At 63.7% G+C, this 56,395-nt stretch carries 55 protein-coding genes and 1 pseudogene (1 of these 56 cut by a window edge); 30 read left to right on the forward strand and 26 right to left on the reverse strand.

Annotated features, from left to right (window positions below; genetic code table 11):
- The first annotated feature begins 321 nt into the window (after window positions 1–321).
- Window positions 322–957, forward strand: a complete 636-nt coding sequence (locus tag R2N11_RS02850) for a LuxR C-terminal-related transcriptional regulator (protein WP_199030799.1) — start codon at window positions 322–324, stop codon at window positions 955–957.
- A gap of 40 nt (window positions 958–997) precedes the next feature.
- Here the strand turns inward: R2N11_RS02850 and R2N11_RS02855 are convergent, their stop codons facing one another.
- The gene (locus R2N11_RS02855) at window positions 998–2,737 is read right to left on the reverse strand and encodes a putative bifunctional diguanylate cyclase/phosphodiesterase (protein ID WP_233176957.1); all 1,740 of its coding nucleotides are present in this window, start codon (window positions 2,735–2,737) and stop codon (window positions 998–1,000) included.
- 492 nt (window positions 2,738–3,229) lie between these two features.
- Here R2N11_RS02855 and fliL point away from each other — a divergent pair, with 492 nt between their 5' ends.
- From fliL to R2N11_RS02895, 8 genes and pseudogenes are all read left to right on the forward strand, one after another.
- Window positions 3,230–3,727 (forward strand): flagellar basal body-associated protein FliL, encoded by a 498-nt coding sequence (gene fliL / locus R2N11_RS02860; protein ID WP_048935572.1) that lies wholly within the window; start codon window positions 3,230–3,232, stop codon window positions 3,725–3,727.
- Window position 3,728: 1 nt separating this feature from the next.
- A complete protein-coding gene (fliM, locus tag R2N11_RS02865) occupies window positions 3,729–4,736 on the forward strand; it encodes a flagellar motor switch protein FliM (protein ID WP_199030801.1) in 1,008 nt (335 codons plus the stop codon).
- Window positions 4,726–5,187 (forward strand): flagellar motor switch protein FliN, encoded by a 462-nt coding sequence (fliN, locus tag R2N11_RS02870; RefSeq protein ID WP_199030802.1) that lies wholly within the window; start codon window positions 4,726–4,728, stop codon window positions 5,185–5,187. Before fliM ends, fliN begins: the two co-directional genes overlap by 11 nt.
- Window positions 5,188–5,256: 69 nt before the next feature.
- Window positions 5,257–5,646 (forward strand): flagellar biosynthetic protein FliO, encoded by a 390-nt coding sequence (gene fliO / locus R2N11_RS02875; protein ID WP_199030803.1) that lies wholly within the window; start codon window positions 5,257–5,259, stop codon window positions 5,644–5,646.
- The gene (fliP, locus tag R2N11_RS02880) at window positions 5,643–6,401 is read left to right on the forward strand and encodes a flagellar type III secretion system pore protein FliP (RefSeq protein ID WP_316680079.1); all 759 of its coding nucleotides are present in this window, start codon (window positions 5,643–5,645) and stop codon (window positions 6,399–6,401) included. The genes fliO and fliP overlap by 4 nt, the downstream gene beginning before the upstream one ends.
- A 9-nt stretch (window positions 6,402–6,410) precedes the next feature.
- Window positions 6,411–6,680 carry a flagellar biosynthesis protein FliQ gene (fliQ, locus tag R2N11_RS02885; protein ID WP_021193480.1) on the forward strand — a complete coding sequence of 90 codons (270 nt, stop codon included), beginning with the start codon at window positions 6,411–6,413 and terminating at the stop codon, window positions 6,678–6,680.
- Between the two features lie 43 nt (window positions 6,681–6,723).
- Entirely contained in the window at window positions 6,724–7,518 is a 795-nt protein-coding gene (gene fliR / locus R2N11_RS02890) for a flagellar biosynthetic protein FliR (protein ID WP_199030805.1), read from the forward strand.
- A gap of 77 nt (window positions 7,519–7,595) precedes the next feature.
- Window positions 7,596–8,324 (forward strand): annotated as a pseudogene (locus R2N11_RS02895) (3-ketoacyl-ACP reductase FabG2).
- A 5-nt stretch (window positions 8,325–8,329) separates the two neighbouring features.
- Here R2N11_RS02895 and R2N11_RS02900 read toward each other — a convergent pair.
- From R2N11_RS02900 to flgB, 12 genes are all read right to left on the reverse strand, one after another.
- On the reverse strand, window positions 8,330–9,073 hold the full coding sequence (locus tag R2N11_RS02900) for a YoaK family protein (protein ID WP_199033285.1): 744 nt from the start codon (window positions 9,071–9,073) through the stop codon (window positions 8,330–8,332).
- Between the two features lie 67 nt (window positions 9,074–9,140).
- A complete protein-coding gene (gene flgL, locus R2N11_RS02905) occupies window positions 9,141–10,100 on the reverse strand; it encodes a flagellar hook-associated protein FlgL (protein WP_316680080.1) in 960 nt (319 codons plus the stop codon).
- A 66-nt stretch (window positions 10,101–10,166) separates the two neighbouring features.
- Complete coding sequence (flgK, locus tag R2N11_RS02910) at window positions 10,167–12,104, reverse strand: flagellar hook-associated protein FlgK (RefSeq protein WP_199027359.1); 1,938 nt, start codon at window positions 12,102–12,104, stop codon at window positions 10,167–10,169.
- Between the two features lie 118 nt (window positions 12,105–12,222).
- Window positions 12,223–13,305 (reverse strand): flagellar assembly peptidoglycan hydrolase FlgJ, encoded by a 1,083-nt coding sequence (gene flgJ, locus R2N11_RS02915; RefSeq protein WP_199027352.1) that lies wholly within the window; start codon window positions 13,303–13,305, stop codon window positions 12,223–12,225.
- A gap of 28 nt (window positions 13,306–13,333) precedes the next feature.
- Window positions 13,334–14,452, reverse strand: coding sequence for a flagellar basal body P-ring protein FlgI (locus tag R2N11_RS02920; RefSeq protein ID WP_199027350.1), 1,119 nt, complete (start codon window positions 14,450–14,452; stop codon window positions 13,334–13,336).
- Between the two features lie 10 nt (window positions 14,453–14,462).
- Window positions 14,463–15,206 (reverse strand): flagellar basal body L-ring protein FlgH, encoded by a 744-nt coding sequence (locus tag R2N11_RS02925; protein ID WP_316680081.1) that lies wholly within the window; start codon window positions 15,204–15,206, stop codon window positions 14,463–14,465.
- Window positions 15,207–15,355: 149 nt separating this feature from the next.
- Window positions 15,356–16,138, reverse strand: coding sequence for a flagellar basal-body rod protein FlgG (gene flgG, locus R2N11_RS02930; RefSeq protein WP_316680082.1), 783 nt, complete (start codon window positions 16,136–16,138; stop codon window positions 15,356–15,358).
- Between the two features lie 37 nt (window positions 16,139–16,175).
- Window positions 16,176–16,913, reverse strand: coding sequence for a flagellar basal-body rod protein FlgF (flgF, locus tag R2N11_RS02935; protein WP_316680083.1), 738 nt, complete (start codon window positions 16,911–16,913; stop codon window positions 16,176–16,178).
- A 43-nt stretch (window positions 16,914–16,956) separates the two neighbouring features.
- Window positions 16,957–18,177 (reverse strand): flagellar hook protein FlgE, encoded by a 1,221-nt coding sequence (flgE, locus tag R2N11_RS02940; RefSeq protein WP_316680084.1) that lies wholly within the window; start codon window positions 18,175–18,177, stop codon window positions 16,957–16,959.
- Between the two features lie 47 nt (window positions 18,178–18,224).
- On the reverse strand, window positions 18,225–18,881 hold the full coding sequence (locus R2N11_RS02945; RefSeq protein ID WP_199027340.1) for a flagellar hook assembly protein FlgD: 657 nt from the start codon (window positions 18,879–18,881) through the stop codon (window positions 18,225–18,227).
- Between the two features lie 49 nt (window positions 18,882–18,930).
- Window positions 18,931–19,338 carry a flagellar basal body rod protein FlgC gene (gene flgC, locus R2N11_RS02950; protein ID WP_199027338.1) on the reverse strand — a complete coding sequence of 136 codons (408 nt, stop codon included), beginning with the start codon at window positions 19,336–19,338 and terminating at the stop codon, window positions 18,931–18,933.
- A gap of 191 nt (window positions 19,339–19,529) precedes the next feature.
- Window positions 19,530–19,997 carry a flagellar basal body rod protein FlgB gene (gene flgB, locus R2N11_RS02955; RefSeq protein ID WP_199027374.1) on the reverse strand — a complete coding sequence of 156 codons (468 nt, stop codon included), beginning with the start codon at window positions 19,995–19,997 and terminating at the stop codon, window positions 19,530–19,532.
- 416 nt (window positions 19,998–20,413) lie between these two features.
- Here flgB and flgA point away from each other — a divergent pair, with 416 nt between their 5' ends.
- The 4 genes from flgA to R2N11_RS02975 all read left to right on the forward strand — a co-directional run bounded on the left by flgA (window position 20,414) and on the right by R2N11_RS02975 (window position 23,505).
- Window positions 20,414–21,304, forward strand: coding sequence for a flagellar basal body P-ring formation chaperone FlgA (gene flgA / locus R2N11_RS02960; protein ID WP_316680085.1), 891 nt, complete (start codon window positions 20,414–20,416; stop codon window positions 21,302–21,304).
- 120 nt (window positions 21,305–21,424) lie between these two features.
- A complete protein-coding gene (gene flgM / locus R2N11_RS02965; protein WP_316680086.1) occupies window positions 21,425–21,751 on the forward strand; it encodes a flagellar biosynthesis anti-sigma factor FlgM in 327 nt (108 codons plus the stop codon).
- 124 nt (window positions 21,752–21,875) lie between these two features.
- Complete coding sequence (locus tag R2N11_RS02970) at window positions 21,876–22,337, forward strand: flagella synthesis protein FlgN (protein WP_199027332.1); 462 nt, start codon at window positions 21,876–21,878, stop codon at window positions 22,335–22,337.
- Between the two features lie 451 nt (window positions 22,338–22,788).
- Entirely contained in the window at window positions 22,789–23,505 is a 717-nt protein-coding gene (locus tag R2N11_RS02975; RefSeq protein ID WP_199027330.1) for a LuxR C-terminal-related transcriptional regulator, read from the forward strand.
- A gap of 109 nt (window positions 23,506–23,614) precedes the next feature.
- On the opposite strand, the gene R2N11_RS02980 is transcribed toward R2N11_RS02975, so the two are convergent.
- The 3 genes from R2N11_RS02980 to R2N11_RS02990 all read right to left on the reverse strand — a co-directional run bounded on the left by R2N11_RS02980 (window position 23,615) and on the right by R2N11_RS02990 (window position 26,036).
- Window positions 23,615–24,679 carry a porin gene (locus R2N11_RS02980; protein ID WP_199027328.1) on the reverse strand — a complete coding sequence of 355 codons (1,065 nt, stop codon included), beginning with the start codon at window positions 24,677–24,679 and terminating at the stop codon, window positions 23,615–23,617.
- Between the two features lie 253 nt (window positions 24,680–24,932).
- The gene (locus R2N11_RS02985; RefSeq protein WP_199027372.1) at window positions 24,933–25,661 is read right to left on the reverse strand and encodes a GntR family transcriptional regulator; all 729 of its coding nucleotides are present in this window, start codon (window positions 25,659–25,661) and stop codon (window positions 24,933–24,935) included.
- Between the two features lie 84 nt (window positions 25,662–25,745).
- Window positions 25,746–26,036 (reverse strand): H-NS histone family protein, encoded by a 291-nt coding sequence (locus tag R2N11_RS02990; RefSeq protein WP_021193457.1) that lies wholly within the window; start codon window positions 26,034–26,036, stop codon window positions 25,746–25,748.
- A gap of 937 nt (window positions 26,037–26,973) precedes the next feature.
- Here R2N11_RS02990 and R2N11_RS02995 point away from each other — a divergent pair.
- Entirely contained in the window at window positions 26,974–29,607 is a 2,634-nt protein-coding gene (locus tag R2N11_RS02995; protein ID WP_316680087.1) for a sensor domain-containing protein, read from the forward strand.
- Window positions 29,608–29,671: 64 nt separating this feature from the next.
- On the opposite strand, the gene R2N11_RS03000 is transcribed toward R2N11_RS02995, so the two are convergent.
- The 5 genes from R2N11_RS03000 to R2N11_RS03020 all read right to left on the reverse strand — a co-directional run bounded on the left by R2N11_RS03000 (window position 29,672) and on the right by R2N11_RS03020 (window position 34,236).
- Window positions 29,672–29,875 (reverse strand): YMGG-like glycine zipper-containing protein, encoded by a 204-nt coding sequence (locus R2N11_RS03000; RefSeq protein ID WP_039596769.1) that lies wholly within the window; start codon window positions 29,873–29,875, stop codon window positions 29,672–29,674.
- A 460-nt stretch (window positions 29,876–30,335) separates the two neighbouring features.
- Window positions 30,336–30,959, reverse strand: a complete 624-nt coding sequence (locus R2N11_RS03005) for a nucleotidyltransferase family protein (RefSeq protein ID WP_316680088.1) — start codon at window positions 30,957–30,959, stop codon at window positions 30,336–30,338.
- Window positions 30,959–31,393, reverse strand: coding sequence for an organic hydroperoxide resistance protein (locus tag R2N11_RS03010; RefSeq protein WP_199027322.1), 435 nt, complete (start codon window positions 31,391–31,393; stop codon window positions 30,959–30,961). The genes R2N11_RS03005 and R2N11_RS03010 overlap by 1 nt, the downstream gene beginning before the upstream one ends.
- A 120-nt stretch (window positions 31,394–31,513) precedes the next feature.
- The gene (locus tag R2N11_RS03015; RefSeq protein ID WP_316680089.1) at window positions 31,514–33,757 is read right to left on the reverse strand and encodes a xanthine dehydrogenase family protein molybdopterin-binding subunit; all 2,244 of its coding nucleotides are present in this window, start codon (window positions 33,755–33,757) and stop codon (window positions 31,514–31,516) included.
- 20 nt (window positions 33,758–33,777) lie between these two features.
- Window positions 33,778–34,236, reverse strand: a complete 459-nt coding sequence (locus R2N11_RS03020; RefSeq protein WP_199027318.1) for a (2Fe-2S)-binding protein — start codon at window positions 34,234–34,236, stop codon at window positions 33,778–33,780.
- Between the two features lie 637 nt (window positions 34,237–34,873).
- Here R2N11_RS03020 and leuA point away from each other — a divergent pair.
- From leuA to R2N11_RS03040, 4 genes are all read left to right on the forward strand, one after another.
- A complete protein-coding gene (gene leuA / locus R2N11_RS03025; protein WP_199027316.1) occupies window positions 34,874–36,586 on the forward strand; it encodes a 2-isopropylmalate synthase in 1,713 nt (570 codons plus the stop codon).
- 138 nt (window positions 36,587–36,724) lie between these two features.
- Window positions 36,725–37,111: a four-helix bundle copper-binding protein gene (locus R2N11_RS03030; protein ID WP_199027314.1), complete on the forward strand. Its 387-nt coding sequence runs from the start codon at window positions 36,725–36,727 to the stop codon at window positions 37,109–37,111.
- A 13-nt stretch (window positions 37,112–37,124) separates the two neighbouring features.
- Window positions 37,125–37,601 carry a Cd(II)/Pb(II)-responsive transcriptional regulator gene (cadR, locus tag R2N11_RS03035; protein WP_316680090.1) on the forward strand — a complete coding sequence of 159 codons (477 nt, stop codon included), beginning with the start codon at window positions 37,125–37,127 and terminating at the stop codon, window positions 37,599–37,601.
- 76 nt (window positions 37,602–37,677) lie between these two features.
- Window positions 37,678–39,294, forward strand: a complete 1,617-nt coding sequence (locus tag R2N11_RS03040) for a DUF4139 domain-containing protein (RefSeq protein ID WP_233176745.1) — start codon at window positions 37,678–37,680, stop codon at window positions 39,292–39,294.
- 36 nt (window positions 39,295–39,330) lie between these two features.
- On the opposite strand, the gene R2N11_RS03045 is transcribed toward R2N11_RS03040, so the two are convergent.
- Together R2N11_RS03045 and R2N11_RS03050 are read right to left on the reverse strand one after the other, a co-directional pair.
- Window positions 39,331–41,790 (reverse strand): heavy metal translocating P-type ATPase, encoded by a 2,460-nt coding sequence (locus tag R2N11_RS03045; RefSeq protein ID WP_316680091.1) that lies wholly within the window; start codon window positions 41,788–41,790, stop codon window positions 39,331–39,333.
- A 46-nt stretch (window positions 41,791–41,836) separates the two neighbouring features.
- Window positions 41,837–42,385, reverse strand: a complete 549-nt coding sequence (locus tag R2N11_RS03050; protein WP_316680092.1) for an RBBP9/YdeN family alpha/beta hydrolase — start codon at window positions 42,383–42,385, stop codon at window positions 41,837–41,839.
- A 188-nt stretch (window positions 42,386–42,573) separates the two neighbouring features.
- Between R2N11_RS03050 and R2N11_RS03055 the strand changes: the two genes are divergently transcribed.
- The 8 genes from R2N11_RS03055 (at window position 42,574) to R2N11_RS03090 (ending at window position 49,074) form a co-directional block, all read left to right on the forward strand.
- Window positions 42,574–43,872 (forward strand): CitMHS family transporter, encoded by a 1,299-nt coding sequence (locus R2N11_RS03055; RefSeq protein ID WP_316680093.1) that lies wholly within the window; start codon window positions 42,574–42,576, stop codon window positions 43,870–43,872.
- Window positions 43,873–43,876: 4 nt separating this feature from the next.
- Window positions 43,877–45,232 carry an acyclic terpene utilization AtuA family protein gene (locus tag R2N11_RS03060; RefSeq protein WP_316680094.1) on the forward strand — a complete coding sequence of 452 codons (1,356 nt, stop codon included), beginning with the start codon at window positions 43,877–43,879 and terminating at the stop codon, window positions 45,230–45,232.
- Window position 45,233: 1 nt separating this feature from the next.
- On the forward strand, window positions 45,234–45,545 hold the full coding sequence (locus R2N11_RS03065; RefSeq protein WP_199027302.1) for an AtuA-related protein: 312 nt from the start codon (window positions 45,234–45,236) through the stop codon (window positions 45,543–45,545).
- A gap of 30 nt (window positions 45,546–45,575) precedes the next feature.
- Complete coding sequence (locus tag R2N11_RS03070; protein WP_316680095.1) at window positions 45,576–45,965, forward strand: VOC family protein; 390 nt, start codon at window positions 45,576–45,578, stop codon at window positions 45,963–45,965.
- A 24-nt stretch (window positions 45,966–45,989) separates the two neighbouring features.
- Window positions 45,990–46,892 carry a LysR family transcriptional regulator gene (locus tag R2N11_RS03075; RefSeq protein ID WP_316680096.1) on the forward strand — a complete coding sequence of 301 codons (903 nt, stop codon included), beginning with the start codon at window positions 45,990–45,992 and terminating at the stop codon, window positions 46,890–46,892.
- A 93-nt stretch (window positions 46,893–46,985) separates the two neighbouring features.
- Window positions 46,986–47,453: a universal stress protein gene (locus R2N11_RS03080; protein WP_316680097.1), complete on the forward strand. Its 468-nt coding sequence runs from the start codon at window positions 46,986–46,988 to the stop codon at window positions 47,451–47,453.
- 114 nt (window positions 47,454–47,567) lie between these two features.
- On the forward strand, window positions 47,568–48,011 hold the full coding sequence (locus tag R2N11_RS03085) for a nuclear transport factor 2 family protein (protein WP_199027294.1): 444 nt from the start codon (window positions 47,568–47,570) through the stop codon (window positions 48,009–48,011).
- 58 nt (window positions 48,012–48,069) lie between these two features.
- Window positions 48,070–49,074, forward strand: a complete 1,005-nt coding sequence (locus R2N11_RS03090; protein WP_316680098.1) for an NAD(P)H-dependent flavin oxidoreductase — start codon at window positions 48,070–48,072, stop codon at window positions 49,072–49,074.
- Window positions 49,075–49,098: 24 nt separating this feature from the next.
- Here the strand turns inward: R2N11_RS03090 and R2N11_RS03095 are convergent, their stop codons facing one another.
- Together R2N11_RS03095 and R2N11_RS03100 are read right to left on the reverse strand one after the other, a co-directional pair.
- Window positions 49,099–49,635: a PadR family transcriptional regulator gene (locus R2N11_RS03095; protein WP_199027290.1), complete on the reverse strand. Its 537-nt coding sequence runs from the start codon at window positions 49,633–49,635 to the stop codon at window positions 49,099–49,101.
- 130 nt (window positions 49,636–49,765) lie between these two features.
- The gene (locus R2N11_RS03100; protein WP_199027288.1) at window positions 49,766–50,686 is read right to left on the reverse strand and encodes a LysR substrate-binding domain-containing protein; all 921 of its coding nucleotides are present in this window, start codon (window positions 50,684–50,686) and stop codon (window positions 49,766–49,768) included.
- Between the two features lie 146 nt (window positions 50,687–50,832).
- Here R2N11_RS03100 and hglS point away from each other — a divergent pair, with 146 nt between their 5' ends.
- Genes hglS through R2N11_RS03115 form a run of 3 tightly spaced genes read left to right on the forward strand, consistent with a single transcriptional unit; the run spans window position 50,833 to window position 54,941 of the window.
- Window positions 50,833–52,236, forward strand: coding sequence for a 2-oxoadipate dioxygenase/decarboxylase HglS (hglS, locus tag R2N11_RS03105; protein WP_316680099.1), 1,404 nt, complete (start codon window positions 50,833–50,835; stop codon window positions 52,234–52,236).
- Window positions 52,237–52,241: 5 nt separating this feature from the next.
- Entirely contained in the window at window positions 52,242–53,474 is a 1,233-nt protein-coding gene (locus R2N11_RS03110) for an aminotransferase-like domain-containing protein (RefSeq protein ID WP_316680332.1), read from the forward strand.
- A 36-nt stretch (window positions 53,475–53,510) separates the two neighbouring features.
- A complete protein-coding gene (locus R2N11_RS03115) occupies window positions 53,511–54,941 on the forward strand; it encodes an FAD-binding oxidoreductase (RefSeq protein ID WP_316680100.1) in 1,431 nt (476 codons plus the stop codon).
- 18 nt (window positions 54,942–54,959) lie between these two features.
- On the opposite strand, the gene R2N11_RS03120 is transcribed toward R2N11_RS03115, so the two are convergent.
- A complete protein-coding gene (locus tag R2N11_RS03120; RefSeq protein WP_199027281.1) occupies window positions 54,960–55,802 on the reverse strand; it encodes an IclR family transcriptional regulator in 843 nt (280 codons plus the stop codon).
- Between the two features lie 202 nt (window positions 55,803–56,004).
- Here R2N11_RS03120 and R2N11_RS03125 point away from each other — a divergent pair, with 202 nt between their 5' ends.
- Window positions 56,005–56,395, forward strand: the 5' end (the start) of a protein-coding gene (locus R2N11_RS03125; protein WP_316680101.1) for an ABC transporter ATP-binding protein. Its footprint extends 680 nt past the window's final position; the window shows 391 of its 1,071 coding nt (coding positions 1–391); the start codon lies at window positions 56,005–56,007; the stop codon falls past the right edge of the window.

Below are 56,395 nucleotides of genomic sequence, written 5' to 3' on the forward strand. Positions count from 1 at the left end.
GTCTGCGTTGTACTCAGGTTATCGGTGGCCGCGGCAGAAAGTTTAGGGGCAACTTGACAAATTTGTGCGCGAGCGGCGGTTTGGCTTGGGAGGCACCCCCTACTTCCGCCCCCCACCAAAAGAGGCGCCGGGCCTCCTTCTTGGCCGGCATGTGCTCGGCTATACTCGATCGATCCGTTCAAAAGCGCCCGCCTCTATATAGAGCACAGAGCGCTGCCGCACAGATGGGGAGTTGCACGGCCCGCCAGCATGATCCACAGGTCCAAGACCCGCTGGCGGCTAGAAGAGCTCTGAAGTGAGCCCGTTTGACCCGCAACGCCCATGCTTAACGTTCTGATTGTTGAACCGCACGATATTGCCCGTGCCGGCTTGCGCCAGATCCTCAAGGATTCGCGCCTGGCCCGGCAGATCGAGGCAGTCCCCGACCTGCACAACGCCAACCAAGATCTGCTTGCCGAACGCGAGTGGGACGTCATGCTGTTCTCGGTGGAATCTGCCACCGGTGACGAGTTCCTGACCATCAAGACCGTACGCCAGCAGCACGCACGCCTGGCCATACTGGCGCTGGGCCGTCACCCCGAGGCGTTGCTCGCTGTGCGGGCGCTCAAGGCCGGCGCGTCCGGTTATCTACCGATGGACGCCAGCCAGCCGCAACTGCTGGCGGCCGTCAACGCCATCGCCAAGGGCAAGAAATACCTGCCCTCTGACATGGTGGAGGTGCTGGCCGACAACCTGAACGTCGACTGGGACAAGCCCCGCCACGACATCCTGTCCGACCGGGAATTCCAGACCCTGCGCATGCTCGGCTCCGGCCGCACGCTGAGCGAGATTGCCGAGGCGCTGCAGATCAGCGCCAAGACAGTCAGCGTCTATCGGGGGCGGGTGCTCTCGAAGATGAAGCTGCGCAACAACGCCGAAATGACCATGTACGTGGTCAGCAACGGGCTGCACCTGTAGAACGCCCCGCAAAGCCGCAGCACGGGGGCGTTTTCCAAACTCAAAGAAGTCGCGGAATGCGCTCGCCATATCGGCGTACGTTCTCGCGCACCAACTCCTGTACAGCGGATGGCTCCAGCGGACGCGTGAGCAGGTAGCCCTGATACTCGTCGCAGCCGACTTCGCGCAGAAAATCGAGCTGTCCGGTGGTCTCCACACCCTCCGCCACGGTTTTCATGCCCATCGCCTGCGCCATCATGATGATGGCCCGCGTGATGGCGGCGCGTTCGGCCACGTGCGGCAAATCCTGCACGAACGAGCGGTCGATCTTGAGCGTGTCGATCGGGAAACGGTGCAGATACGACAGCGATGAATATCCGGTGCCGAAATCATCCAGCGCCAGCGACACGCCCATCGCGCGCAGCTCGGTCAGCAGCGCATGCAACGACGGATCATCGCGGATCAAAATGCCCTCGGTCATCTCCAGCTCAACCGCGTCCCCCGGCAAGCCGCTGGTGGAAAGCGCCCCGCGCACCATGGTGCTGAGCTGCCCCGAGCTGAAAGCCTGCCCTGACAAGTTGATCGACATGCGCAATTGCGGCAGCCCGATGCGGCGCCAGCGCGCAAGCTGATCGCAAGCGGCGCGCAGAATCCAGCGGTCGATCTCAACGATCAGGCCGGTCTCTTCCGCGTCCTGGATGAACTGGCCGGGCATCATGCGGCCGAAATCTGCGGAATTCCAACGGATCAGCGCCTCGACGCTGACGATGCGGCCGCTCTTCACGTCCACGCGCGGCTGGTAGTCGGCATAGAACTCGTTGCGATCGCTGGCGCGACGCAGGCCCGATTCAATGCGGAAGCGGCGCGAAACACGGTCGTCCAGATCGCTGGTAAACGTCTGGAAGTTGTTGCGGCCGCGCTCCTTGGCCAAGTACATGGCCGCATCGGCCTTGCGCAGCAGGGTGTTGGAGTCGTCGCCGTCGTGCGGGGCCACGGCAATGCCGATCGACACGCCCAGGAACAACTCCTGCCCCTCGATGTAGAACGGCGCGCTGATGGCCGAGAGAATGCGTTCAGCCACGCGGCGCGTGCCCAGGCCGTCGAGCGATTCGAGCATGACGACAAACTCGTCACCACCCAGGCGCGCCACCGTGTCGGCCTCGCGCGCGCAGGCCTGCAGACGGGCCGCCACTTCGCGCAGCAGCATGTCGCCAAACTGGTGGCCCAGCGTGTCGTTGACGTTCTTGAAGCGATCCAGATCCAGGAACATGACCGAAACGCGCGTGCGATTGCGGCGCGCGATGGCCAGTGCGTGCTCCAAGCGGTCTTCCAGCGCGGAGCGGTTCAGCAGGCCGGTGAGCGTGTCGTGCGTGGCCAGATGCCGGATGCGCTGCTGCGCCTCGCGGATCTGCGTAATGTCGACCAGCGACACCAGCACGGAGTAAGGCGGCATGCCCGCATTGGCCCCGGTCGCCGGCACAGCGGTCATCGAGTGACCTCCCTCCGTGTACAGCGGCGTCCAGTTGCTCGACACCCACACGGTGCGGCCGTCCTGGCAATGCAGCCCGAAAATCTGGCTCAACTGCGGCAGGCCTTCGGCCATCACGTCGCGGTCGGGCCAGTCGGTATCGTGGATGGGCGCCTCGAACTCGTCAACGGCCGACAACACCACCTGCGCCAGCGTGCGCCCCACCAAGTCGGCCACAGGCACGCCCAGCAAGCGCGCGGCGCTGGGGTTGGCGTAGGTCACCCGCCGCTGGCCGTCACACACCAGAATGCCCTCAGTCAGCGCGTTGACCATCGACAGCAGGTCGAGCTTCGGGCAGAAGCCCGGTGGCTCGCCGCGTGCCGGACAGTCAGCTGGCAGTCCGTCGGCATCGACGGCGCCAAGAGCAGCTCGGGTGGGAAAGGGCAAGGAATTCAAGACGGCTTCCGGCTGGACGTTTGTGCGGCGCCGAAAACTTGCCCGGCGCCCTTTGCACAACTACAACGGCACGCGCGGGCAAATCTTTCGGGCCGACATCACTTTTACGCAGCGGCTTGCGCGCCGGGCGGTGAGGAAGGCGCATGGGGGCGAGATGCATCGCCATAAAGTGATTTATAGATTACTTTACAGTCACCAAATCCACCCATCTCTTTGCCGCAAACCCCCGAGATAGACGGGATTGACCGCGTTTCTTGGCGGAATGAGCTGGACAGAGGTGGTGAAGAATGCCATCCGAGAACCCGACTCTGGAATTTCCGAATTTCGAGCCGGGAAGGCCCACCCCCCTATAGCCTCCGAGTGATCCCCATGGCCGAAGCCGCTGCCGCCACTACCGCACCCGCCCCTGCTGCCAAGGGCGGCTCTACCAAGCTGCTGCTGATCATCCTGATCGTGCTCGTGCTCGTCGGCATGGGCGGCGCCGCTGCCTGGTTCTTCCTGGGAGGCGCCAACCACGCTGCGTCCCCCGCCGCACCGGCCAAGCCCAAAGAGCCGGTGTTCGTGCCGATGGACACCCTGACCGTCAACCTCAAGCCCGAGGAAGGCAACGATCGCTATCTGCAGATCGGCATCACCTTCAAGAGCTTTGACAAGCACGCAGAAGAAGGCATCAAGACCTACACGCCCGAACTGCGCAGCCGGATCCTGACGCTGCTGGCCAGCAAGTCGCCCACCGAGCTCTATCCGGCAGAGGGCAAGGCCGCACTCGCCAAGGAAATCGTCGAACAATGCGAGCAGGTGTTCAAGGCTGTCGGCAAGGAATCGCCGGTAGCGGACGTCCTGTTCACCAACTTCGTGATCCAGTGACATGCTCAAGGAAGAGTTTCTTTCCCAGGAGGAGATCGATGCGCTCCTCAAGGGCGTCACCAACGAGGTCGACGAGGAACCTGTCGAGGCCGACCCGTCTGGTATCCGCACCTACAACCTGGGCTCTCAGGAGCGCATCGTCCGTGGGCGCATGCCCACGCTGGAAATCATCAACGAGCGGTTTGCGCGCAACTGGCGCCTGGGGTTGTTCAACTTCATGCGCCGCAATGCGGAGATCTCCGTTGGGCCGGTGAAGGTCCAGAAGTACAGCGAGTTCATCCGCAACCTGGTCGTGCCGGCCGCTATCAACCTGGTGCACGTCAAGCCGCTGCGCGGCACGGCGCTGTTCGTGTTCGACCCCAACCTGATCTTCCTGGTGGTCGACAACCTGTTCGGTGGCGACGGGCGCTTCCACATGCGCGTGGAAGGCCGTGACTTTACGGACGTCGAGCAGCGCATCATCCAGCGCATGCTGCAGTTGATGTTCGACCACTACGGCAAGGCATGGCAGCCGATCTACCCGATCGAGTTCGAACAGCTGCGCATGGAAATGCACACCGAGTTTGCCAACGTGGCCACGCCCAATGAGGTGGTGGTGACGACCAGCTTCAGCGTGGAGCTGGGCAGCAACGGCGGCGACGTGCACATCTGCATGCCCTACACGATGATCGAGCCGATCCGCGACCGGCTCACCTCCGCCATCCAGGGCGAGGCGCTGGAAGTGGACAAGCGCTGGGTGCGGCTGCTCTCGCAGCAGGTGCAGACCGCCGAGGTGGAACTGATTGCTGACCTGACCACAGCCCGCGTGCAGTTTTCTGACCTCCTGAACATGAAGGTGGGCGATGTCCTGCCGGTTGAGCTGGACGATTTCGTGACCGCCAAGGTGGACGGCGTGCCCGTCATGGAATGCAGCTACGGCACCTTCAACGGTCAATACGCCCTGCGGGTCAACCGCATGCTGAATATGAGCGGCAGTGAATCTGCCATGGAGTCTGACGATGACAACTGAACCGACCATGAACCCCGAGACCAGCGCCGACGACATCGATGTCGAGATGACGATGGAAGAGGCCATGGCCCTGGAAGCCGCGCAACGCGCTGCAGCCAATCCGCCGGCAAGCGCGCCCGCTCCTACGCCAGCCGCCGATTCGGTCTTCAAGCCGTTGATGGCCGACAGCCCGAGCACAACCAGCTCGCGCAACGACATCGACATGATTCTGGACATCCCCGTGCAGTTGACGGTGGAGCTTGGCCGCACCAAGGTGCCCATCAAGAACCTGCTGCAACTGGCGCAGGGCTCGGTGGTGGAACTGGACGCACTGGCCGGTGAGCCGATGGACGTGCTCGTCAACGGTTACCTGATCGCCCAGGGCGAAGTGGTGGTGGTGAACGAGAAGTTCGGTATCCGCCTGACCGACATCATCACGCCGTCCGAACGTATCCGTAAGTTGAACCGCTGAGTTGAACCACCCAGCGTCGCACCTGACGCACCCTGCGCAACCACTGCTCCCCCCGGGCAAGGTGTTGAAATGAACCATGCAGTTGATTGGGCCCGCACCTTGGGCGGCCTGTTTGTCGTATTGGCCATGATCGTGGCAGCCGGCTGGCTGCTGCGCAGGCTGCAGCAGCGTGCGGGCATGGGCCCTGGGCGCCGCAGCCAGGTCGTCTCGGTGGTGGCGCAGCAGATGCTGGGCGCCCGCGAGAAGGTGGTGGTGGTGGAAGTGGAAGGCACGTGGCTGGTGCTGGGCGTCACCCAGCACAACGTGCAGACGCTGCACACGTTGCCACGCCCCATTGAGCCTGCCAGCCCTACCGAGCCGGATGCCGGCTCCGGTGACGGCGCCAATACCAAACCCCCTTCCTTTGCCGACGCACTGGCCATCCAGGTCAAGCGCCATCTGACGGGGAAGTCGGAATGAACATGCGTGCTGTCTTCTCTGGTGTGCGTCTATTGATTGCACTGGCACTGCTGTGTGCCGCACCCGCCGTGTTTGCGCAGGCGCAACCCGGCCTGCCGCTGCTCTCGGGCGCTGCCGGCGGGCAGAGCTACACGCTGCCGGTGCAAACGCTGATCTTCCTCACGTCGCTGGGTTTCCTGCCAGCCATCATCCTGATGATGAGCAGCTTCACGCGCATCATCATCGTGCTGTCGTTGCTGCGCCATGCGCTGGGCACGCAGACCACCCCGCCCAACCAGGTGTTGATCGGGCTGGCGCTGTTCCTCACGTTCTTCGTCATGTCGCCGGTGCTCGACAAGGTGTACACCGACGCCTACGTGCCGCTGCGCGACAACAAGATCACCGTAGAACAGGCCATGGACACCGCGGCCACCCCGCTGCGCCAGTTCATGCTCAAGCAGACGCGCGAGCCGGATCTCGCCCTGTTCGTCAAGATGGGCAACATGCCGCCCATCGCCGCGCCCGAACAGACGCCCATGCGCGCGCTCATTCCCGCCTTTGTCACCAGCGAGCTGAAGAGCGCGTTCCAGATCGGGTTTGCCATCTTCATCCCGTTCCTGGTGATCGACATTGTGGTGGCGGCGGTGCTGATGTCGATGGGGATGATGATGGTCACGCCGTCGATCTTCTCGCTGCCGTTCAAGATCATGCTGTTTGTGCTGGTGGATGGCTGGCACCTGTTGCTGGGCTCACTGGCCCAGAGCTTTGTGCAATAAGGAGCCGTCATGACACCCGAATACGTATTGGATATGGCGCGCCAGGCGATGCAGGTCGCCATGATGGTGGGCGCGCCCATGCTATTGGTATCACTCGTGGTTGGCCTGCTGATGGCGGTGTTCCAGGCTGCCACACAGCTGAACGAGCAATCGCTGTCGTTCATTCCCAAGCTGGTGGCCGTGGCCGCCACCATGATCCTGGCCGGCCCCTGGCTCGTGAGCGTGATCGTCGACTACACGCGCGATCTGCTCACCAACATCCCCAACTACGTGAATTGACGTAGCCGAGCTGACGTAGCCGCCCCACTCCGCCAAATCGACCATGATCCAGTTCACCGCCACCCAGCTCAACGGCTGGATCGCCATGTACTGGTGGCCGCTCGTGCGCATTCTGGCATTCATTGCCATTGCGCCGCCGTTTGCCAACACGGAGGTGCCGATGTCGATCAAGGTGGCATTCGGCGTGATCCTCACGGTGGCGCTGGCACCGATACTGCCGGTGCCGCCTGGCGTGTCCGTGGGCTCGTACGAGGGGTTGTGGATCACCCTGCTGCAAGTGGCGATCGGCCTGTCGCTCGGGTTTTGCGTGCAGCTCGTGTTCAGCGCCATCAGTGGCGCGGGTGAGCTGATGTCGATACAGATGGGCCTGGGCTTTGCCACGCTGATCGACCCGCAGCAGACCGAAAGCAGCATGCTGCTCGGCCGCTTCCTCAACCTCACGGCCATCACCGCCTTCATTGCCGGCGACGGGCACCTCGTGCTGCTGCACGCCCTGTTCGACAGCTTTACCGCCCTGCCCGTCTCGGCCGCACCGCTGGCCAACTCCGGCTGGCAGGCACTGGCCGAAGGCGGCACCATTGCCTTCGCGCTGGCCGTGCGCGTCGCTCTGCCGATCATTGCCATCATGATGATCGTCAACCTGGGCTTTGCGGTGCTCGCACGCACCGCACAGGCGCTCAACCCCTTTGCTGTGGGCATTTCCGCCACGCTGGTGGTGGGGTTGATGCTCATCATGGTGATGATGACTTCGCTTGCACCGGTGGTGGAGCGGTCGGTCATGGATGCGTTGGAACTCAGTGGGCGGGCGTTTACTCAGTTTGGGGCGACGCCTCGCTAGCGCGGTACAGCGCCCGCCCCCTCGGGTGCTGTTGGCTTGCACCCATTCCAAGCATCCAATGAAGGGGATCCCACCTCATGAGCCGCCGTGTTCTTGTGACAAGTGCAAGCCGTGGCATTGGCCGCGCGATCGCCTACCAACTGGCATCTGACGGGTTCAACGTTTCGGTCCACTGCCGCAGCGGCCGCAAAGAGGCCGAGGCCGTCGTCGCCGAGATCCAGGCCCACGGCGGCACCGCCCACGTCCTGTAGTTCGACGTGCGTGACCGCACAGCCTGTCGCACACAACTCGAAGCCGATATGGAAGCACACGGCGCCTACTACGGCATCGTCCTGTGCGCGGGCGTCACGCGCGACGCGGCCTTCCCTGCATTGACGGGCGAAGACTGGGACATCGTTCTGGAGACCAGCCTGGACGGCTTCTACAACGTTGTGCACCCGCTCACGATGCCGATGGTGCGTGCACGCCAGGGCAGACGCATCGTCACCATTGCCTCCGTATCAGGCGTAATGGGCAACCGTGGGCAGGTCAACTACAGCGCGGCCAAGGCGGGGTTGATTGGCGCGACAAAGGCGCTGGCCGTCGAGCTGGCCTCGCGCCGCATCACCGTCAACTGCGTGGCGCCGGGGCTGATCGAGACCGAGATGCTGGCACACATGGAGCACCTGGATCAGGCGCTGGAAGCGGTGCCGATGAACCGCGTGGGGCAGCCGGCAGAGGTGGCTGCGGTGGTGGGCTTTCTGATGTCGGATGCGGCGTCGTATGTCACGCGGCAGGTCATTGGCGTCAACGGCGGGATGATCTAATCAACCTACCGCCGACGCGCCACCAAATCATCCACCACCGGCACCACGGCCAGCACCATCAGGATCGTCGCCAGCGGAATGGTGGTCGCATACCCCATATGCTTGAACCCTAGCGCCCCCGCCACGCCACCCAGAAAGAACATTCCCAGCAATGAAGCCAGCAGCCGCAGCTTTGGGCGATTGGCAACAACGGCCGGCAGGTTTCGGTGCCCATGGTTCCAATACAGTGCCTTGCCGATCTCGATCCCGATATCGGTGGCCAGACCGGTCACATGTGTGGTGCGGATCTCCGCCTTCGAAATCTTGGTAATGATGGCGTTCTGCAACCCCATCAGGAAACACAGCAGCACCACGGTTGCCGGCACAAACACGACGCGGTATTCCCCTAGCGACGTACCCATCAGGCCGAACAGCAGCAGGAGCCCCGCTTCGAGCATCAACGGCAATGCAAACTCGCTCTGCGTATTGCGCCGATGCCCCCAGTTGACCAGCACGGCAGTGCAGGCCGCACCGCACACAAACGCCAGCAGTGACGCAAGACCGGCCAGAACGAGCACAACGTCGCCCAGCACAAGATCGTCGGCCATTGCCGAGACAATGCCGGACATATGCGAGGTGTACTGCTTGACGGCAAGGAAACCGCCTGCATTGGCGGCACCCGCTACCAGGGCCAGTGATTGCCCCAGGCGCCGGTTGGCGTCTTCGGTGCGCTCGGGGCTGGTCAGGCGGCGGAGGTATTGAATCGGCATGACCCATCCAGACGGTAACCAGGCGGCCATTATGCGCCCGCCCAGGGTTACCGTTCCTGGCGAAAGGTCAAGGATTGAAGTACTGGAACAGCGTCATGCCCTGCATGGCCGTGAACGTCTTCTGCGCGGCCTGCAACGACACCTGCTGCTGGGTAAATTGCGAAATGGCGGTGGTGTAGTCCACCGACTGCAGCTTGGAGATCTGCTCCTTCAACTGCTCGCCGTAGTTCGAGCCGCTGCTGTTGAGCGTGGTGATCTGCGCCTGCTGCGTACCCACCGTTACCTGCGCCTGCAGGGCGACCTGGTAAGCGTTGTCGAGGTTGCCCTGCGCGGTTTGCACAGCCTTCTGTAGGTTGGCAACGTCGGTGGCCTGGGTGGCCGGATTGATCGGGGTGGACAGCGCCGTGATCAGGTTTTCGTACGTCTTGAAAATGCTCTGGTTGGCGCTCGGGTTGGACGGGTCCGTGTTGGCAATGCGCACGAACACCGAGTCGCCCGACACCGAGTTCGGCATCGAGATGTTCTGCGACACCTGCACCGTGGGCGGCTGACCGCTGCCGACATACTGCACGCTGCCGCCCGTGTTGACGAACGGATCCGTCGTGCCCTTGGCGCCGCCAAACAGGGCGACGCCCGAGGCGTCACGTTGGTTGGCGGTGGCAAGCAACTGCTGATACTGCTGCTTGACCTGCGCCAGCACGCCAATGCGCTGCGAATCCGTCATCAGCGTGGTGTTGGCTGTCACCAGCGACTGCTTGCCCTGCTGCAGCGTATTCACCAGGTCGGTGAGCGCCGAAGAGACTGTGGTCAGGCGCGCGTCCGTGGCATCACGGTTGGTCTGATACTGGTCGTTGGCGTCCTGCGTCTGTTGCAGCTGCGACATCTGGCCGAACGCGCTCGGGTTGTCGCCCGCGCTGGTGAGCGCAATGCCGCTCGCAAGCTGCTGCTGCAGCGTCATCAGGTTCGACTGCGTGTTCTGCATCGAGGCGGTGGACGCGGCAAAGAATTGGGCTGTACTGACTCGCATGGTCGATCCGGGCAGAAGGCTTTAGAGCGTTATCGGCACATTGGCGCGATTCTTCAATCGTGTGCGTTAGCTGCCGGCAATCGACAGCAAGGTGTCGAACAGCGTATTTGCCGTCTGCATCACCTTGGCCGATGCCTGATAGGCCTGCTGGTATTTCATCAGGTTCATCGCTTCGTCATCCAGGCTCACGGCAGACACCGACTGTTGCGCCGATGTGGCATTTGCCAGCAGTGCCTTCTGAGAGGTCAGGTTGGTGCTTGCCGTATTGGCTTGCACACCCACCTGAGTGACGAGGTTGTTCCACGACGTGCCAATCGAGTTGGTGCCACCGTCAAGCAGCGTGGCGTTGCGCAGCTTGGCCAGCGCGCTGGCATTGCCGCCGTCGGTGCTGTTGGCGGTGTTGGCCGAAACGGCAAACGTGTCGCCGTTGGCCGGGGTGCCCGAGAGCGTGAGTTGCACACCATTGAACGAATACGTCGCGCCCTGCGTGTACGGCGCCGTACCGCCGCTGTACGTCGTGCTGGTACCGTTGACGTTGACCGTCACGCTGCCCGGGAAGCCCGAGAGCGAACCGCCCACGGCCGAGCTGTACGTCAGGTTGATCGGCGAGGTGAGCGGCGAGCCGGCGTACGTGCTATCCACGCCGATGGACGACACCGTGGCGTTGCCCGTGTTGTTGCTGCCCTGGTTGAGCACCACGGGCGTGGCTGCGGCCACAGCGTGGTAGTCGGTGGTCAGCGTCTGCATGGTGGATGCAGCGTTGGCCGTCGGGCGCACCAGGAACGAATCCCCGCTGTTCATGGTGCCCGACAGGTTCATCGTGACGCCATCAATGGTGGTCGGCCAGCTCGTCACCGTCACGGAGGCAGAGCCGTCCGGGTAGTGCGAGACGGTGTAGGCACCGCCCTGATACTTGATCTGGTAATCGTAACCCTGGCCCGCGTTGGCATTGGTGATGCTGGCCGTGACCGTGGCGTTGCCGGTGTTACTGCTGCTGGCCGCAACGCCGGGGCCTGCCACCGAAAAAAGGGCTTGCCCCATGTTGCCGTTGGCGTCCATGCCCAGTTGGTTTTGCGCATTGACGTCTGCCGACACGGCCGCAGCCAGCTTACCCAGTTGGTTCTGCGCCGGGATAAGCGTGTTCTCGCGGAAACTCATCAGGCCGCCCAGCGCACCGCCGCCCAGTTGGTTATCGCCAATGGTGACGGTACCGGCCGGGCTCTTGTAGCCCACCGACAGCTGCGTTGGGTCGTACTGCGAAGGCACGGCGGCCAACTGGTAGCTCTGGTTGCCCTGCACCAGTGCCTGACCGTTGCCCACATAGATGTTGTACTGGCCGTCACTGGTCTGCACCACACTGGCCTTGATCGACTGATTAAGCGTCTGCACGAGCTGATCGCGCTGGTCACGCAGGTCGTTCGCGGGTTGGCCAGTGGAGGCCTCGGCCTTGGAGATCTGGTCGTTGAGCGAGGCAAGCTGCTGTGCAACGCTGTTCACAGAACTGATCTGCGTCTGCACCTGCGTGTTGACCTGCGCAGACAGCGAACTCAACTGACCGGCCATCGAGTTGAAACGGCTCTGCAGGCCGGAAGCGGCATTCAGAAACACTTGGCGCGCTGTGGTGCTCGACGGGTTGGACGTCAGACCGTCTGCCCCGTTGAAAAAGCTGGTCAGCGCCGAGCTCAGCCCGCTGTTGCTGTCCGACATGTACTGGCTCAGGCCAGAGACCAGGTTGTTGAGCTGGTCGGCGGCGCTCGTTGCGGCCTGGCCGCTCTGCACCTGCGCAGTCAGATACTGATCGTAGATGCGCTTGACGGTCGTCACATTGACACCCTGGCCCAGATAGCCGACACCGGCATTCAGCGGGATGTTCTCCGTCTGCACGGCTTCCTGGCGCGAATAGCCGGGCGTGCTGGCATTGGCAATGTTGTTGCCGGTCACCTGCAGGTTGATATCTGCAACCCGCAGGCCACTCGCGCCAATATTCAAGAGGGAGCTGCTCATAATTGTCTCGGTGCAGGCGGCACAACGCCGCCAGGATGGACCCTAAAAACAACATCGGCCGGCTCAGAACAAACTTGAGCCGGCCGATGCTATCGATTCTAATTTTTAATAGCGAACGTCAAACAATCTGCTTGAGCACCGCCATGATCTTGTTGGCATAGTTCGGGTCTGTGGCGTAGCCGGCACGCTGCAGGCCCTTGGCGAACGACGCCGCGTCGTTACCGTTGCCGGCCGCCACGACATTGCTGTAGCGCGGGTTGTTGGCCAGCAGGTTGGCGTAGTCCTTGAACGCCTCGGCGTACGAACCGTAGGCCCGGAACTTCTCCTGGACCTTGTGGGCAACGCCGCCCACGTATTCGGTGGTGGTCACTGTGGCGGTCTTGCCCGTCCACGAGCCGCCAGCCTTGATGCCGAACAGGTTGTGGGTGTTGGTGCCGTCCTTGTCCTTGATTTCGCGGCGGCCCCAGCCGGACTCCAGCGCGGCGTGGCCAATCATGAAGTTGGCCGGAATGCCGGTTTCCTGCGCGGCCTGCGACGCGTGGCCGATCAGCTTGTTGTAGAAGCTGGCCATGCGCTCGCCCCGCGGCTCAGAAGCCACGGTCGACAGATCCACATCAGGCGGTGCATTGGTCGACTGCCCAGCGTCGGACTGCTTGCGCAGGGCCGCCAGGGCACGCTGCACGCGCTCTTCCAAACCCGGGCGCGGCACAGTGCTGATGCCCGAGCCGTCGTCTTCCGTGCCGGGCGCAACTGCCGCGGCCATGCTATTGAGCGACGCACGGGCGATGGCCTTGGCGGCATCGCCCGTGGAACCTGCGGCACCAGGCAAGGCGGTATTCGTAGCGGTGGTGTTGGACAGCGCGGTATTGACCGGGCCACCGGCATCCGGGTTGACACGATTGGCCTGGCGCAGCATCTGCTTGAGCAGCTGATCCGCCACGCCCACCCCACGCGATGCCATCGTCTGCGAGAGCTGCTGGTCGAGCATCGACGTATACATCTTGGTCGACGATGAATCGAACGGCCCATTCTGCGGCGATGCATCACGCATCTGCTTGAGCATCATATTCACGAAGATCGCGTCGAACTGCTTGGCGACGGTCTTGGCTGCGCCGGTCGGGTCGGTACGCGCGGCCTGCTTGAGCGACTCGAATCCTGTGGAGTCGAGCGCCAGCCGGCTGGTGAGGTCGGTCGGGTTCATGGTGCGTCTTCCTTACCTTGCCCGGGCATCAGATGATTTCCAGCTCGGCGCGCAGGGCGTTGGCCGCCTTCATCGCCTGCAGGATCGAGATCAGGTCTTGCGGGTTGGCGCCGATCGCGTTGATGGCCTTGACCACATCCGCCAGGTTGGTGCCGCCCTTCACGTTGATGAGACTGCCGCCCTGCTGCTTGACCTCAATGTTCGAGCGCGCCGCCGCCACCGTCTGGCCTTGCGAGAACGGTGCCGGCTGGCTCACCACCGGCTCGGTGCTGATGGTGACCGACAAGTTGCCGTGCGCCACCGCACAGGGCTCAAGCTTGACGAGCTGGTTCATCACCACCGAACCCGTGCGGGCGTTGACGACCACACGTGCAGCGGCCAATGCCGGTGTCACCTCAATGTTCTGCAGCTTGGCGACAAACCCGACGCGGTCCGACGCCAGTGCCGGTGCGCGCACGTTGATCGTGCGGCCATCCGCGGCCTGGGCGGTATCCGCCCCAAATTGCTTGTTGATGGCGTTGACGATGTTCTGCACCGTACCGAAGTCAGTGGTGCCGGTATCGAGCTGGACGCTGCCGGCCTCACCCACCGTGGCCTGCACGGCACGCTCCACCGTCGCCCCGTTGGCAATGCGGCCAGCGCCGAGCTGGTTGATCTGGACCTTGCTGCCGTTGGCCGATGCACCCGCGCCGCCAATCACCACGTTGCCCTGCGCCAGAGCGTAGAGCTGGCCGTCCACGCCCTTGAGCGGCGTGAGCAGCAGCGTGCCGCCGCGCAGGCTCTTGGCATTGCCGATGGAGGAGACCGTCACGTCAATCATCTGGCCCGGCCGCACAAAGGCAGGCAGCGAGGCCGTCACCACCACCGCAGCGGTGTTCTTGAGCTGGATGCTGGCGCCGGCCGGCACGTTGATGCCGAACTGCGTGAGCATGTTGTTGAAGCTCTGGATCGTAAACGGTGTCTGCGTGGTCTGGTCACCACTGCCGTCCAGGCCGACGACCAAGCCATAGCCGATCAGCGCGTTCTCGCGCACGCCGGCAATGGTGGTCAGATCCTTGATGCGGTCGGCGTGTGCCGTAGTGGGAACAAGCGTGCAAATTGCGCTCAGTGCCACCAGGGCCGCGCCGATGATGCGATGCAAAGTCATGGCCACTTCCTTAGAACGGTGACACTGTCAGGAAGAAGCGCGACAGCCAGCCCATCTGCTGGGCTTCAGCCACGTAGCCTGTGCCGCGGTATTCCATGCGTGCATCCGCCACCTGGGTGGACAGCACGGTGTTCTGGTTATTGACGGTGGTCGGATTGACCACGCCCGAGAACTTGATCGACTCGGTGCCTTGCCCCACCGCCATCTGCTTCTCGCCGCTCACGACAAGGTTGCCGTTGCCGAGCACTTCCACCACCGTCACGGTAATGGTGGCGGTGAAATTGTTCTGCGCACCATTGGCGCCCTTGCTGTCGAACTTGTTGGCATCGCTGGCCGACACGCCCAGCAACGACAGCACGCCCGGGTTCATGCCGGCAAAGGTGGGCACCGACGTCGTCTTGCTGCCGCTGCGGTCTACGCTGCCGGAAGTCTGCTTGCTGGCCGCCGTGTTCTCGGTAATCACGATGGTGATGGTGTCACCCACCATGTGTGCGCGGCGGTCTTCGAACATGCCGCGAAAGCCGCCGCTGCCCGAAGCAACCTCTTGGTAGATCGCCCCGTTCTGACGCGGTGCCATGACGGGCATGGGCGGGCGCGCCGTGGTCGGACCTTGCACGATCGGGGCCGGTGGCGGCAGGAAACCACACGCCGTAACGAGCAGCGCCGCTGTGCCAAGCACGGCCAGTTGAACGATTCGCACAGCGCGGCCGCCGTGCTGAACCTTTTGGAGCGAGTAGACCGGGGGGGTTTGCATCGCACTACATCCTTAAAAACTGCGCTGTTCAGCGTAGGAACGTGATCAAAACGAAGCGCAGCGGTTCTGGTGGTTTGGCGGCGCTGCAGACAGTACAAGTCATACGGCAAGGCGCCGCCAAACCACCAGAATCGTTTTGATCGCGTCACTTAGAGCTGCGACAGCTTCTCCAGCATCTGGTCGGACGTCTGAACCGACTTGCTGTTGATCTCATACGCACGCTGCGTCTGGATCATGTTGACCATCTCTTCCACCACGTTCACGTTGGACGTTTCCACGTAGTTCTGGTTGAGCGCACCCGTGCCGTTGGCGCCCGGCGCAGCCAGGTTGGCCGTGCCGGAGGCCTCGGTTTCAGCGTAGAGGTTCTCACCCATGCTGCGCAGGCCGGCCGGGTTGATGAAGTTGGCCAGTTGGAACGTCCCCACCTGCGTGTTGTTGACCGTGCCCGGCGTGGTGACGGTCACGATACCGTCCTTGCCGATGGTGAGGCTGGTGGCATTCTGCGGAATGGTGACGGCCGGCTGGACCGGATAGCCGCTGGAGGTCACCAGTTGTCCTTGCGCGTTGATCTGGAAGCTGCCGTCACGCGTGTAAGCCAGCGTGCCGTCGGGCATCTGCACCTGGAAGAACCCGTTGCCGTTGATCGCCACATCGGTCGAGTTGCCGGTCTGCTGCAGGTTGCCCTGCGTGTGCAGACGCTCGGTGGCGACAAGGCGCACACCGGTACCGATCTGCATGCCCGACGGCAACGTGGTCTGCTGCGACGATTGGGCTCCCGGCTCGCGCACGTTCTGGTAGAGCAAGTCTTCGAACACGGCACGCGAGGCCTTGAAACCCGTCGTGTTGGTGTTCGCCAGGTTGTTCGAGATGACATCCAGCTGCGATTGCTGGGCGTCCATCCCGGTTTTGGAAATCCACAGGGAGCGAATCATGTTCGAGTCCTTGGTTGTTTCTGTTCAGCCGCGCCGCTTACGCGTGGCGCAGCAGTTCGTTGGCCGACTGGGCATTCGTGTCGCTCGTCTGCAGTGACTTCATCTGCATCTCAAGCTGGCGCGAAATTTCAATCATGTTGACCAGCGAGTCGGTCAGGTTGACGTTGCTGCCTTCCAGCGCACCGGGCGTGATACGCACGTTTTCGTTCACGTCGGCATCCTGCCCGTCACGCTGGCGGAACAGGCCGTCAGTGCCACGACTCAGGTTGGAAGGATCAATGCTGACCAGCTTCAGGCGGCCCAGCGATACTGGCGGCGTAACGTTGTCCGCGCTGATGGCATTGACCGTGCCGTCCTTGGCAAACTGCACTGTCGTGTTGGGTGGCAGCGTAATGGGCCCGCCATCGCCCATCACCGGCTGGCCGGTCAGGGTCACGATGGTGCCGTCTGCGCTCAGCTGAAACGTGCCCGCACGGGTGTAGGCCTCGGTGCCATCCGCAGCTTGCACGGCAAAGTAGCCCTGCCCGTCGACCGCCACATCCAGGGCCCGGCCGGTGGTCTCGACCGGGCCTGGTGTCACATCCGTGCCAATGGCCGAGGCCATTACGAAACTGCGTGTGGGTGAGCCGTCGCCCTGTACGCCTACCGTATGGAACGCATCGATCTGCGCCTTGAAGCCGGTAGTGCTGGCGTTGGCGAGGTTGTTGGCGCTGGCAGCCTGTTGATCGAACAGGTGCTTCACGCCAGTCATCGACACGTAGATCGAGCGGTCCATGCGGGTTCCTTGGGTGAGCGTTCAGGGAATGACGATCCGGTGCTTACATGCTCACCAACGTCTGCAGGATGGTGTCCTGCGTCTTGATGGTTTGCGCGTTGGCCTGGTATGAGCGCTGGGCGATGATCATGTTCACCAGCTCCGCCGACAGATCCACGTTGGATTGCTCCACCGACGACGACTGCAGCAGGCCGAACGAACCCATGCCCGGCGTGCCCAGGTTGGGCGAGCCCGAGTTGGCCGTTTCCACCCACTGATTGCCGCCGATGTTCTGCAGGCCTTCCGGTGCCTTGAAGTTGGCCATGGCGATCTGGCCCAGCACGGCGGTACGGCCATTGGAATAGCTTGCCGTGATGGTGCCGTCGGTACCGACCGAGTAGCTGGCCAGACGGCCGGTGGCATAGCCGTCCTGCGTCACGCCGGGGGCGGTGTCGTTGTAGCCGCCGCCGTATTGCGTGGTGCCGGTGAAGTCCATGTTGGCGATGCTCATGCCCGCAAACGTGGCGGCAATCTTGCTGGGGTTCGTGGTCAGCTGGCCGGTGCTGTTGAAGCTGAGCGTGGCAATTGCGCCACCGCCGTTGGGCGCAGTCTGGGCAACGCCGTCCACCTGCGAATACACGCTCCACTGGCCGGGGCCGGTGTTCACGTAGTAGTTGGTCAGCATGTGGGGCGTACCCGTGCCGTCGTACACCTGTTCCGAAACGGAGTGGTTGAATGTCTGGGAGTTGGTGGCCGAGAACGGCGTGCTGGTCGGCGGCGTGGCGGCAGCGTCAAGGTTCACGCCAAACGCGGTGTTGGTGGTAGCCAGCGGCGCCAGGTCGTTGACCGGAATCTTCAGGTTGGTCAGCACCGCGGTGTTCACCTTGCCGGTGGCATCCACGCCGTAGCCGGTCAGGTTCTGGCCGGTAGCGGAGATGATGTAGCCGTTCTTGTCGGTCTGGAACTGGCCGTTACGCGTGTACGACACCTGACCGCTGCTTACATCCACCATGCGGTAGAAGCCCGTGCCGTTGATGGCGATGTCCAGCGGGTTGCCGGTGTTGGTCACATTGCCCTGCGTGAACGACTGCGACACCCTGGTCACGCTCACACCCTGGCCGACTTGGTTGTCGGTGGCGCCAACCAGCGAACGTGCATACACGTCGCCAAACTCGGCGGTCGATTTCTTGTAGCCGACCGTGTTGGCATTGGCCACGTTGCTGCCGATCACGTCGAGGTTTTGAGAGGCGGCATCGAGACCGCTCAGGCCTTGCTGGAATCCCATAGTGTTCTCCCGTAGAAGATAGAAAGCGCGGGTGTATCGACGACCCGTTACTGAATAGAAGCGACGTCAGACAGCTTGGCCGTCCCGCCGGATGCCAGCACCAGTTGCATCGTGCCGTTGTTGATGGTCACGCCAGCCACCTTGTCGGTGCCCAGCGCGTTTGCCGTGACAACCTTGCCGCCTTGCGTGGCCGCCACACCGATCGTGTAGTTGCCGTCTGCCAGCTGGTTGCCCTTGTCGTCCTTGCCGTTCCAGGTGTAGTTGCCGGAGCCGGCGGTCATCTGGCCCAGGTCGACAGTGCGCACAGCAACTCCAGCGGCGTTCTTGATGGTGACCACCACATCGTCGGCGCCGGTGGGCACCGAAACACCAAAGTTGGCAGTACCGGAAGCCAGCGACAGATTGGACGACGGCACCTGCACGGTGCGGCCGATCATTGACGAAGCCTGCGTGGCCGCGTTCTGCGTGAGCATGCTGGACATCGTGGTGTTCAGCTGCTGGATGCCATTCACCGTGTTGATCTGCGCAAGCTGCGAGGTCATCTGCGAGTTGTCCATCGGGTTCAGCGGATCCTGGTTCTGCAACTGCGCAACCAGGAGCTGCATGAACGTGCTCTGCAGATCGGTACCGTTGGTGATGGCAAGGTTGTTGCCGGTGCTCGTGCTCGAGGTGCCGGTTGTGCTGGAGGTGGAGCTGACGGTCATGGTCGTATCTCGCTAAATTCGTCGCGTTACTTGGCTGGAATGGGCGCGCTTACTGGCCCAGGGTCAGGGCCTTGGCGGCCATCGTCTTGGTGGTGTTGGCGACTTCCACATTGGCCTGGTATGACCGCGAGGCAGAAATCATGTTGACCATTTCGTCCACCACATCGACGTTCGGCATGGTCACGTAGCCGTCGGCATCGGCCAGCGGGTTGCCCGGCTGGTGCATGCGCTTCATGGGGGTGACGGTGTCTTCCACCACACGGTCGACCGACACGCCGGTGGCGTAGTCGTCAGATCCCTGTTCGGGCGAGAACACCACCTGCTTGGCGCGGTAGGCGGTGCCGTTGGGCCCCGTCACGCTCTCGGCGTTGGCCAGGTTGGAGGCCACCACGTTCATGCGCTTGGACTGCGCGGTGAGCGCGCTGCCAGCCACATCCATCACCTTGAATAGCGACATGTTGGTTCCGCTGTCTGAATACTGTTTTTACTGTTGCCGGATCGGATCCGTTGTTGTGTGGGCGCTCTCCGGGCCAGACTGCCTGGCCCGGGGCGCCGCATCACTCCCGCCCCTCTTTCATCACGCCCAGGACTGCGGCGCGATCGTCCTACCCTGTCTTGCTCTGTTCTGCTCGGTCCTGCTTGATCGCGCTAGCTGTTCTGGATGGCCGCCAGCATCGACTTGATCTTCTGCGTCACGATGTTCAGGTCGGCCTCGTAACGCACGGTGTTGTCGGCAAAGCGCATGCGCTCGCCGTCCATGTCGACCGTGTTGCCGTCAATGGAAGGCTGCTGCGACGTGCGGTACTGCACCTCGCCCTGCAGCGACTTGGCCTGCTGCATGCCGGGCGATTGCAGCGACGCCCGCATCAGCGTCACATCACCGGCAGGCGCACCATCCGCCGTCAGGTGGCCGGACGCCGTGGCCGTCATCGGCAGCGTGTTGCCGCTTTGCTGGCCGACCGCCTTTTGCAGCGCCGACTGGAAATCGAAGTCGCGCGCCTTGTAGTTGGGCGTATCGGCGTTGGCGATGTTCGAGGCCAGGATCTGGTGCCGCTGCGAACGCAGCCGCAGCGCCTGCTCCTGAAAACCGAACAACTGATCCAGCTTGTCGACCATGTCTGTCATTCCTCGCGCGTGGCGCCATGTTGGTTCCGCCACCCGCCGGGTTTGGTTGGTATTCCGAATGCCGTGGGGCTGGAGAAGCAGGCATCGGCGGCCCCTTCAAAACCGCCGATGCCGTCTCCAGAACCGCTGTATTGCTGAGTTGCCGTCATGCAGCCTCAGTGGAGAGGGCCTTGTCTGCGGATCCGGGAGCCGGCCGGGGAATCGGGAACCCCGCAGCCATCCGGGGCAGGTCGAGCAGCAAATGGAACCGCACCGCGCAACGCCAGGGACTTCACCACGTTGCAAAGTCTAGGGGCCACCTGGCAAGAGCATTCGTCCGAATAAGGGGGGGATTGGCCGACATTTCCGCATTTGGCCCTCCCGCGCGCGTGGCTACACTTCACCGGACTTTCGATGGAGGGCTTTCCATGTCCACGCGGTTTGTACGCAGCGCCCAGTACCCGACCTTTGCCGTTGTCCGCCGCCGCGGCGCCACGGCAATGCCGTTGGCCGCACGCCGGCGCAAGCTGCTGCTGGCCCTGGCGCTGGGCGTCCTGGCAAGCCTCGCCCATCCGATCCTGGCGCGTGCGCAGGGCATGATGCGCGTCGGCTATGCGCCGGCAGCCGCCAACATGCCGATGCCCGCCCAGGCCGCTCAGCCTGCGGCCACCACCATCCAGGGGCCGAACGCCATCCAGATGCAGATCCAGCAGCAACTGCAATCGCAGCTGGACATCCTGGGCGGCACCAATGACGCCGGCGCCCCGCGCGCCTCGGTGGAAGTCGGCCCGGTCGACCCGCGCGTGGCCAACCAGCCTTGCGACCAGGTCGACCTGATGCTGCCGGCGGCCAACCGTCTGCGCGGCCGCATCCAGGTTGGAGTGCGCTGCAAGTCACCACACGCCTGGGCGGCATGGGTGCCGGCCACCATCCAGATCACCGGGACGTATTACGTGGCCTCGCACCAGCTCTCGCCAGGCAAGACGGTCGACATGAGTGACCTGGAGGCCCGCACGGGGGACCTCTCGATGCTGCCGCCGTCTGTCGTGCAGCAGCCCGCCGACGTGGTCGGGCGCGTATTGATGACCAGCGTGGCGGCTAACCAGCCGCTGCGCGCCGAAAGCCTGCGCCTGCCAATTGCGGTGCAGGCCGGCCAGACCGTCAAGCTCGTCGCCGAAGGCGGCGGCTTTCAGGTCACCAGCGATGGCCGGGCCATGAACCAGGCAGCCGTCGGCCAGGTGGCGCAGGTGCGCACGGCCAACGGCAACGTCGTTTCCGGCATTGCGCAGTCTGCTGGCGTGGTCGCAATCCAGTTTTGAGATCGACTTGAGATCAATCGATCACACGCACTGTGATGCACAACCGATATCCCCCGCTAAAGTTTGGACGGGGGTTGGCCGATATGGGTGATAGGATGAACGCGCTCTTCGGAGACACCCGTGAAAATCAACCATATCGTCAACAACACGCCGGCCATTGCGCCGACCAAGGACGCTGCGTCCGGGTCGACGCGTGCAGCCGGCTCGTCCGCGACTGCCACAGCAGCCACGGGCACGCGCCACAGCGACCAGGATTCAACCGTGCCGTCGCTGTCGGTCCATCAAGTTTCGCGCCAAGTGGGCAGCGGCGACTTCAACGCGGCACGCGTCGAGCAGATCCGCAGCGCCATTCAGAACGGCACGCTCAAGATGGACGCCGGCAAGATCGCCGATGCGGCGCTGTCCGACGCGCAATCGCTGCTCTCGGCACAAAGCAAGAAGGTCTGACGGGAGCCTCCTCCCGTCGTCCGTCCCCCATTTCTCATGACGCCGCCGGCCCGCGTGGGCTGACCGCGGCGGGGCGGCGTGCCGTCCGGCGGCTGCCCAAGCTCCCCAGCGAAAGGTCGCCAACATGGACAACACACTGCTGATCCGCACCCTTGCCGACGAGCAGGAACTGCTGCGCGCCGCCACCCTGACCCTGGAAGCCGAGGCGCAAGCGTTGCGCGACGGCGACATGGTCGAACTCGAGCGCGTCACCCAGACCAAGCAGAAGCAGCTGACCGCCCTGGGCGAAGCTGACCGCGAGCGCCGCCTGTGGTGGGCGCAGCATGGTGGCGCCGATCCGTACGGGCTGGTCAAATACCTGCGCGCCGACGAGACTGCCAGCCGCCTGTTCGATGAGAACCTGGCCCTGGCCCGCACCTTGCGCCAGCGCAATCTGGACAACGGCACCCTGATTGATCTGCGCCTGCGTGCCACGCAGAACGCGCTGTCGGTCCTGCACGCCGCCAACAACGGCGGCGGCACGCCCTACGGCCGAGACGGCAAGCAACCGCTGTCAATGCCACGTTTCTCCGTCGTCGCACAGTAAGCCGCACGGCGCCTGGGGCGAGGAAGATTCGCCGGTTTACGTTTACGTCAATGGGTTTGAAGTGGGGCTAGCTGGCCCCGCTCGATCCTGCTATCTATACAGGTCTGCCGCACCACCGATCGGGGTAAACAAAAAGGTTTACATCCCATTGATGGGTGCAACAAGCATGCTGGGGATTTATTCTGCCGATTTTGGCGGGGTATATCCTCCGCGCCTGGCGACATAAACAAGAAAACCGGAAAGAAATCGCGCCTGAATGGCATGCCAAGGTTTCGGCCCGGCGGCACCGCACTTGGTGACTGCCGGTTGAACGGGGAAACATACCGAAACCGCGCGTCATTGCGTTTCTACCAGCCACGCCTGTATCAATTTGGATCTCGCCGATCCAAATGGGCGACGGTCGGCCATATTCCGGAAATGGACAAACAACCATAACCAGACAGGCGGCGCAGTGAAATCGATCGTAGTTGAGGCACACCCTTTGGTGCGTGCCGGTGCGACCCACGTTTTGCAATCTTTGCCGGCCATTTCCGAAGTCGTCAGCGTCGACCCGGACGAGGCCCTCTTTGAAAATCTGGCGGCGCATGCGGACGCCGAACTGGCCCTGATCGGCTTGCCCCTGCCGGGCATCGACGACCTGCCAGCGCTCTCCCGGTTGCTGCAGCAGCCGCACCCGCGGCATGTCGCCGTGCTGGGTGAAAGCGATTCAGCCGTCCATGTGCGCGCGCTGATGCAATTGAATATCTCTGCTTATCTGCTGAAAAGCTATTCCGGCAAATTGATTGCAGCGGCATTGGAATTGGTGCTGGCCGGTGGCCGTTATGTACCGGCTTCAATCGTGCTTGCCCGGTCAGATACGCTGGCAGGCGGTGCTGCCAACGGCGGCGATGACTGCGCATTATTGGGACTCACTCAACGCCAGTATGAAATTCTGGTGCTTCTCTCGCGCGGTCACCCGGTCAAAACCATCAGCCGCATGCTCAGCATCTCCGAGGCCACGGCCAAGGCGCACATCAACGCGCTGTATCGCCGTCTGGAAGTCCGCAGCCGCACCGAAGCCGTGTTCGTCGCCACCCAGCGCGGCGCCATGCTGCTGAACCAGCCGCAACTGGTGGCAGAGCCGGCCGCATCATCCGTGGCGCCCGTACGCATTGTGCGTAGCGGTTGAGTTCTCTCCCGTCAGCCACCAACAAAAAACGGCGCCCGGAACCCCGGACGCCGCTGTAAATGCCCGCCCGCGCTGTCGACACGCGGGCGGTGACAAGGAAAGCGCAGGTTTAGAACTTTGCGCGAATGCCCACGCCGAAAGTATCAGCCGCGCTCAGGTCCGACACCTTGTCGCGGAAATACGCGGCATACACATCCGTGCGCTTGGACAGCGAATAGTCGTAGCCGACTGCCCAGGTGTTGCGCTTCACGTCCGCTGCACCCGAGGTCTTCGTGTACGCGTACGACGCCAGCACGCTGCCCGGGCCGACCGGAATCGACACGCCCAGCTGGCCGCCGTTGCTCTTGGCATCGCCCGTGGCAATCGTGTTCTTGATGTACTGATACTGGCCGTACAGCTTGACCACGCCGAAGTCGTACGAAGCGCCCAGTTGCGCTGCCGACTGACGCTGGAAGCCTGCCACCAGCGCGTTCAGGTCGCCCGGGTTGGCATCGAAGCGCACCTGCTGGAATGCCGCGGTGGCAGCAAAGTTGCCGCGGAAGTACAGGAAGCCCGCACCAAACTTGTTCTGACCGTTGTGGCCAGCCTGCTCACCCGCACCGTACATCAGGGTGCCCGTGAAGCCGTTGATGTCCGGCGTGCTGTACAGGATCGAGTTGTTCCAGCCCGAATCGCCCACCAGACCCGAGATGCCGGCTGCGCCCGTGCGGCCGTTGCCCAGGTAGGTGTGGAACACCATCGGCGAGAAGGTGTACGAATCACCGAACGGGTTAAACAGGATCGTCGAAACGAAGTACTGCGGCGTATTGCGACCGAGCTTGATCGAGCCCCAGGTGTTCGACTGCAGGCCGACGAACGAATTACGGGCAAAGAACGTGTCGCCATCAAAGCGGCCGCCCTTGCCGGTGTCTGGGCGGAAGAACGCTTCCAACGTGAAGATGGCCTTCAAGCCGTTGCCCAGGTCTTCGCTACCCTTCATGCCCCAGTACGACGTGGACATACCGCCGGAGTTGACACCCCAAGCGCGGTCAGAGGCGCCCAGGTTCTTGGTCGCGCCGGCCCAGGCATCCACCTGCCCATACAGCGTGACGGACGATTGCGCCTGGGCCGCACCTGCGGTCAGACCGGCGGCAGCAGCCAGCGCGGCCAGCTTGAAACGTCGCTTGAGTTGCATCGTTGATTTCTCCCTCTTCTGGTTCCGTTGTGTTGAATTCGCTTCGCAGTGGCAGGTGGCTCGCCTGCCTCTGCTGAGATCGCCGCGAGTGAATGCAACAGCCGTGCCAATACGCCGTCAGCACGCCGAAGTGTCACGAATGAATACGTTTTCGCGGGAAGGCGCGCAGACTAGCTTGAATACCCCTGCCAGACAAGTCCCAACTCAGGGGTGTGTGGCGCCGTTTCTGCACCGTGCTGGCGCAAGTGCAGCTTCAGTCGTTTTGCAAGACGCGGATGTCCACCTCGCGCGTATAGCGCTCAGGGGAGAAATCGCAATAGGTGAGGGAGATCGGCACGTCAGCCACGCTGTAGCCAATACGCCGTACGCGCACCAGCGGCACGCCGGCGGACACGTCAAGCTGGCTGGCCTGATGCGCGTCAGCCACGCACGCCAGCGGGGCCTCGCGCGAGCGCGCGATGGTCAGGTTAGCCCGCTGGAAGACCTGCACGAACAGGCGATCTTCAAAATCACGCGCCTCCAGCATGGCCGCCAGCCGTGACGTCAACCACGTACGCAGCAGCATGATGGGGTTGCCTTCCACCTGCGCGCGGCGCTCCACGAATGCCACCTGCGCGCCAACCTCCAGACCGAGCGCGGCCGCCACCGTCTCATCAGCCCGCTCCAACCGGAATGCGCTGACGGTGTAGGCGGCGCCGGGCACGTACTCCAGCGCCGCATCGGACTGGCCCGGGGCATACAGCACCGGACGATGCGGCCCCACGCGATCAAGCACCACGCTGCGTTGCCCGCGCGAACGCTTGAGCAACCCACGCGCAGCCAACTCATTGAGTGTGCGGCGCGCAGTCAACCGCGATACGCCGTAGCGTTGGGCGACTTCATTTTCGCTGGGGGCAACGCTGCCGGCCGGCAAGGCGCCATGCAGGATGTCGAGCCGAATGCGATCGGCCAGTTCGAGGTATTTGGGGAGGCGGGGCGTCATGTCGACGTTATAGTCAGGAACGCCCATGCGCTCCAACAAAAACGGCCCACCGCTATGGTGGGCCGCCGTACCGAAAGGGGCAAATCAGGCGATCAGGAATTTGTCGCGGTTCTTGCCGATCCAGGCCGGTGCACGGCCACGGCCGGACCACGTTGCGCCCGTCTTCGGATCGCGATACTTCGCGGGCACCGGTGCCTTGGCACCAGCACGGCGACCACGGCGCGGCGCCAGGCCCAGGTCTTCAGCCGTCAGGCCATATTCGGCAACCGTTTGACGCACTTGCTGGATAACGGCTTCCAGCTCTTTGGCGCGGGCGGTTTCGATCTGTTCTTCCAGCTTGGCCTTTTGTGCAACCAATTCCTTGTATGTCGCCATATGCGCTCCCAATAAATCCTGTTGTGGGTCAGATATTAGTTCAATTGTATTCATAACTGAAATGAAATTTCAACGGTTTTGATCGCGCACCGCAACTTGCCGCAAGTGCACCAAAAGCGGCCGAATCAAATCAGGCATACCGAATGCTCACGATTCAACCAGAAAGTCAGATTGACGCGTCCATCTGGTATACGCGATCAGACGAGACGGCAAACCTGCAACGCACTGCATTTCAGTGCCACCACATTAGCAAGTGTCGTTGGGTCCCGCAATTTCGGAGGCCAACTTACGCCAGGACATTACGGGCGACCAGCGGTGCCGCCTCCTATCAGGCTACATAGCGACTGGCATTGGCACCGCATTGCTTCACCTCTCTGGAGCAATGTTTGACAGCCGCTAAAACCGCTTCAAAGCGGTACACCCTGCGGACTGATGGTTGGATACACCCACGATGAATCCATCCTTGCCCGTGTTTTACAGTTGGCTTTGCGCTTCGGCATGCCAGTACACATGCTGCTTGCAGGCGCAACCCTTTTCCTTCCATAACGCGCATCGCGCCGAGTGAACATCTATTTCGCCCACACAATGCGAATTCGTATCTTGATGTCAGCGTCCACATGCGCTTACACGCCTTGCCGCACCGAACGGCATTTCATCGACAAAGGCAGCGCTTCAGATGCGGTATCGCACGCATCATCGAATCCGTATCGATAGCGCCGCTCTTTTCTGCGAATGCTGCAAACCACCGAGAACTGCGCAGACAAACCAAACATATGGTGTGTTGTATAAATCACAAATCAACAATTTGCGCGACACGCGACTTTTGCGCATCATAAAAGTCGTTGTCCCGCCTCCGCAGGCTGGCGCCTGTTGCGTTGCCCGCGGACACATTGATTGCGTGTGGTATCTCGGGCAATACCATTGGTTGGAGCGTGGGATGCAAGACGAACTTTCCTACCCGCTGTCGGCACAAAGCCTGCCCGTCCCCCTCTACATCGTTCTCGAAGGCCGCATCGTGTATGCCAATGCGGCCGGCATCAGCATGGTGCACGCGCTCTCGAGCGATCAGCTGCTCGGTGAGCCGTTCTCGCGCTTCTTTCAGGATGTGCCGGCCACGCTGAATGCGTACGCAGGCGCCAACGCTGATCCACAGACGCCCGATGCAGCCTCCACAGAGGTGGCTTCCGCTGTTTCCCTGGGCACATCCGAGGCGCCGGTCACCGTCCGGCTGACTGTCACGCCGACACGTTTCGATGGTCTGCCCGCGCAGCAGGTCGTTGTACACGGGTTGCCTATGCCGCTCGATGCGCAACTGCCTGGCAAGGCTGGCGAGCGCATCCTCAGTGCCGAAGCCATCGGCGCGGCGTTGCCGCACGAACACCTTGATCATCTGCTGTCTACGCTGCCATCCGCAGCATCGCTTGGGGAGCGCCTGCACGCGGTATTGCGCGCGCTCGAGGCAGCACTGCCGACTGCGCTGTGCGTCGTGACGCGCGTGGTCTCCGGCCGGGCGCGGTTGTACGGCACGCAGGCCGCGCGCGAACAACTCGTCGCGCCAATATCCGGCGAACTCGATGTTGAACTTGCGCGCGTCGCGCCGCTGTTGAACGACGTGGCCCCCATCGAACTGATTCGCCAGTCCAATGCACCGGCCGCCCTGCATGAGGTACTCACGCGCGTGCTCGGCAAGGCGCTGCCCACTTGGCTATGCCGCATCCCGGCTCAGCATGGTGGCATGACGTCGAGCGGTGATCTGCTGTGCCTGTTCTACCCAGCACCAGCCGCCACACTTGACGACGCTGCATTGCGTACCACGAGCGCCAGTTATGTCAGCGCACTGGTCAAACTGTTGCGCCTGGAAGGCGAGTATGCCCAAGCGCGTGATTTGCGCGATCAGTACCGTCTGGTCGTCAACCACTTGAGCGAAGGCGTACTCACGCTGTCCACCGACGGCCGCGTGCTGTCGTACAACCGCAGCGCGTCCGAGATCCTCCGCTTATCGGGCGCTTCATGGAAAGGCCGCCCGCGCATGGCGCTCAGCGACATGATGCTCGGTGAAGACGGCACCATCCTGCCGCGCGCAGCATGGCCCTCCACACTGGCCGCACGCACCGGACGCGCCATCAGCAACGTGGTGGTGGGCGTACCGGCCGGCAACGGGCAGATTGTCTGGCTGCGCGAATCCGTGCTGCCGATGTTTTCACCGGACAGCGCCTCACCGCATGCCGTGCTGGTCATCTTTACCGACATCACCGCGGAACGTTCGACCCACGAGCAACTGCGCCTGCTGGAAACAAAGGACTCGCTGACCGGCCTGCCCAATCGCGCGGCGTTCATCGAACGGCTCGACGCCCGCCTGGCGCTGCCCTCCACCGGCCGGGCCGCGCTGCTCTATATCGGGCTGGACCACTTCAAGACCGTTAACGAGGCAATGGGCCATCACATCGGCAACCAGGTGCTCAACCTGGCGGCGCAGCGCATTCGCGCCGAAGTCGGCCAGCGTGCGCTGCTGGCGCGCTTGGGCGGTGACCAATTCTGCGTGGCCATCGACGACCCCGACGCCGTCAACGCGCTCGCCCAGCAGGTGCTCGATGCGCTGGCCAAACCCTTTACCGGCGGCGAGCGCGAACTGCACCTGTCTGCCAGCATTGGTGTCACGGCATTTCCGGAAGACGGTGCCGATGCCGGCACACTGGTCAGCCATGCCGAGGCTGCCATGTACCGTGCCAAGGAGAACGGCCGTAACCGCATTACGCGATACTCGCGTGCGCTCGAAACACAGATGCTGCGCCGCTTCACCCTCAACGAGCGCATGCGCCGTGCGCTCGCGCGCGGGCAGGTGCGGCTGGTGTATCAGCCTAAGTACGCGCTCGCCTCGGGCGAACTGGTGGCAGTGGAAGCACTGATGCGCTGGTCCGACCCAGAGTTGGGGGCGGTTTCGCCCACCGAGTTCATCGCCGTGGCGGAAGAGTCCGGCTACATCCTTGAGCTTGGCCGCTGGGCGCTGATGCAGGCGTGCACACAGGGCCAGGTGTGGGAGCGCAACTTCGGCTTCACGGGGCGCGTCGCCGTCAACGTATCTGCGCGGCAATGCGATGCCGGCGTGATCGAGCGCGATGTGGATGAAGCGCTCAAAGCATCGGGCATGACGTCGTCGCGACTGGAACTGGAATTGACGGAGAGCGTGCTGCTGGCCGATCGCCTGTCGACGCAACGTCTGCTGACAAGCCTGGCCGCGCGCGGCGTGCGCATTTCTCTCGACGACTTTGGCATCGGGTTCTCGTCGCTGTCGTACCTGCGCAGCCTGCCAATCCACAACATCAAGATCGACCGTTCGTTCATCAGCGGCGTGCCGGCGGTGGCCGATTGCGTGGCGTTGACGAAGACGATCATTGCGATGGCGCACGCGCTGAACATGACCGTCACGGCAGAGGGCGTGGAGACACCCGAGCAGTCGTCGTTTCTCTCGACACACGCCTGCGATGAAGTGCAGGGCTTCCTGTTTGGCCGCCCGCTGGAAGTGTCCGCACTTGAAAGTCTGCTGCGCTCACTCAGCCGCGCGCAGGCATGAAAAAACGGACCCAAGGCTTTCACCCCGGGTCCGCTTTCTCCTAAACGATGTGCGTATCGTCGTATCAACGCGTCGATACATTGCCCACTAGACCACCCAGCGCGGCACCGCCCAGCGTTGCGCCTGGGCCGCCGATCAGCGCGGCACCCGCCAGACCGCCTACGCCTGCACCGATGGCGGTATTACGTTGACGCGCCGTCATGTCGGCACAACCGGTTGCCGTCAACACCGTGGCAGCCGCCAGAAAAATTGTCAGTACCCGAACCATGTTTTTCTCCTTCAAATGCATCGGTCGCGACACGAGATCGTCAAGATCGCCGCTATCGCGTACCGGGAGTCTGGTCGAAGACCGCCTGACATTCTGTTTCCGGTTGTAATCAAATGTTGCAAGAAGCCCCCCCGGTCAACCCGACTGGGTGTGCCAAATCCCCGAGCAATGCCGACCAAAGCCCGTCGCCACGCGGGTCGGACAACGTTTCCCACAGACTTATCCACATGTTCTGTGCATAACCCGACATGCCGTTAACCGTCGGCATGACAACGGGCTTGACGGATTCCTGCAAACGTGTCGACAACGTAAAACGGGCATGTCCGGCGTAAGTTATCCACATCCGGCACAGCCGTTACATCGCGCAACAAATCCTTGTGCATCAAGCGGTTGCGGCAGGTTCCGCAGGCAGTTTGGGCGTTGCTGTGAACAAATTGTGCAACGGTAAAGAATCAGGGCACTACGCCAGATCAGCCGGAGTGTCGACATCGCGCAGAATGCCGCTGTCGTTACTGTCGATGCGGACGAGCGTGGCGGGATCAATCAGGCGCCGCGCGCCTTCATCGCCGTCGAGCGCAGTCAAACCGGCGAAGAAATCGGCGCCGAAGCCGATGGGGTGACCACGCTGCCCTGCGTGGAATGGCGCGACACAGTGGTGCGCGTCAAGCGCCTGCGCGACGTGAGCAATGGTCTCGGGGGCGATCCACGGCATGTCGGCCAGGGCGATGACCCAGCCGCCCGCGTCAGGACGTGCGCCCACGCCTGCGGCCAGGCTGGCGCCCATGCCGTTGGCCGCCGTCGGGCATCGCAAGACGTCACAGCCGGCTTCGGCCAGCAACACGGCCAGCCGCTCAACCTGTGCGCCGTGCGTGGCAGCCGCGGGCACCACGGCCACCACATCCCCCACGGCTTGCCGTAGATGCCGCGCTGCCTGCACGGCGACTGGCGTGCCCGCCTGTGTACCGTCACCGTCAGGCAGCGCGGCGAGCAGCTTGTTCACCGCACCCTCAGGGTCAAACCGGCTGCCGCGGCCCGCGGCCAGCAATACGCCAACAACAGCACCAGCAACAGGCCGCTTGTGCATCAGACCACCTCGGTCTTGAGCGTGACTTCCACGTTATTGCGCGTGGCGTTGGAGTACGGGCACACCTCGTGCGCCGTGGCCACCAGCTTCTCTGCATCGGCTTGCGACAGGCCGCCAACACGCGCGGTCAGCCCGACCTTCAGACCGAAGCCGCCTTCGGAGCGCGTACCGATGCCCACGTCGCAATGAATCTCGACGCTGCTCGGGTTGAGCTTGAGCATGCTCTTGGCAACAAAGTCGCATGCCGAGCCGAAGCACGCGGCATAGCCGGCGGCAAACAGGTCTTCCGGCGTGGTGGTGTTGGGCTTGCCTGGGCCGCCCATTGCCTTCGGGACCGACAGATCGTGCGAGACCTGGCCATCGTCGGTTTGCGTGTGCCCGTTGCGGCCGCCTGTGGCGGTGGCGTGGGCGGTGTACAGGATGTTCAATGCCATGACGTGCTCCTCCGGGTGGAAAGACAACACAAGCGCGGACGCAAGAAACAGTCCGCCGAACAATAAAGCCGGCACACATTGCTGCATGCCGGCTCCAATCGCATCACGCGATGATGACAGTTACACCGTGTCGAACGGCAGTTTGCGATGGCGCTTGCCGGTCAACGCAAACACCGCGTTGGCCACGGCCGGTGCAATCGCCGGCGTACCGGGTTCGCCCAGACCAGTCGGGTTGTCTTCCGACGGCACGAAGAACACGTTCACCGGCGGCGCGTCCGGCATGCGCACGGGCGGGTAGTCGGGGAAGTTGCTGTTCTTGGTCGCGCCGTTCTCGATCTCGATGGCAAAGCCCGGCGCAATCATCGCCAGGCCGAACACGCAGGCACCCTGAATCTGCGCTTCCGCACCCATCGGGTTGACCACGCGGTTGGCGTGCACGCCGGCTGTTACGCGATGCACGTGCGGCTTGCCCTTGTCGATCGACACCTCCACCACATAGGCCACCACCGATTCGAACGATGCGTGCACCGCCACGCCCCAAGCCTGCCCCTTCGGCAGCTTGCGCTTGCCGTAGCCAGACTTGTCAACGGCCAGTTGCAGCGCGGCACGATGACGCGCGTGTTCCTTGTCGGTAAAGCGTGCCAGTCGGAAAGCCACCGGATCTTGCTTGGCGGCATGCGCCACCTCATCGACCATCGTTTCCATCACGAAGGCCGTATGCGTGTGGCCAACCGAGCGCCACCACAGTACCGGCACATTCACGTCCGGATGGTGCACCGTCAGTTGCAGGGGGAAGCCGTAGTCGTTCTCGATCACGCCTTCGACCATCGTGCTATCCACCCCGTTCTTGACCATGAAGGCCTCGAACGGCGTGCCCTTGAGGATCGACTGGCCAACGATCACGTGATTCCAGCCAACCACCTTGCCGCTGTTGTCGACGCCCACGTCAACGCGGTGCAGATGCATCGGGCGGTAATAGCCACCGCGGATGTCGTCTTCACGGCTCCAGATCACCTTGACGGGGCCGCTGTGCCCAGCAGCTGCGTACGCCTTCGCCACGTTGGCCGCTTCCACCACGTAATCCGACGTGGTGATCGCGCGCCGGCCAAAGCCGCCGCCGGCCATCATCGTGTTCAGTTCGATCTTCTCGGGCGCCACGCCCAGCACCTTGGCGATCGCACCCTGGTCGATGGTTTGGAACTGCGAGCCGACCCAAACCTTCGCACCGCTGATCTTGCCGCCAGCGCTCTGTACGTCGATCGTGCAGTTCAGCGGCTCCATTGGTGCGTGCGCGAGATACGGGAACTCGTAGTCAGCCTGAATGCGCTTGGGCGCCGACTGGATGGCGCTCACATCGGTAGGCTTGGCCACCGTGCCGGGCTGGCCGGCGAGCTTCTTGTATTCCTCCATCAGCGCAGGCGTCGTCACCGTCGAGCCGGTGTCTTCCCAGCTCACCTGCAGCGCGTCGCGACCTTGCTTGGCGGGCCAGTAACCATCGGCAATGACGGCCACGCCCGTGCCACCGCGATCCGTCGGAATCTGCAGCACATCGACCACGCCCTTCACAGCCTTGGCCGCTGCTGTGTCGTACTTGGCCACCTTGCCGCCAAAGCGCGGCGGGCGGGCCAGCACCGCCACCTTCATATTCGGCAGACGCGTATCAATGCCGAACTTGAGCGAACTGTCGAGCTTCGCACGCGCATCCAGACGCGGCGTGGGCTTGCCGACAATGCGGAACTGCGACGGGTTCTTCAGCGTGACCTGAGCCGGCACCGGCAGTGCCATCGCAGCCTGCGCGAGTTCACCGTAGGTGGCGCGGTTGCTGCCCGAGGTGATCACGCCATCGGCCGTCTGGCACGTGGACGGGTCCACCTTCCAGCGCTCGGCAGCGGCCGAAATCAGCATGGCGCGTGCACGTGCACCCAGCTCACGATATTGCTGGAACGAGTGGTTCAGCGCAGTCGAGCCGCCCGTCATCTGAATGCCAAAGCCCGGGTCCTTGTACGGATCGCCCGCCGGCGCGAGCACGCCGCGCACGTTGCGCCAATCGACGTCCAGCTCTTCCGCCAGCGCCATCGGCAGCGCGGTGTGCACACCCTGGCCAAACTCCAGACGGTTCACCGCCACGCTTACGGTGTTGTCCGGGGCAATGATGATGAATGCCTGCGGCGCCGAAGGCGGCTTGGCCTTCGCGTCCTGCGCGCCCGCCAGCACCGGCGCAATGCCGAGTGCAAGACCGCCGCCGGCCAGCGACGTGAGCTTCAGAAAGCTGCGGCGATCCAGCGTCGCCACACCCGCGTCCGCAGATGCCGGTTGCGGGTGTGCGCCGCCACCAGCCAGTGCTTCAAGATTTCGAATACGCATCGTGAATTCTCCGGTGGGGCTCAGGCCAGCGACTTGGCGGCATCGTGAATCGCCGCGCGGATACGTTGGTACGTCGCGCAGCGACACAGGTTGCCGGCCATCGCGCTATCGATATCCGCGTCGGTCGGCTTCTTCTTGCTGCGCAGCAGACCCACTGCGCTCATCATCTGGCCGCTCTGGCAGTAGCCGCATTGCGCCACGTCGTGCTTGATCCAGGCATCAAGCACCGCCTTGCCGACCTTGTCATCGGCGATGTGTTCAGATGTGGTGATCTGCTGGCCGGCCACCGCAGAGATCGGCAGCACGCAACTACGTGTGGGCTGACCGTTCAGGTGCACCGTGCACGCACCGCACGACGCAACGCCGCAACCGAATTTGGTGCCGGTCATGCCGAGGTTGTCGCGCAGCGCCCAAAGCAGTGGCGTCGACGGATCGGCATCAACTTCCACCGGTTTGCCGTTGATGTTCAACGTGACCATTGTGGTGTTCTCCTTGTGGGGGCGTGAGGGAGTCTTACCGTTATAAAGCCTTTGATATAGCGGGCTGGCGGTATGAACGGGGTGTATTAAAGCAGGTTCGCTTACGTTTTGCTGGCGAGTACTTCACATTGGATTTCCGGCGAGACGAAGTGGAATCCTTTCGGCGGCGCGCGGTCCAGAATCGTCCGAATTCCGCCCAGGCAACTTGACAATGCGCCCCATCCGCCCGCAGTATCAAAAAATGCACTCCAAGCAGATCGCCCTCCTCACCGCTCAAGCCCGCACCCTCTCGTGCGTGCGCGGTCTGCTATCGCTATCCGCTTCCCTACTACGCGTGTAAGCGCGTAGACCTATCTTTCCCCCTCGTTCCGGTGTTTGACCGGTCCGTTGCGCAACAGGCGACGGGCCTCGTGTGACGCAATCAGCTCACCGACTGAGAGCCAGCCATGCCTACCTCGATCCTGCTTTCGCTACGACTACAGACCCGACTATCGCCCGGTAGCCAGACCACGCGCCCGTGGCTGTCTGGCCGCCACACCGATTCCCCGACTCCGGCCACGCCGGACGCCGCCCGCGCGGTCGTCCCCAACGTACCCAACGCACGCAACCGATCTCGATCTCACAGGACACCCAAGCCATGTTGAAGAACCCCGCCACCAAGTACCGCCCCTTCCCACAGATCGCCCTCGCCGATCGCACCTGGCCCAGCAAGACCATCACCCGTGCCCCGATCTGGATGAGCACGGACCTGCGCGATGGCAACCAGGCCCTGTTCGAGCCCATGAACGCCGAGCGCAAAATGCGCATGTTCAAGATGCTCGTGCAGATTGGCTTCAAGGAAATCGAAGCCGCTTTCCCCGCCGCCTCCCAGACTGACTTCGATTTCGTGCGCGAACTGATCGAAGGCGGACACATCCCAGACGGCGTGGCCATCGAGGTGCTCACGCAGGCGCGTGAAGACCTGATCCGCCGCACAATGGAATCGCTGCGCGGCGCCAAGCGCGCGATCATCCACGTCTACAACGCCACGGCGCCGGTGTTCCGCCGCACCGTGTTCAACACCGACCGAGAAGGCGTTAAGCGCATTGCCGTGCAAAGCGCCAAGCTGATCCGCGAGATTGCGGAGACGATGCCCGAGACGCAGTGGACCTACCAGTACAGCCCCGAAGTCTTCAGCGGCACAGAGTTGGACTTTGCGCTCGAGGTCTGCAACGCGGTGACCGAGGTATGGGACCCTAGCCCCGCGCACAAAATCATCTTCAACCTGCCGGCCACAGTGGAAATGGCCACGCCCAACATCTACGCCGACCAGATCGAATGGATGCACCGCAACCTGGCGCGCCGCGATTCGATCATCCTCTCGGTGCATCCGCACAATGATCGCGGCACCGCTGTCGCAGCCGCAGAACTGGCCGTGATGGCCGGCGCCGACCGCGTGGAAGGCTGCCTGTTCGGTAATGGCGAGCGCACCGGCAACGTGGATCTCGTCACCCTCGCGCTGAACCTGTACTCCCAGGGCGTCGACCCGGAGCTGGATTTCTCGCACATCAATGACGTAGCGCGCACATGCGAAGACTGCACGCAACTGCCTGTGCATCCGCGTCATCCGTACGTGGGTGACTTGGTGTTCACCGCGTTCTCGGGCTCGCATCAGGATGCGATCAAGAAAGGCTTTGCGGTGCAGAAGCCCGATGCGCTTTGGGAAATGCCCTATCTGCCGATCGACCCGGCCGATGTGGGCCGCACGTACGACTCGATCATTCGTGTCAACAGTCAGTCGGGCAAGGGTGGTATCGCGTATCTGCTGGAATCGGGCTATGGCGTTGCGATGCCGCGCCGCCTGCAGGTGGAGTTCAGTAGCACCGTGCAGCAGTTGACCGACGAGAGCGGCCGTGAAGCCACTGGTGCCGACATCTGGGCGCTGTTTCAGCAGACCTACCTGCGCGGCGATGGTGCCATCGGCTACGTATCGCACCGGTTGACCGAGCGTGATGACGGCAGCCAGCACATCCGCCTGGTGGTCAACATCGATGACCACGAGCACATCTGCGAAGGCTCCGGCAACGGGCCACTGGATGCGCTGGTGCACGCGCTCTCGCACGTGCTGACCACGCCTGTATCGATTCACCACTACGAAGAGCGCGCGCTGGGTCAAGGCGCCAATGCCGATGCCATTGCCTTTGCGGAAATGGCCGCGCCAGATGTAGCGGGCAGCGTGTTCGGTGTGGGCGTGGACGCCAACCTGACCACCGCGTCGATCCGCGCAGTGGTGGGCGGTGTAAACCGCCTGATCGCGCGTGCCGGCAAGGGCATGCTGCGCCGCGGCGGTGCCGAGGCAGCCATCGTCTGATGCTGTATTGGGCTCATGTCGGGCTCACGCAGTGGAGCGCCAGTTGCTAAATTGAAGGGATGGACCCGGGTTATGCCCCCGGGCCCATCCCTTCCCAAGCGCGCAAGCGTGCATGCCCACTGCCACAGGAGAACCGACATGACCACTCGTCCGACCGCGAAAGACAATGCCAAGCGTTTTGCCAGTGTGATCCAGGCGCTTCATGCTTGCCAAACCGCTTGTGAGCATTGCGCGACGGAATCCGGCAAGAACGGCCACGCTGAAACCATGGCGCGCTGCATGCGCCTATGCACGGACTGCGCCGAATACTGCGCCATGACACGCCGATTCCTGGAGCGCAACAGCGAATTCGCAGAACTGCTGCTCGAAGACTGTGCCGAGATTTGTCATCAATGCGCGGAAGAATGCGATCATCACGGCCAGGGCCATTGCAGCGCCTGCGCAACCGCCTGCCGCGCCTGCATAGACGCCTGCCTGAAGGTTGCCGGCGTTGAAGCAGCCACCGCTGAACCGACCGTTTTCTGATCCTTTTTCGTATATGAAGATTGGCGAGCTCGCCCAGCGCACGGGCATCAGCATCGAAACCATCCGCTTCTATGAAGCGCAGGGCCTGCTGCCCCCGCCGGCGCGCGCCGCCAACAATTACCGTGTCTACACGCCCGAGCATGCCGAGCAACTGGCCTTCATTGCGAAGTGCCGGTCGCTAGACATGGCTCATACCGAGATTCGCCGGCTGCTGGAACTGCAGGCCAACCCGCAGGCCTCGTGCGAAGAAATCAACCATCTGCTGGACGAACACCTGCGCCACGTAGAAGCGCGCATTGCGGAGCTGACCGAACTCAGACGCCAGATCGAATCGATCGGGCTACGCTGCACGACGGCCGCATCGGTGGCGGAATGTGGCGTGCTGCAGTCGCTGCATGAAGAGCCGGTTTCGACCAGCCACCACGGCCACAACCATGATCATGGCGAGGCCGAACACGCCCATCGGCACATCCGCGGCGTGCATCGCTAACCCACCACACCAGTTGCCGTGCACGTCACTTTGACGTGCGATACTCGCCGCATTTCACGACATGTGAGTGGGGCGGATGAAGACGAAACCGGCAACGCATTTTCTACATCGGCAACGCATGGCGCTCGGCGCGGTCACAATGGCTGCCGCTGCGGCAACGCAAGCCGCGACGCCATCACGCATCACGGATGTCACGCTGTATCCGGATAGCGCCACGGTTGTGCGCACGGCCACCGTTGCCGCTGGTGCACGCAGTGTCGAGCTGACCTGCCTGCCAACAACATTCGATGCCGACAGCTTGCGTGTCGAGAGCGATAGCGCCATCCGCGTGGGTGACGTGCGCGTGGAAACCGTGCCCAGCGAAGGCAGTGCTTGCGCAAAGACTGCCCTGGAGACACAGATCCGTACCCTGCAAGACCAGCGTGCCGCGCTCGACGTGCAACTGCAGGCGAACACGCTATCGGCCAGCTACCTGAAGGCTGTGAGTGAGCGCACCGGTGGCGATGGACGCGCACCGGCCACGGATTTCTCAACGCTGGGGCGCGCGACCGATGCGCTGGCACGCAGCGCGCAGGAGGTCTTCACACGACAGGAACAACTGAAAAAGCGCGACGCCGAATTGAAGGTGCAGCTCGATGCGCTGCAGCGTACGCATGGCTCGGGCACCGACACATTGCGCACCGTCCGCATTGCCGTGGCAGCGCCGCGCGGTGGCGAACTGCGTGTCAGCTACCAGACCGCACGTGCGGGTTGGCGGCCGGCGTATCGGGCAAGCGTGGATTCGGTGCGCTCCAACGTCATCGTCGAGCGGCAGGCAACGCTTGCGCAATCAACGGGCGAAGATTGGCGCGGCGTGCGGCTGCGCTTGTCGACGGGCCAGCCACGCAACACACCGCGCGGGCCGGAACCATATGCTTGGCAACTGGACATTCAACCGCCGCCGCAAGCGATGCCGTATCCAGCAGCACCGGTTGCTGCCATGGCACCAGCGCCCCGAGCCAAGCTTGGCCGCAGCAACGAGCCACGAGAGGCCGACGAGGCCCCGCTGTTCGAAGTCAACACCGTCCAGACCGCCTTTGCCACCGAGTTTGAGGTACCTGGCGCCGTGGAACTGCCATCCGATGCGCAGAAGGTGACCTTCACGCTGGCCAGCGAAACGCTGCCCGCCAAGTTGGCCGCACGCAGCACGCCACGCATGGACACCGCCGCGTACCTGATCGCCACCGTAGATCGCCCGCAAGGCATCTGGCCTGCAGGCAACCTGCAACTGCGCCGCGACGGTGCGGTGGTCGGCAATACGCAATGGAACCCGGCAGCCGACGATCAGAAAGTCACGCTGCCTTTTGGCCGCGATGATCTCGTGACCGTGGTGGTGGAAACACCCAAGACCTATCAACGCAGCGTGGGTCTGCTCGACAACCGCAACGAGCGCCAACTCAGCGCGCTCTACACCGTGCGCAACCGGCATGGCGACGCGATTGACGTACAGATTCTGGAAGCCACGCCGGTCAGCCAGTCTGACGACATCAAGGTGCGCTCGACCTTTTCACCGGAGCCTGCCAAGCGCGACTGGGAGCACCGTCCGGGCGTGATTGCGTGGGAGCAGACAATCCCGGCCGGAGAGAGCATCCGCTTCTCCGCCGACTACCTCATCACCTACCCGAAGGACGCGCGCATCACTGGCCTGCGTTGATGGCCTGACCGCGCACGCGCTGTCGGATCGCCCCGATCAAACGCGCGTGCGCATCACCCGCAGCCCGTTGAAGACCACCAGCAGGCTCGCACCCACGTCGGCAAAGATCGCCATCCACAGCGTTGCGTCCCCCATGACGGCCAGCGCAAGGAATACAGCCTTGATGCCGAGCGCCAGCACAATGTTCTGACGCAGCACCGCCACCGTGCGACGGCTGATGCGAATGAAGCCAGCGAGCTTGCGCGGATCGTCATCCATGATGGCGACGTCTGCGGCCTCCAGCGCCGTGGCCGTACCTGCCGCACCCATGGCAAAGCCGATGTCGGCGCGCGCCAGGGCCGGGGCGTCGTTGATGCCGTCGCCCACCATGCCGACGAAACCATGCTGCGCGGCAAGCTCGCCCACCACGCGCTGCTTGTCGGCGGGAAGTTGCTCGGCATGAACGTTGTCGATACCGACCGTCTTGGCGATGGCCTGTGCCGCGCGACGGTCGTCACCGGTAATCATGACGGGCTGCACACCCAGTGCACGCAGTTCTGCAATGGCCTGTGCGCTTTCCGGGCGCTCGCGGTCACGCACGCCGAAGAGTGCCACCGCACCGTTCGTGTCGCACAGCGTGACGGCGGACATGCCTTCAGCCAGCAAGCCTTCCGCGGCGGCGCGCCAGTCGGCGGTATCAAAACCGCGCTCAGCCACCAGTGCGGCGTTACCAAGATGCCAGCGCACGCCACCCAGCGTGCCGGCCACACCGCGGCCCGGCAGCACGGACAAGTCCTCAACCGCGCCTGCATCTACGGCGCCATGCGCTTGCGCAGCCTGCACGATCGCCACGGCAATCGGATGCGTGGTGTTGGCGTCCAGCGCAGCGGCCACAGCCAGTGCGTGCAGATGGGCGCCATCCGCGGCTACGTTCAGATCCGCCACGGCGCGGCGCGTGCTGCGCGTGCCATCAGGCAACACCATGGCATCCAGCACCGGGCGGCCAGCGGTGAGCGTGCCGGTCTTGTCCAACGCCAGCGCACGCAGGCGCCGGCCGCTTTCCAGATAGACACCACCCTTGACGACAATGCCGCGTCGCGCCGCTGCAGCCAGGCCGCTCACCACCGTGACCGGTGTGGAGATCACCAGTGCGCAGGGGCAAGCGATCACCAGCAACACCAGCGCGCGATACGTCCACGTCAGCCAGCCATCGGCCGTCACCAGCGGGCCGACCACGGCAACTGCCAGCGCCAGCAACATCATCGCGGGCGTGTAGATGGACGAGAACTTGTCGACAAAGCGCTGCGTGGGCGCACGCTGCGACTGCGCCTCCTGGATGGCCCCGGCGATGCGCGCGAGCGTGCTGTCAGCCGCTGCGGCCGTGGCTTCGGCCTCGATCACGCCGTCAGTGACGATGGTGCCGGCGAGGATGGTGTCGCCCACGGTCTTCTCCACCGGCAGGCTCTCGCCGGTGACGGGCGATTCGTCCAGCGCCGCGCGGCCGCTCACGATGCGCGCGTCGACCGGCACACGGCTGCCCGTGCGCACACGTAGGCGTGCGCCGATGGCAACCGTGTCGACGGCCACATCACGCCAGCCGCCGTTGCCGTCGGTCAACTCTGCGGTATCGGGGGCGATGGCAGTCAGCGCGCGCACCGCATCGCGGGCACGTACCAGGGCGCGCGCCTCGATGGCTTCGGCCACGGCAAACAAAAAGATCACCATGGCCGCTTCGGCCCACTTGCCGATCAGCAGCGCGCCGATCACCGCCACCGCCATCAGGAAGTTGATGTTGAACGTGAGCGCGCGCACGGCAATCCAGCCCTTGCGCAGCGTCGGCCCGCCGGCCAGTGCGATGGACGCAAGCGCCAGCGCCAGCACCGGCCAGGCGTGATCACCCAGAGACCAGGCGATAGCCTCCGCGCCAAACGCGGCCACACCGCCGATGCCCAGCAACCAGGTGCGACGCGAGATGCCTGTGTGTGCTGCGGGCGCAGAAGCTGCGCGGTCATGCGCTTCCAACACCTCGCCATCCATGCCGATGGCGCGCAGCGCTTCCAGGAACGGCGTCACGTCGTCCACGGTGTGGTGGATGGTGAGATGGCGCTCCAGCAGGTTGAAATCCAGTGCGACCACGCCTGCGGCGTTGCCCAGTTTGGCGCGGATCATGCGCTCTTCGGTCGGGCAATCCATCTGCTCGATGCGGATCTTCGTGCGGCCTTTGGCGCGGGCCAGGGCGGCAGCGTCTACGGGTGCGGCGACCGGTGCCGGACCGTGCGCATGCGCGTGGTCGTGATCGTGGCTGCAGCTGTGGTCCTTGTTGCCGCCCGCATGCTCATGTCCGTGGTCATGTTCATGGTCGTGACCGTGGTCATGGTCGTTCCCATGCTTGTGTGCGTGGTCGGCAGACTCCCGTGCAGCGGGGTGATCGTGGCCGCAGCAACCACCGCAGCCAGACACTTCCGGCTTGGCGGCGTGGTTGTGGGACGGCAGGGCGGAGGCGAGATCGGGTTTCATGCCTCCATTCAAAACCCTGAAGAAGCTTTAGGGTCAAGCCCTCACTTCAAATGGGGCTTTTGCTCCACTTAGTAACGACGGCACGGGCTTCCGGCCAGTCGCCCAGGCCGGATTCAGCATTGATGTGACCGCGCGCACCCAAATCGATCGGCGCGGCGCCCCAGGCCTCGGCCTGTTTGCGGCTCCAGGCGGCATCGCTGAAAGGGTCGTTGGTGCTGAAGATGAGGGTGGCCGGAAACGGCAGGCGCTGTTGCGGCACCGGCTGGAAGTCAATCAACTCGGGCGGCGAATCTTCCCGGCCAAGCTGCGGCGGCGCCACCAGCAAGGCACCGCGCACGCGCGCTGTATGGGCAGACGCCGCAGCCCAATGCGCCGTCAGCACGCAGCCCAGGCTGTGCGCCACCAGTACGACATCGCCCGGTGCGTCACGCACGGCAGCGTCCAGCGCGGCCACCCAGTCGGCACGTTTGGGGGTGAACCACTCGCGCTGCTGAACGCGGCGATCTCCGTGCAACGCCTCCCAGCGCGATTGCCAGTGCTCGGGGCCGGAGTTCTGCCAGCCAGGCAGGATCAGGACAGTCGGGGCAGTACGCACAAGGTCTCCAGCATCGGGTTGGAACGCGCCACATTTTGCCGGGATTTTCTGAGCGGCGCCTGCTTCACTTATCGCCAAATCAGCTCAATCCATCCAAATATTCTGTTTCACAGGCAGATCAGCAGCTTCTACAGTCGCCCGTAAATCCCGCCAACAGGGATTCCGATTCCAAGCACTCGGAGGAGACCATGCTCGCACTGCTCGGGCTGCTGACCATCGTCGCGCTGTTTATCGTCATCCTGACGAAGCGCATGTCGCCGCTGGTCGCGCTCATCGCCATTCCCGTCATCGCCGCGCTTGTGGGCGGCTTCGGGCTCAACACCAGCAAGTTCATCATCGGCGGCATCAAGGATGTGGCGCCCGTGGCGGGGATGTTCATCTTCGCCATCCTGTACTTCGGCATCGTGACCGATGCCGGCATGCTGGACCCGATCATCGACCGCATCCTGCGCACCGTGGGCAGCCGGCCGCCGCGCATCGTAATGGGCTCGGCGCTGCTGGCGCTGCTGATTCACCTGGACGGCTCGGGCGCGGTGGCATTCCTCATCACCATTCCGGCCATGCTGCCGCTGTACGACCGGCTCGGCATGGACCGGCGCATCCTCGCGTGCGTAACATCGATGGCGTGCGGCGTGAACTTCCTGCCGTGGACGGGCCCGATGATCCGCGCTTCGGCTTCGCTGCACATGCCCGTGACGGACATCTTCAACCCGCTGATCCCGGTGCAGATCGTGGGCCTCGTTTTTGTGTTCGTGTGTGCATGGCTGCTGGGCAAGCGTGAAGAGAAGCGACTGGGCCTTGCCAATCATGGCGGCGCCGCACAAGTCGTCGCACGTCCGCTCACAGAGGCCGAGCAGGCGCTGCGCCGCCCGCGCAATTTCTGGATCAATCTCGTGCTGACCGTCGTCGTGATGGGCGTGATGGTGAGCGGCAAGGTGGACCCGGTGGTGATGTTCATGCTGGGCGTAGTGGCCGCACTGCTCATCAACTACCCGAACGTAGACCAGCAACGCCAGCGCGTGGATGCTCACGCCAAGGCCGCACTGATGATGGCGAGCATCCTGCTGGCCGCGGGTGTCTTTACCGGCATCATGAGCAAGTCCGACATGCTGACGGCAATGGCGAAGACGGCGGTCGATTTCATCCCGCCCGCCATGGCGCATCACATTCCGGTGGTGCTGGGCGTGCTGTCGATGCCGCTGTCGCTGCTGTTCGATCCGGATTCGTTCTACTTTGGCGTGCTGCCGGTGGTGGCAGAGGCATCGAAGATGCTGGGCGTCGCACCCGTGCATGTCGCGCAGGCCGCCGTGCTTGGCCAGATGACCACAGGCTTTCCGGTCAGCCCGCTCACACCGGCAACCTTCCTCGTGGTCGGCCTGTGCGGCATCGACTTGGCCGACCATCAGAAATTCTCGATCCCCTTCCTGTTTGGCGCCACGCTGCTGATGACGTTGGCGGCCGTGGTGCTGGGCGTGCTTCCGTGGTGATTGCATGAAAAACGAGTTGAAGACATTACGTATCGGCGGCGGCGCCGGTTACTCGGGCGACCGCATCGAACCCGCGCTGGAACTCGCAGAGCACGGCGACATCGACGTACTGATGTTCGAGTGTCTGGCCGAGCGCACCATCGCGCTCGCGCAGCAGGTGCGCCGCAAAGACCCGTCGCATGGATATGACCCGCTGCTCGAAGCACGCATGCGAGCCGTGCTGCCGGCATGTGCGGCGCGCGGCATCCGCATCGTCACCAACATGGGCGCGGCCAACCCGCAAGCGGCAGCGGAACGCACGCGAGACATCGCTCGCGAGCTTGGCCTCAAGCTGCGCGTGGCGGCCGTCACAGGCGACGATGTGTTCGACCTGCTACAGGCCCGCGGCCACGACTTCACGTTGATGGATAGCGGTGAGCCCGTTGTATCGCTCGGTGCACGCATGGTGTCGGCCAATGCGTACCTCGGTGCGCAGGGCATCGTCGATGCGTTGGAGCAAGGCGCAGACGTCGTCATCACCGGGCGCGTGGCCGATCCCGCATTGGCGCTTGGGCCGCTCATCCACGCCTTCGGCTGGCGCATGGATGACTGGCACCACCTTGGCTGCGGCACACTGGCCGGGCACTTGCTGGAATGCGCAGGACAAATCACGGGCGGCTACTTTGCCGACCCGGGCATCAAAGACGTACCCGATCTCGCACGGCTTGGCTTTCCCATCGGTGAAGTCGGCGAAGACGGCTCGGTGCGCATCACCAAGGTGCCCACGGCCGGCGGCCTCGTCACCGAGGCGACGTGCAAGGAGCAGTTGCTCTATGAGATCCACGACCCGGCGCGCTACCTCACGCCCGATGTGGTGGCCGACTTTTCCAACGTGCGCATGCGCGGCGATGGCAAGGACCGTGTTGTCATTGAAGGCGCGACGGGCACGCCGCGCACCGGGCAATTGAAGGTCTCAATCGGCTATCTCGACAGCTACATCGGCGAGGGCCAGATCAGTTACGCCGGCCCCAACGCAGTCGCACGCGCCAGACTGGCGCTCGACATCGTGCGCGAACGGCTGGCGCTCACGGGCGTGCAGATGACGGAAACGCGCTTCGAACTCATCGGCGTCGATGCGTTGCACGGCCCCGCCCTCTCCCGCACCGATGCCGAACCGTACGAGGTGCGGGTGCGCGTGGCCGCCCGCACCGACTCGATGGCCGAAGCCGTGCGCATCGGCAACGAGGTGGAAACGCTGCTGACCTGTGGCCCCTCCGCCGGCGGCGGCGCGACCAAGAGCGCGCGCGAAATCATCGCCGTGGCGTCGACGTTGATCCCGGCCGAGCTCGCGCCTCACAACGTGCAGATTCTGGAGAGCTGACATGACCCGCATCCTTCGCGACCTCGCCCACACCCGCGCCGGCGACAAGGGCGACATCTCGTGCATCTCCGTCATCGCCCATCGCGCGGAAGACTTTGCCGTGCTCGAAACGCACGTGACAGCCGAGCGCGTGCGCGCGCATTTCGCTGAACTCGTCCACGGCAATGTCGAACGTTACGTGCTGCCGCAGTTGGGTGCACTCAACTTCGTGCTGCACGGCGCCCTGGCCGGTGGCGTAACGCGCTCGCTGGCGCTGGATGCGCATGGCAAATCACTGTCGAGCGCGCTGCTCACGCTAAGGATTCCCGACTAAGATGCGCCCATCGCTATTGGAGAGATGCAGATGAAGTTCGGATACACCATCGTGTATGTGCCAGACGTTCCGGCATCGCTGGCATTCTTTGAAGCCGCGTTTGGGTTTGAGCGCCGCTTCCTGGCAGAAACGAACGATTACGGCGAACTCGAAACCGGCGCCACAACACTCGCCTTTGCCGCACGCGAGCTTGCCGAATCGCACTCGCCGGCCGGCTTTGTCTATGCCAGCCAGTCTGACAAGCCGCTCGGGATCGAACTTGCCTTCGTCACGCCCGACGTCGAGACCGCGCATCGTCATGCCATCTCTACCGGAGCGACCGAGATCGCAGCACCGCAAGTCAAACCCTGGGGCCAGACGGTCTCCTATCTGCGCTGCCCCGACGGCACGCTTGTGGAACTCTGCACACCAATTGGCTGATCACGACAGGCGCTGCAGCTTGATATGAACCTCTCCGTCAAGCAACTCCGCGCCTTTGCCGCGCTGCGCGAGCACAAGAACTTCACGCAGGCGGCGCAGACCTGTCACCTGTCGCAATCGGCCTTCAGCGCGTTGATCCAGAATCTGGAGGCCGAGGCTGGCGTACGCCTGTTCGACCGCAACACGCGGCACGTTGAGTTGACGCCCGAGGGCGAAGCCTTTGCCGAATCCGCCCTGCGCCTGCTGGCAGACTTCGAGGCCACATTTGCCGAACTGCGCGACCGCGCCGCCGCGCGCACGGGGCGTGTCACAGTGGCCGCGCTGCCGTCGATTGCGGCAGGCATCCTGCCAGGCGTGCTGGCGGATTTTTCCGCGCAGCACCCGGGCATTCAACTCGCCCTGCACGACTTGCTGTCGGATCCGTGCATCGACATGGTCCGGCGCGGCGCGGCGGACTTCGCCATCGCCGCCATCGGTGCAGACATGGCCGGGCTGACCGCACAGCCGTTCTGCACGGACGATTTCCATCTTGTCTGCCACCAGGATCACCCGCTCGCGCGCAAACCCTCGCTCAGTGTGGGCGACCTTGTCGACGCGCCGTTCATCCACCTCGCGCGCAACACGAGCATCCGCCAATACCTCGATGCGGCCCTGCACCCGACCAAGCTGCGCAGCGGCATGGAGGTCGAGCACTTGGCCACCGCCGCCGCGCTGGTGGCGGCCAACCTGGGCATCACCGTCATTCCGGCGCTGGCACTGTTCCAGTTCCGCTTGCCGGCACTGGTGGTACGACCACTGCCGTTGCCAGGGCTGGTGCGCACGCTGTACGTGATCCGGCGCGAGGGGCGCAGCCTATCTGTGGCGGCGCAAGGGCTGCTGGATTTGCTGCTGGCGCACCCAGCGCGCGTGGGCACGCCGCCAGCTTGACTCGGCGCAAACCCGAACCACCCCGGGGTGCAGCACAGCCCACCTGCGCTGCTACAGTGAGGGCATCCACATTCCAATCCTGCGGAGCGCCCCATGCATCAACGCATTCTTGTTGCCTTTGACGGCACACACGAAGCCCATCTGGCGGTGGAGGAAGCCGCCGCGCTCGCCCGCGCGTTTCACGGCCGGGTGCGCGTGGTCTGGGCCATCGGCTCGCCAACCATGCCGGAATCGCGTGAGATCTACAGCGTCGACACGCTGCGCGAGGAACTCCACCGCGCCGCCAGCACCTCGCTGGCCGAGCTACAGCGCCAGTTCGATGCCAATGGCACCACTGCTGAAACCGGCGTGCTGATGCTCTCCCCCACGGACGACGACATCGGCAACGCACTCGAACACGAGGCAGAGCGCTGGCAAGCTGACACCATTGTCGTCGGCTCGCAGGGCAAGCATGGGCTCGCGCGCATCCTGCTGGGCAGCGTGGCTGAACGGACGGTCAAGTTGTCGCGCCGCACCGTCATCGTGGTGCGTGCACAGCACGCTGATCACGCAGGCGACTAAAGCACCGCTTCCGTTCGAATCAACACACTATGCAACTTGTTGCATAGTAAAAGGTGCTGTGCTATGTTGCCTCCACGCTGATGCAATCTGTTGCACTTCTGCTCAGGAGACACTGTGACCCAGCCGATTCCTACCGCTCTGCCCGCCCAGTCGCAAGCCACGCTCGCCGCCTGGCACGCCATGCTTGAGAGCGGCAACATGGACGCGCTCGACGACCTGTTCGCCGAGGACGTCGTCTTCCGCTCGCCCGTGGCGCACACGGCGTACCCGGGCCGCACCGCCACCACGCTGGTGCTGCGCACCGTCAACACGGTCTTTGAAGACTTCCAATACCACCGCAGCTTCGCCACGGATGACGGTGCGAGCGTGGTGCTGGAATTCAGCGCCAACGTGAGCGGCAAATCGCTCAAGGGCATCGACATGATCCGCTTCAATGCGAGCGGCAAGATTGTCGAGTTCGAGGTGATGGTCCGCCCCGCCACTGGCCTGCAGGCGCTGGGCGCCGCCATGGGAGCCAAGCTGGCCGACAAGCTCGCCGCGCTCAAGGCCGAGGCCTGAGCCCAACGCCCGCCGCTGTTCCTGATTCCATAACGATTCGATTCCAACGGAGACTGCCATGTCGCTGCCGCCGATTCTGCAAAACCGCCTGTCCGTACCTGTGGTGGGCTCGCCGCTGTTCATCATTTCCAACCCCGACCTCGTGATCGCGCAGTGCAAGGCAGGCGTGGTTGGCTCATTCCCGGCGCTCAATGCGCGCCCGGCCGAACTGCTGGAAACCTGGCTGCAGCGCATCACCACGGAGCTGGCCGAGTACGACGCGCAACATCCGGACAAGCCGTCGGCACCGTTCGCCGTCAACCAGATCGTGCACAAGTCGAACGACCGCCTGGAGCACGACCTGGCGCTGTGCGTGAAGTACAAGGTGCCCATCGTCATCACCTCGCTGGGTGCCCGTGAAGACGTGAACCAGGCAGTGCACAGCTACGGCGGCATCGTGCTGCACGACGTCATCAACAACAAGTTCGCGAAGAAGGCGATCGAGAAAGGCGCGGATGGCCTGATCGCCGTGGCGGCCGGCGCGGGTGGCCATGCGGGCACGACCTCGCCGTTTGCGTTGATCCACGAGATTCGTGAATGGTTTGACGGCCCATTGCTGCTGTCGGGCGCCATCGCCAACGGCAATGCCATCCTGGCAGCGCTGGCTGCCGGTGCAGACCTGGCCTACGTGGGCTCGGCGTTCATCGCCACCGAAGAGGCAAACGCGATCGAAGGCTACAAGCAGGCCATCGTGGAATCCACTGCCAGCGACATCGTCTACACGAACCTGTTCACGGGCGTGCACGGCAACTACCTGCGCAAGAGCATCGAGAGCGCGGGCCTGGACCCGGAAGCCCTGCCGGAATCGGACCCGAGCAAGATGAACTTCGGCTCCGGTGGCGGCGCCAAGGCCAAGGCATGGAAAGACATCTGGGGTGCCGGCCAGGGCGTGGGCGCGGTCAAGCGCGTGGTGCCGGCGGCGGAACTCGTCAAGCGCTTTGCCGAGGAGTTTGAAGTGGCACGCCGTCGCCTGAACAACATCGAGGCGCTACGCGCCCCGGCAGGCGACAAGGCAACGGCGTAATTCTGCTTGAAGGCCGCTTGGCCTTTAAGCGGTTACTGAGGCTGGCTCCAGCAACGGCAGCACATTGTCTGCCCACGCGAGCCAGCCTTCTTCGTAAACGATGCCGCGTTGAAGCACGGCGTGCTGCAGCCGCTGCGCACGCGTGAGATCAGGGCGCATGAAGTCACGCTGCTCGATCTCGCGGAAGGTGTTCAGGCGCGTGCGATGCTGCTCGATCAGGCGCTGCATCTCGTCGATAAAGCCGAGCGGACCGATCACGGCCTCGGCCCGCAGCTTCACCAGCACCTCTTCACGGTTGTCCGACGACACCGTCGGCTCCAGTACCCAGCGCGCAAGCTCTTCGCGCCCCGGTTGCAGGACCGTATAGGTTTTCTTGCGACCGTCTTCCTCTTCTTCCATGCTGACCCAACCGGCCTCGGCCATGCGGCCAAGCTCGCGGTAGATCTGCTGATGGGTGGCACTCCAGAAATAGCCCATCGACTTGTCAAAGCGGCGGGCAAGCTCGTAGCCGGACGAAGGCTTTTCGAGCAGGGAAGTGAGCAGCGCGTGTTGGATGGACATGAGCGATAAGTAACGTCAGCCTTGTGTTTCAGCGATCGGGAACGGCACACCCACGCCCTTGCCCGATGCGATCTGCGAACTTTACAGAACAGTCATCGACACGTCATGCAGTGTTTGCCACTGTTGCATATCACGCGGCAGCCTGTGCCTGCGTGAAGTCCTGCGCCGCTTGCACGAGCCATGTTCGCAACGCCTGCAGTGGCGGATAGTCGGTCCGGCCAGTAGGCCAGGCCAGATAGTAGCGCTCGGCACTTTCCATCTCCGGCACATGAGGCAAGGCCAGAACAAGATCGCCCTGCCGCAACTCGTGGGAGATCAGAAAGCGCGGCAGCAATGCCACCCCCAGGCCGGCAACAGCGGCCTGGGCGGCGGTAGCGAACTGGTCAAACACCATGCCTTGCGTATCGCCCCCGTCTACCTGATGGGTGGCCAGCCAGCGCGACCAGGCATCGGGGCGCGAGGCCAGGTGCAATAACGGCGCACCCAGCAGATCGCGCGGCTGCGCAAAGGCGTACCGGGCCAAAAACGCCGGGCTGCATGCGGGCACGACGGTCTCGCTCATCAACAAGGCGAGTTCGGCCCCCGGCCAGTGCTGCGGGCCGAAATGAATGGCCGCATCCACTGTCTCCAATTGGAAGTCGAACTGCGATAGCCGCGTCGTCAGGTTGATCGTGATGCCGGGATGCTGATCGAAAAACTGCGGCAGGCGCGGTGCCAGCCAACGGGTACCGAAGGTGGGGAGGATGGCCAGGTTCAGGCTGCCCCCTTGCGGATTCGCACGAAAGCCAACCGTGGCGCTGGAAATGCGCATCAACGCACCGCGAATTTCCTCCGCGTACGCTTGGCCTGCCGGGCTCAGACGCACGGTCTGGCGCTCACGCACGAACAGCTCGGCCCCCAGGCGATCTTCCAGCGCACGAATCTGCCGACTGACCGCGCTTTGCGTCAGATGCAGTTCAGCGGCAGCAGCCGTGAAGCTCTGATGGCGCGCAGCCGCCTCAAATGCGCAAAGCAGGGACATGGGCGGCAGAAAGCGGCGTGGCGGGAACATGCAAGGCCCTGGCGATTGGGTTGGGTGGTCAAGCTGACATCTGGCAGATCATTCTATTCTGGAATGAACTCTGTCCGGATTATCGTTTGACCGGGTCCTGGTGCCCGCTCTAGCATCGTTCCAGTCCACGCCAACCCTGCCCATTCATGATCAAATCGCATCAACCCACGGCCGGTTCCTTTGTCTGCGCAGACGACATCCGCACGCGCTTTTCGCGCGCCATGTCCAGCATGTACCGTCAGGAAGTGCCGCAATACGGCGCCCTGATCGACTTGGTAGCCGACATCAACACGCGCACGCTGGACGCCCAACCCACGTTACGCGCGCAGATGACGCATGCGGGTGAGCTGGAGCGACTGGATGTGGAGCGCCACGGCGCCATCCGCGTCGGCACAGCAGCCGAGCTGGCGACGCTGCGACGGCTGTTTGCCGTCATGGGCATGGAGCCAGTGGGCTACTACGATTTGTCGGTGGCGGGTGTTCCTGTGCACTCCACGGCGTTTCGTCCGGTGGCCGATGCTGCATTGGCGGCCAATCCGTTCCGCGTGTTCACGTCGTTGCTGCGGCTGGAGCTGATTGCCGATCCTGGCTTGCGCGAGAAGGCGGCAACCATCCTGGCACGCCGCCAGATCTTCACGCCGCGCGTGCTGGAATTGATCGCGCAGTGCGAGACCGATGGAGGCCTCTGCGACGCAGATGCCGATGCCTTCGTGCTCGAGGCGCTGGAGACCTTCCGCTGGCACAGCACCGCAACCGTCGACGCCGAAACCTACCGCGCCCTGCAGGCGGCTCACCGCCTGGTGGCCGACGTGGTTTGCTTCCGGGGGCCGCACATCAACCACCTGACGCCACGTACGCTCGACATCGACGCTGCGCAGGCCGCCATGCCCGCGCGCGGCATGGATGCCAAGGATGTGGTGGAAGGCCCGCCGCGACGCGATTGCCCCATCCTGCTGCGCCAGACCAGCTTCAAGGCGTTGCAGGAAACCGTGCGCTTTACTGATGATGCCGGTGCGCATACGGCGCGCTTTGGCGAGATCGAGCAGCGCGGCGTCGCCCTGACGCGCAAGGGTCGTGCGCTGTACGACCAGCTGCTGGCCGAGGTGCGTGACATGGGCAATGCCGGCAGCGCCGCGCCGGATTACGAGAGTCGACTGGCACTGGCGTTCCGCGCCTTTCCGGACACCCATGAGGCACTGCGCGCCCAAGGCCTGGCCTACTACCGCTACAGCCTGACGGCATCGGGCAAGGCAGCGCAGATCGACGCCGAAGCGTCGTTGGATGTGCTGCTGGCCAAAGGCTGGGCGCAAGCCGATCCCATCACGTATGAAGACTTCCTGCCGGTGAGCGCGGCGGGCATCTTCCAGTCCAACCTGGGCGGCGAAGAGCAGAAGCAGTATCAGGCCCATGCCGCACAGCAAGCGTTTGAAGCCGCGCTGGGTGGGCTCGTGCATGACGAAATCGCGTTATACGAAGCGGCACAGCAACGCTCGGTCGACCAGTTGCGCGCCGCGCTGCGCGGCATGCCCGTCGTGGATGCCGCAGCATGATCGACATGCCGGCCTTTGCCGCCCCGTTTGCGCAACCTGCGGGCTCGCCCATCCGCGAGCTGTTCCCCTACCTCAGTCAGCCGGGGATGATCTCGCTGGCCGGCGGCTATCCGTCGCCCAGCCTGTTCGATGCCGAAGGGCTGGCACACGCCGCCGCCCGGGCCATGACGGGCGATGCGCAAACGCTGCAGTACGGCGCAACGGAAGGGTTGCCGATCCTCCGCACTGCGCTGGCTGCCCTGATGCGCGAACGCGGCATTCAGTCCGGTGCTGAACAGGTGATGGTGACCACAGGCTCACAGCAAGCATTCGACCTGCTGGTACGCGTGCTGATCGAACCAGGGGATACGGTTCTGGTGGAGGTGCCTGCCTATCCAGCCACGCTGCAAGCCTTGCGCCTGGCGCAAGCGCACATCGTGCCCGTGCCGATGGACGAGCACGGCCTGCAAGCCGACGCACTGGCCGCGTTGCTACGCCAGCTGCCCGCGAAGCAGCGTCCGAAGCTGCTCTACACCGTACCGAACTTCTCCAACCCTCGGGGCACGCTGCTAGCCGCCGAGCGCCGTGAGGCCCTGGTGCAACTGGCCTGCACCCATGGCTTCTGGGTGGTAGAAGACGATCCGTACGGCGAGCTGCAATTCGACACCGCTGACGCGCCGGATGGCAGCACGCCACCGATGCCGCCCACGCTGCGCACCATAGGCGACCGATTGGCAGATGGCGGCGTGAACCCGGTGGTGTATCTCTCCAGCCTGTCCAAAACCGTTGCCCCGGCACTGCGGGTAGGCTGGATGCTGGCCGACAGCAGCCTGCTGCGCCGTTGCGCCGTCGCCAAGCAGACGGTGGACCTGTGTACATCGCCACTGGCGCAGATGGTGGCCGCCCGCTACCTGGAAAGCGGACGCTACCCGGCCACGGTACAGCGTGCCCGCATCGAATATCAGCGGCGCATGCAGGCCCTGGTGCAAGGCATCGCTTCCAGCTTGAACGGCTGCGTGCATTGCGCGCCGCCAGCGGGCGGCATGTTCGTCTGGGCCACGTTTGCACAGTCGATCGCCCCACAGGCGCTGTTCGATGCCGCTGTCGCCCAGCAGGTGCTGTATGTACCCGGCAAGGCGTTCTACCCCGACAGCGCGCCGCACCACACCATGCGCCTGTCCTTCGCCGCGCCCGACGTGCCGCAGATCGAGCAAGCCGTGCAGCGGCTCGCTGCGGCCGTGACTGAACTCCTGCACTGACAGCCCCCTCGACTGACAACCCTCATCGCCGTTGCCATGACACCCGACAACCTGATCCCTGCCTTGCGCGACATCGTGGGGGCCGCCCATGTTCTGACCGGCGATGCGTGCATCGAATTCGAAACCGATTGGCGCCAGCGTGTGCGCGGCAAGGCGTACTGCGTAGTACGACCCGCCTGTACCGCAGAAGTGGCCAAGGTGATGCGTGCATGCGCCCAGGCCGGCGTCTCGATCGTGCCGCAGGGTGGCAACACCGGCCTCGTCGAAGGCTCGGTGCCCAATGCCGACGGCGAGCAGATCATCCTGAGCCTGCGCCGCATGCAGGCCGTACGCGCCATCGACCTCGCCAACATGACGGTCACGGTGGAAGCGGGCTGCGTGCTCCAGTCTCTGCAGGAGGCGGTGCACGAGGCGGGGTTGCTGTTTCCGCTGAGCCTGGGTGCAGAGGGCAGTTGCACCATCGGCGGCAACCTGGCGACCAACGCGGGCGGCACGCAGGTGGTGCGCTACGGCAACGCGCGCGAGCTATGCCTGGGGCTGGAAGTGGTGCTGGCTGACGGGCAAGTCTGGGAAGGCCTGCAGGGCCTGCGCAAGGACAACACCGGCTATGACCTGCGCAACCTGTTCATCGGCAGCGAAGGCACGCTGGGCATCATCACGGCGGCCACGCTGCGGCTGTATCCGCAACCCGCAGCGCAGCTGACAGCGTGGGCAGCCGTGCCCTCGCTGGAGGCGGCCACGGCGTTGCTGGCCTTGTCGCACCGGCATCTGTCTTCCGCACTCACGGGCTTTGAAGTGATGAACCAGGGAGCGCTCAAGCTCGTTGACGCGCACTACCCCCATCTACGCGTGCCGATGTGGCGCGAGACGATGTGGTGCGTCTTGCTGGAAGCGTCCGACAGCGAATCCGAAGCACACGCCAGAGCGCGGTTTGAACACCTGCTGCAAACAGCGATGGAAGACGACATCGTGACCGACGCGATCATCGCCGAGAACATCCGCCAGGCGCATGATCTGTGGCACATCCGCGAGAGCATCACGTTGGCGCAGGCGGCCGAGGGCCTCAACATCAAGCACGATGTGTCTGTGCCGATCTCACGCATTCCCGAGTTCGTGGCGCAAACCGATGCACAACTCCAAGCACTGGCGCCGGGCGTGCGGCTGATCAACTTCGGGCACCTGGGCGATGGGAACCTGCACTACAACATGCAGGCGCCGGCTGGTGCAGATGCGGCCGCGTTCATCGCGGCGCATGAGGCGGCGATCAGCGATGCGGTCTATCAGGCCGTTCACCGGTTTGGCGGCTCGATCTCGGCAGAGCACGGCATTGGTGCGCTCAAGCGCGACAAGCTTCCGCACTACAAGACGCCTGTGGCCCTGCAACTGATGCGCACCATCAAGCAGGCGCTGGACCCGCAGTGCTTGCTGAATCCGGGCCGGGTGCTGGCCGCAGAACCCACTCAGTGAGCCGAATCAGATTGCCCCTCAAATCGCACGATACGCGTCGCTCACCGCCATGGAATGCATGGGCCGACGCAGCGTCGGATCAAACGGGTTGATCTGCGTGGTCAGCCGGTTGGCTTCGCGCAGCAGCATGTCAACCACGATGGGCAGACGTTCGGCGCTCAGGCGGTTGACCAGCGTGCCGACCGACAGCGCGGCAACCACGTTGCCGTTGCGATCGAACACTGGCACCGCAATACCGGCCATGCCCTCGAGCAACCCGTCGGTCTTGGCGCTGTAGCCGCGTTCGCGGGCCTTTCTGACTTCAGAGCGCAGGTAGACCTCGTCGTACACGCTGTAGTGCCGGATGCGCGGCAGGTTGTAGCGCAGCACCTCTTCCTGCTCGGCTTCCGGCAGGTGCGCGAGGATCACCATCGCGCCCTGGCCCACGCCCAGTTCCACGCGGCCGCCCACATCGCCCGTGAAGGTGCGGATCGGGTACTGGCCTTCTACGCGATCAAGGCAAACCGCGTCGAAACCCGAACGCACCAGCAGCAGCACCGTGTCGCCCAGGCTGGCATTCAGGCGCAGCAGGGCCGGCCTGGCCACTGTGCGCAGATCGTTCACCGTGCCTGCCTGGGCCGCCAGGCAGAACAGATCCAGGCTCAGCCGGTACAGCTTGTTCTGTTGATCCTGCTCGACCATGCCTTCCTGCGTCAGGCCCTGCAGCAGACGGTGCGTCGTGGCAGGGGTCATGCCCAGCGTCTTGGCCAGGTAGGTGACACGCACACCTTGGTGCTGCTGCTCCGCCATGGTGCGCAGGATCTGGAAGGTGCGGTGCATGGCGCTGCGCTGATGCGCGTCGTCTTCGAAATCAGAAGCCATGAAGCTGGAATGGAGCGAATTTGGTGGATCGATTGTATTCCGTTAAACGGAATAACTTGGAGAAATATTCCGTTTACAGCGTATACACCTAGGAAAATTCAACGACCTGGCACGTGCATTGCAATAGCATATCCATATTCTTCAGACAGAGAAGTGCGGCGCTTAGGACCCAGAACTAAGGCCCCGTCGCAAAGGATGACCGATGAGTTTTCTGCGCCTCAACCATGTCTCCAAGCAGTACGGCGACCTCCGTGTGGTTCAAGACTTCAACCTGGAGGTGCACAAGGGCGAGTTCGTCTCGCTGCTCGGCCCCTCGGGCTGCGGCAAGACCACGACCCTGCAGATGATCGCGGGCTTTGCAGAGGTGTCTGCCGGCACGATCGAGCTGGACGGCAAGAACATCACCCGTGCCAAGGCCAACGCGCGCGGCCTGGGGATCGTGTTCCAGACCTACGCGCTGTTCCCGCACATGACGGTGCGCGAGAACGTGGAATTCGGTCTGGAGATGCGCAAGTGCCCGCCGGCCGAACGCCGCGAGCGCGCCATGCAGACGCTGGCGCTGGTGCATCTGGACAAGCACGTCGACCGCTATC

The organism is Ralstonia flaminis, from assembly GCF_958415495.1.
GTDB lineage: Bacteria > Pseudomonadota > Gammaproteobacteria > Burkholderiales > Burkholderiaceae > Ralstonia > Ralstonia flaminis.

Bases quoted from the DNA above. Each gene is read 5' to 3' on its own strand.
- R2N11_RS03100 (WP_199027288.1), bottom strand. From the start codon at position 50,686: ATGTTCCCGCCACGCCGCTTTCTGCCGCCCATGTCCCTGCTTTGCGCA.
- R2N11_RS03060 (WP_316680094.1), top strand. From the start codon at position 43,877: ATGAAAAACGAGTTGAAGACATTACGTATCGGCGGCGGCGCCGGTTAC.
- R2N11_RS03075 (WP_316680096.1), top strand. From the start codon at position 45,990: ATGAACCTCTCCGTCAAGCAACTCCGCGCCTTTGCCGCGCTGCGCGAG.
- R2N11_RS03110 (WP_316680332.1), top strand. From the start codon at position 52,242: ATGCCGGCCTTTGCCGCCCCGTTTGCGCAACCTGCGGGCTCGCCCATC.
- flgE (WP_316680084.1), bottom strand. From the start codon at position 18,177: ATGGGATTCCAGCAAGGCCTGAGCGGTCTCGATGCCGCCTCTCAAAAC.
- flgL (WP_316680080.1), bottom strand. From the start codon at position 10,100: ATGCGAGTCAGTACAGCCCAATTCTTTGCCGCGTCCACCGCCTCGATG.
- fliL (WP_048935572.1), top strand. From the start codon at position 3,230: ATGGCCGAAGCCGCTGCCGCCACTACCGCACCCGCCCCTGCTGCCAAG.
- R2N11_RS03015 (WP_316680089.1), bottom strand. From the start codon at position 33,757: ATGCGTATTCGAAATCTTGAAGCACTGGCTGGTGGCGGCGCACACCCG.
- R2N11_RS02900 (WP_199033285.1), bottom strand. From the start codon at position 9,073: ATGCCGATTCAATACCTCCGCCGCCTGACCAGCCCCGAGCGCACCGAA.
- R2N11_RS02945 (WP_199027340.1), bottom strand. From the start codon at position 18,881: ATGACCGTCAGCTCCACCTCCAGCACAACCGGCACCTCGAGCACGAGC.
- R2N11_RS02995 (WP_316680087.1), top strand. From the start codon at position 26,974: ATGCAAGACGAACTTTCCTACCCGCTGTCGGCACAAAGCCTGCCCGTC.
- R2N11_RS02985 (WP_199027372.1), bottom strand. From the start codon at position 25,661: ATGACGCCCCGCCTCCCCAAATACCTCGAACTGGCCGATCGCATTCGG.
- R2N11_RS02925 (WP_316680081.1), bottom strand. From the start codon at position 15,206: ATGCAAACCCCCCCGGTCTACTCGCTCCAAAAGGTTCAGCACGGCGGC.
- fliP (WP_316680079.1), top strand. From the start codon at position 5,643: ATGAACATGCGTGCTGTCTTCTCTGGTGTGCGTCTATTGATTGCACTG.
- R2N11_RS02980 (WP_199027328.1), bottom strand. From the start codon at position 24,679: ATGCAACTCAAGCGACGTTTCAAGCTGGCCGCGCTGGCTGCTGCCGCC.
- hglS (WP_316680099.1), top strand. From the start codon at position 50,833: ATGATCAAATCGCATCAACCCACGGCCGGTTCCTTTGTCTGCGCAGAC.
- R2N11_RS03080 (WP_316680097.1), top strand. From the start codon at position 46,986: ATGCATCAACGCATTCTTGTTGCCTTTGACGGCACACACGAAGCCCAT.
- flgB (WP_199027374.1), bottom strand. From the start codon at position 19,997: ATGGTCGACAAGCTGGATCAGTTGTTCGGTTTTCAGGAGCAGGCGCTG.
- R2N11_RS03010 (WP_199027322.1), bottom strand. From the start codon at position 31,393: ATGGCATTGAACATCCTGTACACCGCCCACGCCACCGCCACAGGCGGC.
- fliR (WP_199030805.1), top strand. From the start codon at position 6,724: ATGATCCAGTTCACCGCCACCCAGCTCAACGGCTGGATCGCCATGTAC.
- leuA (WP_199027316.1), top strand. From the start codon at position 34,874: ATGTTGAAGAACCCCGCCACCAAGTACCGCCCCTTCCCACAGATCGCC.
- cadR (WP_316680090.1), top strand. From the start codon at position 37,125: ATGAAGATTGGCGAGCTCGCCCAGCGCACGGGCATCAGCATCGAAACC.
- R2N11_RS03065 (WP_199027302.1), top strand. From the start codon at position 45,234: ATGACCCGCATCCTTCGCGACCTCGCCCACACCCGCGCCGGCGACAAG.
- R2N11_RS02855 (WP_233176957.1), bottom strand. From the start codon at position 2,737: ATGGTCAACGCGCTGACTGAGGGCATTCTGGTGTGTGACGGCCAGCGG.
- R2N11_RS03090 (WP_316680098.1), top strand. From the start codon at position 48,070: ATGTCGCTGCCGCCGATTCTGCAAAACCGCCTGTCCGTACCTGTGGTG.
- R2N11_RS03020 (WP_199027318.1), bottom strand. From the start codon at position 34,236: ATGGTCACGTTGAACATCAACGGCAAACCGGTGGAAGTTGATGCCGAT.
- fliO (WP_199030803.1), top strand. From the start codon at position 5,257: ATGAACCATGCAGTTGATTGGGCCCGCACCTTGGGCGGCCTGTTTGTC.
- R2N11_RS02850 (WP_199030799.1), top strand. From the start codon at position 322: ATGCTTAACGTTCTGATTGTTGAACCGCACGATATTGCCCGTGCCGGC.
- R2N11_RS02990 (WP_021193457.1), bottom strand. From the start codon at position 26,036: ATGGCGACATACAAGGAATTGGTTGCACAAAAGGCCAAGCTGGAAGAA.
- flgC (WP_199027338.1), bottom strand. From the start codon at position 19,338: ATGTCGCTATTCAAGGTGATGGATGTGGCTGGCAGCGCGCTCACCGCG.
- R2N11_RS03070 (WP_316680095.1), top strand. From the start codon at position 45,576: ATGAAGTTCGGATACACCATCGTGTATGTGCCAGACGTTCCGGCATCG.
- flgF (WP_316680083.1), bottom strand. From the start codon at position 16,913: ATGGACCGCTCGATCTACGTGTCGATGACTGGCGTGAAGCACCTGTTC.
- R2N11_RS03120 (WP_199027281.1), bottom strand. From the start codon at position 55,802: ATGGCTTCTGATTTCGAAGACGACGCGCATCAGCGCAGCGCCATGCAC.
- R2N11_RS02920 (WP_199027350.1), bottom strand. From the start codon at position 14,452: ATGACTTTGCATCGCATCATCGGCGCGGCCCTGGTGGCACTGAGCGCA.
- R2N11_RS03115 (WP_316680100.1), top strand. From the start codon at position 53,511: ATGACACCCGACAACCTGATCCCTGCCTTGCGCGACATCGTGGGGGCC.
- flgK (WP_199027359.1), bottom strand. From the start codon at position 12,104: ATGAGCAGCTCCCTCTTGAATATTGGCGCGAGTGGCCTGCGGGTTGCA.
- R2N11_RS03000 (WP_039596769.1), bottom strand. From the start codon at position 29,875: ATGGTTCGGGTACTGACAATTTTTCTGGCGGCTGCCACGGTGTTGACG.
- fliM (WP_199030801.1), top strand. From the start codon at position 3,729: ATGCTCAAGGAAGAGTTTCTTTCCCAGGAGGAGATCGATGCGCTCCTC.
- R2N11_RS03030 (WP_199027314.1), top strand. From the start codon at position 36,725: ATGACCACTCGTCCGACCGCGAAAGACAATGCCAAGCGTTTTGCCAGT.
- fliQ (WP_021193480.1), top strand. From the start codon at position 6,411: ATGACACCCGAATACGTATTGGATATGGCGCGCCAGGCGATGCAGGTC.
- R2N11_RS03045 (WP_316680091.1), bottom strand. From the start codon at position 41,790: ATGAAACCCGATCTCGCCTCCGCCCTGCCGTCCCACAACCACGCCGCC.
- R2N11_RS03005 (WP_316680088.1), bottom strand. From the start codon at position 30,959: ATGCACAAGCGGCCTGTTGCTGGTGCTGTTGTTGGCGTATTGCTGGCC.
- flgA (WP_316680085.1), top strand. From the start codon at position 20,414: ATGTCCACGCGGTTTGTACGCAGCGCCCAGTACCCGACCTTTGCCGTT.
- R2N11_RS03040 (WP_233176745.1), top strand. From the start codon at position 37,678: ATGAAGACGAAACCGGCAACGCATTTTCTACATCGGCAACGCATGGCG.
- R2N11_RS02970 (WP_199027332.1), top strand. From the start codon at position 21,876: ATGGACAACACACTGCTGATCCGCACCCTTGCCGACGAGCAGGAACTG.
- flgJ (WP_199027352.1), bottom strand. From the start codon at position 13,305: ATGAACCCGACCGACCTCACCAGCCGGCTGGCGCTCGACTCCACAGGA.
- fliN (WP_199030802.1), top strand. From the start codon at position 4,726: ATGACAACTGAACCGACCATGAACCCCGAGACCAGCGCCGACGACATC.
- R2N11_RS03095 (WP_199027290.1), bottom strand. From the start codon at position 49,635: ATGTCCATCCAACACGCGCTGCTCACTTCCCTGCTCGAAAAGCCTTCG.
- flgG (WP_316680082.1), bottom strand. From the start codon at position 16,138: ATGATTCGCTCCCTGTGGATTTCCAAAACCGGGATGGACGCCCAGCAA.
- R2N11_RS03055 (WP_316680093.1), top strand. From the start codon at position 42,574: ATGCTCGCACTGCTCGGGCTGCTGACCATCGTCGCGCTGTTTATCGTC.